This is a genomic window from Paenibacillus glycanilyticus, from assembly GCF_023715145.1.
GTDB classification, from domain to species: Bacteria; Bacillota; Bacilli; order Paenibacillales; family Paenibacillaceae; genus Pristimantibacillus; species Pristimantibacillus glycanilyticus_A.
The window spans coordinates 57,672-113,455 of the sequence record NZ_JAMBNP010000004.1 but is presented as its reverse complement, the minus strand read 5'-3'; the positions used below and the strand labels follow the sequence as shown (position 1 = coordinate 113,455).

General features: G+C 48.6%; 66 protein-coding genes, 1 pseudogene and 1 riboswitch (2 of these 68 cut by a window edge). Of the genes and pseudogenes, 49 read left to right on the top strand and 18 right to left on the bottom strand.

Features of this window, described 5'->3' with window-relative positions; all coding sequences use genetic code 11:
• The 6 genes from M3194_RS12915 to M3194_RS12890 all read left to right on the top strand — a co-directional run.
• On the top strand, positions 1-50 hold the 3' end of the coding sequence (locus M3194_RS12915; protein ID WP_251654451.1) for a DUF2188 domain-containing protein. 145 nt of this gene lie to the left of the window's left edge; the window shows 50 of its 195 coding nt (coding positions 146-195); its start codon lies off the left edge, out of view; it ends in the stop codon at positions 48-50.
• A 211-nt stretch (positions 51-261) separates the two neighbouring features.
• Positions 262-3,390: a beta-galactosidase, LacZ type gene (lacZ, locus tag M3194_RS12910; RefSeq protein ID WP_251654449.1), complete on the top strand. Its 3,129-nt coding sequence runs from the start codon at positions 262-264 to the stop codon at positions 3,388-3,390.
• A gap of 129 nt (positions 3,391-3,519) precedes the next feature.
• Entirely contained in the window at positions 3,520-3,717 is a 198-nt protein-coding gene (locus M3194_RS12905) for a WYL domain-containing protein (protein WP_251654447.1), read from the top strand.
• A gap of 1 nt (position 3,718) precedes the next feature.
• A complete protein-coding gene (locus M3194_RS12900; protein ID WP_251654445.1) occupies positions 3,719-3,940 on the top strand; it encodes a winged helix-turn-helix transcriptional regulator in 222 nt (73 codons plus the stop codon).
• Positions 3,941-4,030: 90 nt separating this feature from the next.
• Positions 4,031-4,249, top strand: a complete 219-nt coding sequence (locus M3194_RS12895; RefSeq protein ID WP_251654443.1) for an alpha/beta-type small acid-soluble spore protein — start codon at positions 4,031-4,033, stop codon at positions 4,247-4,249.
• Positions 4,250-4,333: 84 nt separating this feature from the next.
• Complete coding sequence (locus tag M3194_RS12890) at positions 4,334-5,224, top strand: ATP-dependent DNA ligase (RefSeq protein WP_311290669.1); 891 nt, start codon at positions 4,334-4,336, stop codon at positions 5,222-5,224.
• A gap of 32 nt (positions 5,225-5,256) precedes the next feature.
• Here the strand turns inward: M3194_RS12890 and M3194_RS12885 are convergent, their stop codons facing one another.
• Entirely contained in the window at positions 5,257-5,469 is a 213-nt protein-coding gene (locus tag M3194_RS12885; RefSeq protein ID WP_251654441.1) for a hypothetical protein, read from the bottom strand.
• 111 nt (positions 5,470-5,580) lie between these two features.
• Here M3194_RS12885 and M3194_RS12880 point away from each other — a divergent pair.
• The 4 genes and pseudogenes from M3194_RS12880 to M3194_RS12865 form a co-directional block, all read left to right on the top strand.
• Positions 5,581-5,922, top strand: a pseudogene (locus M3194_RS12880) (Crp/Fnr family transcriptional regulator); the annotation flags it as partial.
• Between the two features lie 81 nt (positions 5,923-6,003).
• Positions 6,004-6,294 carry a Crp/Fnr family transcriptional regulator gene (locus M3194_RS12875; RefSeq protein ID WP_251654894.1) on the top strand — a complete coding sequence of 97 codons (291 nt, stop codon included), beginning with the start codon at positions 6,004-6,006 and terminating at the stop codon, positions 6,292-6,294.
• A 129-nt stretch (positions 6,295-6,423) separates the two neighbouring features.
• The gene (locus M3194_RS12870; RefSeq protein ID WP_251654439.1) at positions 6,424-6,915 is read left to right on the top strand and encodes a cupin domain-containing protein; all 492 of its coding nucleotides are present in this window, start codon (positions 6,424-6,426) and stop codon (positions 6,913-6,915) included.
• A gap of 108 nt (positions 6,916-7,023) precedes the next feature.
• Positions 7,024-7,251, top strand: coding sequence for a hypothetical protein (locus M3194_RS12865; protein WP_251654437.1), 228 nt, complete (start codon positions 7,024-7,026; stop codon positions 7,249-7,251).
• A 138-nt stretch (positions 7,252-7,389) separates the two neighbouring features.
• Here the strand turns inward: M3194_RS12865 and M3194_RS12860 are convergent, their stop codons facing one another.
• Positions 7,390-7,593, bottom strand: coding sequence for a hypothetical protein (locus tag M3194_RS12860; protein ID WP_251654435.1), 204 nt, complete (start codon positions 7,591-7,593; stop codon positions 7,390-7,392).
• 107 nt (positions 7,594-7,700) lie between these two features.
• Complete coding sequence (locus tag M3194_RS12855; RefSeq protein ID WP_251654433.1) at positions 7,701-7,847, bottom strand: hypothetical protein; 147 nt, start codon at positions 7,845-7,847, stop codon at positions 7,701-7,703.
• A 221-nt stretch (positions 7,848-8,068) separates the two neighbouring features.
• Between M3194_RS12855 and M3194_RS12850 the strand changes: the two genes are divergently transcribed.
• From M3194_RS12850 to M3194_RS12840, 3 genes are all read left to right on the top strand, one after another.
• Entirely contained in the window at positions 8,069-8,671 is a 603-nt protein-coding gene (locus tag M3194_RS12850) for a TetR/AcrR family transcriptional regulator (protein WP_251654431.1), read from the top strand.
• A gap of 616 nt (positions 8,672-9,287) precedes the next feature.
• Entirely contained in the window at positions 9,288-9,866 is a 579-nt protein-coding gene (locus M3194_RS12845) for a YjgB family protein (RefSeq protein ID WP_251654428.1), read from the top strand.
• Between the two features lie 139 nt (positions 9,867-10,005).
• Positions 10,006-10,434: an organic hydroperoxide resistance protein gene (locus M3194_RS12840; protein ID WP_251654426.1), complete on the top strand. Its 429-nt coding sequence runs from the start codon at positions 10,006-10,008 to the stop codon at positions 10,432-10,434.
• 97 nt (positions 10,435-10,531) lie between these two features.
• On the opposite strand, the gene M3194_RS12835 is transcribed toward M3194_RS12840, so the two are convergent.
• The 3 genes from M3194_RS12835 to M3194_RS12825 all read right to left on the bottom strand — a co-directional run bounded on the left by M3194_RS12835 (position 10,532) and on the right by M3194_RS12825 (position 12,983).
• A complete protein-coding gene (locus M3194_RS12835) occupies positions 10,532-11,227 on the bottom strand; it encodes an MBL fold metallo-hydrolase (protein WP_251654893.1) in 696 nt (231 codons plus the stop codon).
• A 185-nt stretch (positions 11,228-11,412) separates the two neighbouring features.
• Positions 11,413-12,615: an MFS transporter gene (locus tag M3194_RS12830; RefSeq protein ID WP_251654424.1), complete on the bottom strand. Its 1,203-nt coding sequence runs from the start codon at positions 12,613-12,615 to the stop codon at positions 11,413-11,415.
• Between the two features lie 86 nt (positions 12,616-12,701).
• Positions 12,702-12,983, bottom strand: coding sequence for an ArsR/SmtB family transcription factor (locus M3194_RS12825; RefSeq protein WP_167276089.1), 282 nt, complete (start codon positions 12,981-12,983; stop codon positions 12,702-12,704).
• Between the two features lie 195 nt (positions 12,984-13,178).
• Here M3194_RS12825 and M3194_RS12820 point away from each other — a divergent pair, with 195 nt between their 5' ends.
• The 4 genes from M3194_RS12820 (at position 13,179) to map (ending at position 16,840) form a co-directional block, all read left to right on the top strand.
• Positions 13,179-14,630 carry a PAS domain-containing sensor histidine kinase gene (locus M3194_RS12820; RefSeq protein ID WP_251654423.1) on the top strand — a complete coding sequence of 484 codons (1,452 nt, stop codon included), beginning with the start codon at positions 13,179-13,181 and terminating at the stop codon, positions 14,628-14,630.
• 155 nt (positions 14,631-14,785) lie between these two features.
• On the top strand, positions 14,786-15,298 hold the full coding sequence (locus M3194_RS12815; protein WP_251654421.1) for a GNAT family N-acetyltransferase: 513 nt from the start codon (positions 14,786-14,788) through the stop codon (positions 15,296-15,298).
• Between the two features lie 187 nt (positions 15,299-15,485).
• The gene (locus tag M3194_RS12810) at positions 15,486-16,097 is read left to right on the top strand and encodes a TetR/AcrR family transcriptional regulator (RefSeq protein ID WP_251654419.1); all 612 of its coding nucleotides are present in this window, start codon (positions 15,486-15,488) and stop codon (positions 16,095-16,097) included.
• On the top strand, positions 16,094-16,840 hold the full coding sequence (map, locus tag M3194_RS12805; RefSeq protein ID WP_251654417.1) for a type I methionyl aminopeptidase: 747 nt from the start codon (positions 16,094-16,096) through the stop codon (positions 16,838-16,840). The genes M3194_RS12810 and map overlap by 4 nt, the downstream gene beginning before the upstream one ends.
• A gap of 146 nt (positions 16,841-16,986) precedes the next feature.
• Here map and M3194_RS12800 read toward each other — a convergent pair whose 3' ends face one another.
• A complete protein-coding gene (locus tag M3194_RS12800) occupies positions 16,987-17,568 on the bottom strand; it encodes an NAD(P)H-dependent oxidoreductase (protein ID WP_251654415.1) in 582 nt (193 codons plus the stop codon).
• Positions 17,569-17,629: 61 nt separating this feature from the next.
• Here M3194_RS12800 and M3194_RS12795 point away from each other — a divergent pair, with 61 nt between their 5' ends.
• From M3194_RS12795 to M3194_RS12760, 8 genes are all read left to right on the top strand, one after another.
• Positions 17,630-18,715, top strand: coding sequence for an AraC family transcriptional regulator (locus M3194_RS12795; RefSeq protein WP_251654413.1), 1,086 nt, complete (start codon positions 17,630-17,632; stop codon positions 18,713-18,715).
• 105 nt (positions 18,716-18,820) lie between these two features.
• Positions 18,821-20,011: a Ger(x)C family spore germination protein gene (locus M3194_RS12790; RefSeq protein WP_251654411.1), complete on the top strand. Its 1,191-nt coding sequence runs from the start codon at positions 18,821-18,823 to the stop codon at positions 20,009-20,011.
• Between the two features lie 142 nt (positions 20,012-20,153).
• A complete protein-coding gene (locus M3194_RS12785; RefSeq protein ID WP_251654410.1) occupies positions 20,154-20,819 on the top strand; it encodes a GntR family transcriptional regulator in 666 nt (221 codons plus the stop codon).
• 47 nt (positions 20,820-20,866) lie between these two features.
• Positions 20,867-21,619 carry an SDR family NAD(P)-dependent oxidoreductase gene (locus tag M3194_RS12780; protein ID WP_251654408.1) on the top strand — a complete coding sequence of 251 codons (753 nt, stop codon included), beginning with the start codon at positions 20,867-20,869 and terminating at the stop codon, positions 21,617-21,619.
• A gap of 35 nt (positions 21,620-21,654) precedes the next feature.
• Positions 21,655-22,752, top strand: coding sequence for a mandelate racemase/muconate lactonizing enzyme family protein (locus tag M3194_RS12775; protein ID WP_251654407.1), 1,098 nt, complete (start codon positions 21,655-21,657; stop codon positions 22,750-22,752).
• A 23-nt stretch (positions 22,753-22,775) separates the two neighbouring features.
• Positions 22,776-23,186: an amidohydrolase family protein gene (locus M3194_RS12770; protein WP_251654892.1), complete on the top strand. Its 411-nt coding sequence runs from the start codon at positions 22,776-22,778 to the stop codon at positions 23,184-23,186.
• The gene (locus M3194_RS12765) at positions 23,183-23,956 is read left to right on the top strand and encodes an SDR family NAD(P)-dependent oxidoreductase (protein WP_251654405.1); all 774 of its coding nucleotides are present in this window, start codon (positions 23,183-23,185) and stop codon (positions 23,954-23,956) included. The genes M3194_RS12770 and M3194_RS12765 overlap by 4 nt, the downstream gene beginning before the upstream one ends.
• A 9-nt stretch (positions 23,957-23,965) precedes the next feature.
• Positions 23,966-24,865 (top strand): fumarylacetoacetate hydrolase family protein, encoded by a 900-nt coding sequence (locus tag M3194_RS12760; RefSeq protein WP_251654891.1) that lies wholly within the window; start codon positions 23,966-23,968, stop codon positions 24,863-24,865.
• A gap of 72 nt (positions 24,866-24,937) precedes the next feature.
• Here M3194_RS12760 and M3194_RS12755 read toward each other — a convergent pair whose 3' ends face one another.
• On the bottom strand, positions 24,938-25,678 hold the full coding sequence (locus tag M3194_RS12755; protein WP_251654404.1) for an SDR family oxidoreductase: 741 nt from the start codon (positions 25,676-25,678) through the stop codon (positions 24,938-24,940).
• Between the two features lie 360 nt (positions 25,679-26,038).
• Here M3194_RS12755 and M3194_RS12750 point away from each other — a divergent pair, with 360 nt between their 5' ends.
• The gene (locus tag M3194_RS12750) at positions 26,039-26,311 is read left to right on the top strand and encodes a hypothetical protein (RefSeq protein ID WP_251654402.1); all 273 of its coding nucleotides are present in this window, start codon (positions 26,039-26,041) and stop codon (positions 26,309-26,311) included.
• Between the two features lie 20 nt (positions 26,312-26,331).
• Here M3194_RS12750 and M3194_RS12745 read toward each other — a convergent pair whose 3' ends face one another.
• Positions 26,332-27,204: a helix-turn-helix domain-containing protein gene (locus tag M3194_RS12745; RefSeq protein WP_251654401.1), complete on the bottom strand. Its 873-nt coding sequence runs from the start codon at positions 27,202-27,204 to the stop codon at positions 26,332-26,334.
• Between the two features lie 150 nt (positions 27,205-27,354).
• Between M3194_RS12745 and M3194_RS12740 the strand changes: the two genes are divergently transcribed.
• The 3 genes from M3194_RS12740 to M3194_RS12730 all read left to right on the top strand — a co-directional run bounded on the left by M3194_RS12740 (position 27,355) and on the right by M3194_RS12730 (position 31,062).
• The gene (locus M3194_RS12740) at positions 27,355-28,911 is read left to right on the top strand and encodes a HEAT repeat domain-containing protein (protein WP_251654399.1); all 1,557 of its coding nucleotides are present in this window, start codon (positions 27,355-27,357) and stop codon (positions 28,909-28,911) included.
• A 197-nt stretch (positions 28,912-29,108) separates the two neighbouring features.
• A complete protein-coding gene (locus tag M3194_RS12735) occupies positions 29,109-29,807 on the top strand; it encodes a hypothetical protein (protein WP_251654397.1) in 699 nt (232 codons plus the stop codon).
• Between the two features lie 58 nt (positions 29,808-29,865).
• Positions 29,866-29,977: riboswitch (purine riboswitch) on the top strand.
• Between the two features lie 125 nt (positions 29,978-30,102).
• On the top strand, positions 30,103-31,062 hold the full coding sequence (locus tag M3194_RS12730; RefSeq protein ID WP_251654395.1) for an EamA family transporter: 960 nt from the start codon (positions 30,103-30,105) through the stop codon (positions 31,060-31,062).
• Between the two features lie 128 nt (positions 31,063-31,190).
• Here the strand turns inward: M3194_RS12730 and M3194_RS12725 are convergent, their stop codons facing one another.
• The 3 genes from M3194_RS12725 to M3194_RS12715 are packed head-to-tail and all read right to left on the bottom strand — an operon-like array spanning position 31,191 to position 34,288.
• Entirely contained in the window at positions 31,191-32,015 is an 825-nt protein-coding gene (locus M3194_RS12725; protein ID WP_251654394.1) for a carbohydrate ABC transporter permease, read from the bottom strand.
• A 14-nt stretch (positions 32,016-32,029) separates the two neighbouring features.
• The gene (locus M3194_RS12720) at positions 32,030-32,992 is read right to left on the bottom strand and encodes a carbohydrate ABC transporter permease (protein WP_251654392.1); all 963 of its coding nucleotides are present in this window, start codon (positions 32,990-32,992) and stop codon (positions 32,030-32,032) included.
• Between the two features lie 36 nt (positions 32,993-33,028).
• A complete protein-coding gene (locus M3194_RS12715; RefSeq protein ID WP_251654391.1) occupies positions 33,029-34,288 on the bottom strand; it encodes an ABC transporter substrate-binding protein in 1,260 nt (419 codons plus the stop codon).
• Between the two features lie 568 nt (positions 34,289-34,856).
• Between M3194_RS12715 and M3194_RS12710 the strand changes: the two genes are divergently transcribed.
• From M3194_RS12710 to M3194_RS12670, 9 genes are all read left to right on the top strand, one after another.
• The gene (locus tag M3194_RS12710) at positions 34,857-35,585 is read left to right on the top strand and encodes an amino acid ABC transporter ATP-binding protein (RefSeq protein ID WP_251654389.1); all 729 of its coding nucleotides are present in this window, start codon (positions 34,857-34,859) and stop codon (positions 35,583-35,585) included.
• Between the two features lie 64 nt (positions 35,586-35,649).
• On the top strand, positions 35,650-36,489 hold the full coding sequence (locus tag M3194_RS12705) for a glutamate ABC transporter substrate-binding protein (RefSeq protein WP_251654387.1): 840 nt from the start codon (positions 35,650-35,652) through the stop codon (positions 36,487-36,489).
• A gap of 75 nt (positions 36,490-36,564) precedes the next feature.
• Complete coding sequence (locus M3194_RS12700; protein ID WP_251654385.1) at positions 36,565-37,218, top strand: amino acid ABC transporter permease; 654 nt, start codon at positions 36,565-36,567, stop codon at positions 37,216-37,218.
• Between the two features lie 42 nt (positions 37,219-37,260).
• Positions 37,261-37,911: an amino acid ABC transporter permease gene (locus M3194_RS12695; protein ID WP_251654384.1), complete on the top strand. Its 651-nt coding sequence runs from the start codon at positions 37,261-37,263 to the stop codon at positions 37,909-37,911.
• 78 nt (positions 37,912-37,989) lie between these two features.
• Complete coding sequence (locus tag M3194_RS12690; RefSeq protein WP_251654383.1) at positions 37,990-39,243, top strand: ATP-binding protein; 1,254 nt, start codon at positions 37,990-37,992, stop codon at positions 39,241-39,243.
• Positions 39,244-39,248: 5 nt separating this feature from the next.
• The gene (locus M3194_RS12685; RefSeq protein ID WP_251654382.1) at positions 39,249-40,148 is read left to right on the top strand and encodes a response regulator; all 900 of its coding nucleotides are present in this window, start codon (positions 39,249-39,251) and stop codon (positions 40,146-40,148) included.
• Positions 40,149-40,623: 475 nt separating this feature from the next.
• Positions 40,624-41,451 carry a M15 family metallopeptidase gene (locus M3194_RS12680; protein WP_251654381.1) on the top strand — a complete coding sequence of 276 codons (828 nt, stop codon included), beginning with the start codon at positions 40,624-40,626 and terminating at the stop codon, positions 41,449-41,451.
• A gap of 318 nt (positions 41,452-41,769) precedes the next feature.
• Entirely contained in the window at positions 41,770-41,973 is a 204-nt protein-coding gene (locus tag M3194_RS12675; RefSeq protein ID WP_251654380.1) for a hypothetical protein, read from the top strand.
• A gap of 47 nt (positions 41,974-42,020) precedes the next feature.
• Positions 42,021-42,371, top strand: coding sequence for a hypothetical protein (locus M3194_RS12670; RefSeq protein ID WP_251654379.1), 351 nt, complete (start codon positions 42,021-42,023; stop codon positions 42,369-42,371).
• Positions 42,372-42,459: 88 nt separating this feature from the next.
• On the opposite strand, the gene M3194_RS12665 is transcribed toward M3194_RS12670, so the two are convergent.
• Positions 42,460-43,806, bottom strand: a complete 1,347-nt coding sequence (locus M3194_RS12665) for an S-layer homology domain-containing protein (RefSeq protein WP_251654378.1) — start codon at positions 43,804-43,806, stop codon at positions 42,460-42,462.
• Positions 43,807-43,999: 193 nt separating this feature from the next.
• On the opposite strand from M3194_RS12665, the gene M3194_RS12660 reads away from it, so the two are divergent.
• Together M3194_RS12660 and M3194_RS12655 are read left to right on the top strand one after the other, a co-directional pair.
• Positions 44,000-44,461: a small multi-drug export protein gene (locus tag M3194_RS12660; protein ID WP_251654377.1), complete on the top strand. Its 462-nt coding sequence runs from the start codon at positions 44,000-44,002 to the stop codon at positions 44,459-44,461.
• A 41-nt stretch (positions 44,462-44,502) separates the two neighbouring features.
• The gene (locus tag M3194_RS12655) at positions 44,503-45,036 is read left to right on the top strand and encodes a hypothetical protein (RefSeq protein WP_251654375.1); all 534 of its coding nucleotides are present in this window, start codon (positions 44,503-44,505) and stop codon (positions 45,034-45,036) included.
• Between the two features lie 74 nt (positions 45,037-45,110).
• On the opposite strand, the gene M3194_RS12650 is transcribed toward M3194_RS12655, so the two are convergent.
• From M3194_RS12650 to M3194_RS12640, 3 genes are read right to left on the bottom strand one after another with little or no spacing between them, the layout of a single operon-like run.
• The gene (locus M3194_RS12650) at positions 45,111-45,836 is read right to left on the bottom strand and encodes an LbetaH domain-containing protein (protein ID WP_251654373.1); all 726 of its coding nucleotides are present in this window, start codon (positions 45,834-45,836) and stop codon (positions 45,111-45,113) included.
• Positions 45,814-46,104, bottom strand: a complete 291-nt coding sequence (locus M3194_RS12645) for a hypothetical protein (RefSeq protein ID WP_251654371.1) — start codon at positions 46,102-46,104, stop codon at positions 45,814-45,816. The genes M3194_RS12650 and M3194_RS12645 overlap by 23 nt, the downstream gene beginning before the upstream one ends.
• Before the next feature lie 25 nt (positions 46,105-46,129).
• The gene (locus tag M3194_RS12640; protein ID WP_285889267.1) at positions 46,130-47,029 is read right to left on the bottom strand and encodes an NADPH-dependent F420 reductase; all 900 of its coding nucleotides are present in this window, start codon (positions 47,027-47,029) and stop codon (positions 46,130-46,132) included.
• A gap of 105 nt (positions 47,030-47,134) precedes the next feature.
• Here M3194_RS12640 and M3194_RS12635 point away from each other — a divergent pair, with 105 nt between their 5' ends.
• From M3194_RS12635 to M3194_RS12600, 8 genes are all read left to right on the top strand, one after another.
• Positions 47,135-47,743: a TetR/AcrR family transcriptional regulator gene (locus M3194_RS12635; protein ID WP_251654367.1), complete on the top strand. Its 609-nt coding sequence runs from the start codon at positions 47,135-47,137 to the stop codon at positions 47,741-47,743.
• A gap of 216 nt (positions 47,744-47,959) precedes the next feature.
• Positions 47,960-49,312 carry an adenosylmethionine--8-amino-7-oxononanoate transaminase gene (bioA, locus tag M3194_RS12630; protein WP_251654890.1) on the top strand — a complete coding sequence of 451 codons (1,353 nt, stop codon included), beginning with the start codon at positions 47,960-47,962 and terminating at the stop codon, positions 49,310-49,312.
• 5 nt (positions 49,313-49,317) lie between these two features.
• The gene (bioD, locus tag M3194_RS12625) at positions 49,318-50,067 is read left to right on the top strand and encodes a dethiobiotin synthase (RefSeq protein ID WP_251654365.1); all 750 of its coding nucleotides are present in this window, start codon (positions 49,318-49,320) and stop codon (positions 50,065-50,067) included.
• A 17-nt stretch (positions 50,068-50,084) separates the two neighbouring features.
• Positions 50,085-51,071 carry a biotin synthase BioB gene (gene bioB / locus M3194_RS12620; protein WP_251654364.1) on the top strand — a complete coding sequence of 329 codons (987 nt, stop codon included), beginning with the start codon at positions 50,085-50,087 and terminating at the stop codon, positions 51,069-51,071.
• Positions 51,072-51,083: 12 nt separating this feature from the next.
• Entirely contained in the window at positions 51,084-52,256 is a 1,173-nt protein-coding gene (gene bioF / locus M3194_RS12615) for an 8-amino-7-oxononanoate synthase (RefSeq protein WP_251654362.1), read from the top strand.
• Entirely contained in the window at positions 52,256-53,005 is a 750-nt protein-coding gene (locus tag M3194_RS12610; protein WP_251654360.1) for an alpha/beta fold hydrolase, read from the top strand. The genes bioF and M3194_RS12610 overlap by 1 nt, the downstream gene beginning before the upstream one ends.
• Entirely contained in the window at positions 52,941-53,798 is an 858-nt protein-coding gene (bioC, locus tag M3194_RS12605) for a malonyl-ACP O-methyltransferase BioC (protein WP_251654358.1), read from the top strand. The genes M3194_RS12610 and bioC overlap by 65 nt, the downstream gene beginning before the upstream one ends.
• Positions 53,799-54,003: 205 nt before the next feature.
• Positions 54,004-54,402, top strand: coding sequence for a FixH family protein (locus tag M3194_RS12600; RefSeq protein ID WP_251654356.1), 399 nt, complete (start codon positions 54,004-54,006; stop codon positions 54,400-54,402).
• 118 nt (positions 54,403-54,520) lie between these two features.
• On the opposite strand, the gene M3194_RS12595 is transcribed toward M3194_RS12600, so the two are convergent.
• Positions 54,521-55,159 carry a hypothetical protein gene (locus M3194_RS12595; RefSeq protein WP_251654355.1) on the bottom strand — a complete coding sequence of 213 codons (639 nt, stop codon included), beginning with the start codon at positions 55,157-55,159 and terminating at the stop codon, positions 54,521-54,523.
• A 32-nt stretch (positions 55,160-55,191) separates the two neighbouring features.
• Positions 55,192-55,398: a hypothetical protein gene (locus M3194_RS12590; RefSeq protein ID WP_251654353.1), complete on the bottom strand. Its 207-nt coding sequence runs from the start codon at positions 55,396-55,398 to the stop codon at positions 55,192-55,194.
• A gap of 362 nt (positions 55,399-55,760) precedes the next feature.
• On the opposite strand from M3194_RS12590, the gene M3194_RS12585 reads away from it, so the two are divergent.
• Positions 55,761-55,784, top strand: partial view of a YheC/YheD family endospore coat-associated protein gene (locus M3194_RS12585; protein WP_251654351.1) — the 5' end (the start) only. The gene runs 1,014 nt beyond the window's last position; only the first 24 of its 1,038 coding nucleotides appear in the window; its start codon is at positions 55,761-55,763; its stop codon lies beyond the right edge, outside the window.

Here is a 55,784-nt window from a genome sequence, read left to right as displayed (position 1 = left end):
AAGAATGGGGAGAACACCACGACAAACGGATCCGAAAGAAAGGTCACTGATGCGCTTGAAGTCCCGCACCCAGCCGCGTTATCAGCGGCTTTTTGTTTTGAAAAGGAGTATTTTGCCCGGTGGCCGGAGCACCCATCATATAATGCAAACTATCGTGGGATTGTTTCTGTAAATAGCTATGGTTATTTAGTATATTTAACGCGACAACACCAGCGAGGATGATCGCGGTGTATGATTTTATGACCAAAGAGGGAAACGACGATGAAGCAAAAGCTGAAATATGCACCGCCGGCAAACGGCTATCCGGAGTGGAACAATAATCCGGAAATCTTTGAACTTAATCGAATGAAAGCACATGCAACGCTGATTCCTTACGATTCAGTGGAAGAAGCAATCGTAAATAACCGCCAAACTTCCCGAAGTTATATGTCGCTTAACGGCGTGTGGAAGTTTGCTTTTGCGGAGTCGCCGTCGAAACGTATATGGAATTTCTATGAGGATAGCTTTGATCACGCAGCCTGGAATGACATTACGGTGCCTGGCCACTGGCAGCTGCAGGGTTATGATTATCCCCAGTACACAAACGTCCGCTATCCGTGGGAGACGTCAGAGCCGGAGCTGGCGCCGCCGTTCGCTCCTACTTTGTACAATCCCGTGGGCTCGTATTTCCGTACGTTCACCGTGCCGGAGAATTGGCAAGAACAGCCTGTCTTCATCAGCTTTCAAGGCGTGGAATCCGCTTTCTATGTATGGGTTAACGGTGAGCTTGCGGGCTACAGCGAGGATACCTTTACGCCGGCGGAATTTGATCTTACGCCTTATTTGAGAGAAGGGGAGAATAAGTTTGCCGTCGAGGTGTATCGCTGGTGCGACGCAAGTTGGCTGGAGGATCAGGATTTCTGGCGGCTGAGCGGAATTTTCCGCGATGTGTATTTGTATACCGTGCCTAAGGCGCATGTATATGATTTCTTCGTAACAACCGAGCTGGATGAGATGTACAAAGATGCCGAGCTTAAAGTTCATGCGACGCTGATGAATTACCGGGAAGCCGATTTGGGCGCCGTTACTCTTGAAGCACAATTATATGATGCCAATGAGCGCGCTGTATTTGAAGAGCCAATGTCGGTAACTGCAACGCTTGCCAGCGATAATGCGGAAGCTCAAGTTGCGATTTCGGCCCTTGTCGAGAGTCCGCTGAAATGGAGTGCGGAGGAGCCGCATCTCTATATGCTCGTGATTAGCCTGAAGGATGAGAATGGAGAGCTTCTTGAAACCATCAGCACGCAGACGGGATTCCGCAAATTTGAGATTAAAGATGGATTCATGCTTATTAACGGGCAGCGAATTGTCTTCAAGGGCGTCAATCGCCATGAGTTTTGCAGCGACGGCGGCCGCGTGATGAAGATGGAGGATATGATAACCGACATCAAGCTCATGAAGGCGCACAATATCAATGCCGTGCGTACCGCCCATTATCCGAACAATCCGTTGTGGTATGAGCTTTGTAACGTATATGGCCTGTACGTGATTGATGAGACCAATCTGGAATCGCACGGCACCTGGAGCGGCGGGCAGACCGAGCTGCTTCCGAAAACGGTGCCCGGCAGCCATCCGGAATGGACGAACAACGTGATTGACCGCGCGAATTCTATGATGCAGAGGGATAAGAATCATCCTTCGATTCTCATATGGTCGCTTGGCAATGAAGCGTTCGGCGGGGAAAATTTCGTCAAGATGCATGATTTCCTGCGCGAAGCAGATCCGACTCGGATTGTCCACTATGAGGGCGTAGTGAATTGGAAGGAATCCGCCGCCGCGACGGATGTTGAAAGTTACATGTATATAAGACCAGACGGTTTAGTGGAGTATGCAAAAGCAGCCGGCCCCAAAAAGCCTTATATTTTATGCGAGTACAGCCATGCGATGGGGAATTCACTTGGCGGCTTGCATCTGTACACCGAGCTGTTTGATCAATATCCGGTTCTGCAAGGCGGCTTTATTTGGGATTGGGTGGACCAAAGTCTATGGAACACAGACGCGGACGGCAATAAATATATGGCGTATGGCGGAGATTTCGGCGAAACGCCTCATTCGGGCAATTTCTGCGGCAATGGTCTTTTGCTAGCCGATCGTTCCGCTTCACCCAAGCTGATTGAAGCCAAGAAATGCTATGAAAATATAACCGTTACCGAAGTAAATGGCACGCAAGGCATCTATCGCATTACAAATAAAAACTTATTCACGAATTTGGATGCTTATTTGCTCCAGTGGACAATTGCCATAGACGGAGCCGTAGTTGCGCAAGGAAATGATTCTGTATCGGTCGCGCCTCTTGAGAGCAAAGAGATTCAGCTGGCGCTGCCGAAGCTTGATCAAAGCGGGGAAGCCGTGCTGACGATCAGCTTTGTAACGAAGAAGGAGGAGAAATGGGCAGAAGAAGGTCACGAAGTGGCCTTCGAGCAATTCCTGCTTCCTGTCGTTAAGACGGCAAAAGCTGTTGTTGAGCCGGTGAACAGCCATCATAGTCCGGTTCAGGTATCGGTTCAACAGGAGTTACTATCTGTAAGCGGCGAGAACTTCACTGCCGGGATTGATACTTCAAATGGCAGCCTGGTATCGTATCGCGTTGGAGGAAGTGAACTGCTCAAAGATGCTCTTGCGCCAAACTTCTGGCGCGCCTATACGGATAACGACCGCGGCAATAAACAGCATGATCGCTGCGCGACATGGAGAAGCGCTGGAGAAGAGCGAATGCTCCGCTCGCTGCGCTCGGAGCAGCTTGCCGATCGTCTCCTCGTACATGCCGCGTACGTGCTGCCGACAACATCGGAATCAGCTTGCTCGATGACGTATACCATCTTTGGCAACGGTACTATCAACGTAGAAATGCAGCTGGTTCCAGGAAGCCAACTTCCGGAGATTCCGGAAATCGGCATCATGTTTAGTATGGACGGAGCGTTTACGGACCTGGAATGGTATGGCAAAGGTCCGCATGAATCCTATTGGGATCGGCAGTTGAGCGCCAAGATTGGACTGCATCAAGGCAAGGTTGCTGAACAATTTGTGCCGTATCTAAGACCGCAGGAGTGCGGCAACAAAACAGGGGTGCGGCATGCCTCGATTTCCAATCCTGAAGGCGTAGCGCTGCACATTGCGGGCGAACCAACCTTCGAGCTGAACGCGCTGCCTTATACGCCATTTGAGCTTGAAGCAAATGATCATGTCCATAAGCTGCCGGCGAGCGACAAGACGGTCGTCCGAATCAATTATCGTCAGATGGGCATAGGCGGCGATGATAGCTGGGGTTCAAAGCCGCATCCGCAATTTCTGCTGCTGGCCGATAGGAACTATTCATTCCGCTTTACGATGCAGGGTAAAGCTAATTTATAATGCTTAATCTTTAAAACACGATGGCAGCCAGTTGACTGGCAGCCATTTTTTTTCGGATTATTTTTCATCTTGCACTAAGAACGTGTGTTCGGTGTATAATAAGAAAAAGTCCTTAATGAGGTGAAGCGAATGGAGAAGTATATTGGCAAGATTGTGCAGCTAATTTACATTAATCGCAAACGTGATGTGAGTATTCGGGATGTGCGCGTCATTTCGGTGAAAGCGGGCCGGCTGAAGGCGTATTGCTTCCAGGCACAAGCCATTCGCGTATTTAATCTTGATGGGATCGTTGACGTTGAAATAACCCAAAAGAAAGTAGGCGCTTAATATGTTGAACGATACGGAGCGTAAGCTGCTGCGAATTCTATATAACAGGAACGGTCATCAGAACGCTCGTATACTTATTCCCGAGTTGGCGCGGTTAGCCGGGAGGGAAGCGGGCCAGATCCGGAAGGCGCTGGAACGCTTGCAAGAGGAGCGGTTCATTGAATGGGAAGAGACGCTAAACGTGGTTAAGGTGGTTCCGGGTTGGCAGCTTCACGCAAAATGAAACAGGCTGCCAAAGCTTTTATTTTATGACACGCATAAATTTCCAACAACTCCGCAAAATAACCTCACATCCAAGAAGGAGTTGACTATTATGGCTAAACAATCCAACAATCTTGTTGTACCGCAAGCACAAGCAGCAATCTCGCGCATGAAATACGAGGTGGCAACCGAGCATGGCATCCAGCTGTCAGAAGGCTACAACGGCAATCTGACGACTCGTGAAGCGGGTACGATTGGCGGTAACATTACGAAACGTTTGGTTCAAATGGCAGAGCAATCGCTTAGCGGCGGAGCAGCAAGAAAATTCTAATCACCCTATTAATTCCCCTCCATTCCATACACTTACCATCGAGAACGCGTTAATAACGATGGTATAATCGTGGGATGAGAGGGGATGTTTTTTATGTTCATCTCGCCGATGCTATTGAATAAAGCAGAGGAACCTTTTGACTCCAATGACTATTTATTTGAACCTAAATTTGATGGTCAACGCCTTATTGTTTCTTTTATTAAAGGGCAAGTTAATATGTACACCAGACACAACAACGACGTCACGAGACAGTATCCGGAATTGTTCAATGTTCCGGTAGACAGTCATATGGACGTTGTGCTTGACGGCGAGGTTGTACGCGTTCGGGAAGATGGCACAAATGACTTCGAAGGACTAATCCAAAGATTTCAATTAGGCAAGCAGACGAAGATCAGAGAAGCTTCAAGAACACATCCCGTTCAATATTTCGCGTTCGATATATTGTACCTAAACGGCAAAAGTTTAATCCATTTGCCGCTACTTAAGCGTAAAGAGATCCTTGCGCAAGTACTTATCCCTAACCATTATTACCATTTAACCTTGTCTATCGAGCAGCAGGGCATAGCGCTTTATAAAGCGATCAAGCATAAGGGATTAGATGGGATCGTGGCAAAAAGAAAGAACTCCAAATACGTTGGCAAACGATCCGAGAGCTGGCTTAAAGTCATGAATTATCAATACGCTGAAGTTGCCATAAGCGGCTATAGTCGGAACGAATTTGGCTGGCTGGTGGAATATGAGGGTCAGCACGCAGGCATTATTGATTTATCCGTACCCGTTGAGGCAAGGAAAGCATTCTTCAAAGCGGCTTCATCGATTATTACAGGTCAGGATAAGCACTACGTATATGTAAAGCCCATACTTAAGGTGAAGGTAAGGTTCCGTAACTGGACCTCGAACAATAGGCTCAGGTCTCCCGAATATGTGGGATTTGCCGGAGAAATAAATGGCCCCCAAGCTATCCTTAGCGGATAGAATGAGGGCTTTATTAATCTAAGCGCGTTGTCTTAGCCCCGTTTAATTCCAATACCTGCGTTATCTTCAGGCGTGCCGAGCCAATAGCCGTAGGCGATAGATTTTTCCACGAAATTCTGCAGAACGGCAAGATCTGGAGGACCAGGCTGCACGGACTCTGCCGGACGACCGATTTCAATGAAAAATTCGCCTAAGTTCACGGTTGTGGCGATTAAGAGCGTTACGGGTTCATTGGTGGCGTACAAAGAAAACCATGCCAATAATTTACGGAAATGAATGATTGGTCTGAATGTTTGATCCTTACATCGCGCAATATAAATGCAGAACTTATTCTATCCAAGAACGGGTAACAGCCTATGCAATCACCATTCAAATTATCGTCATTTAAGCTTTTCTTGTCTCTTCCAGCCGAGATATTGAAGGAGCTTGACCAAATCGCTTCGGAAAAGGACTTTTCTTTTCCAGCTAAAAAAACGGTCATTCAAACCCCCGGAGCCGAAAGCTCGGGTTTGTCTTTTGTTATTACGGGAAAGCTGCGCCTTTATAAGACGAATACGGCAGGAAAGCAATATACTGTCGGCATACTAAGCCCAGGGAGCATGTTTGGAGAAAGCGACTCCTTCTCTTTGGGGACGCATGGCAATTATATTGAAGTTATTGAAGACGCGTGTATTTGCTCCGTACAAAAACAACCCTTTGAGGATTTGTTAATTAGATTTCCGGAATTGACGCTACGGATTCTGAAGGAATTAAGCACGCGGTTGAAAGAGCGAGACGAAATGCTGGAAAAGCTCACATTAAAGGATCTTCGAGGCAAAGTACATTTCCTGCTCGCAAAATTATCGAATAAGTTCGGCAAGGATAATGACGGGTATCAGAAAATCGATTTGCCCCTTACCCATCAAGAGCTGGCCAATATGATCGGTGCTTCCAGAGAAGCCGTTTCCATTGTTCTGCAGGAGCTTTCCAACGAAGGAATAATCGTAACGGGACGGAAATCGATTAAAGTTAACGCGGAGAAAATTCTGAACGAATCGGAGCATGGACATGACTTATGGCATAGAGCATAAAATGTATCATGTTCCGCGACAGAAAATTTTTGTTTTTTTATAGACAAACACATGACTTTCCACAGATTTTCCGCTGTTCCTCTTCTTGCTAAAATCCAAGTGAAAGAAGAGAGGCAGGGGAGAAACAGCATGTCAAAGGTACAAAAAACAACGGATGAGCGCCATTCCGTTTTCCATAGGAACGAAGAAATCGTATGGAACCAAGTCGATCATGTCCCGGGAGAGAGCATCTGTATTCGGGTAAAGGGCGAGGATACGAATGGCGCATATGCCATCTTGGATCTAAGGAAGAATCCTTCGAACGGACCGTCATATGGACCGCCAATTCACATTCATCAAAGAACGGATGAGATATTCCGCGTCGTTGAAGGGAAGGCCCGTTTCCATGTTGACGGGAAAGAGTTCGATGCAGAAGCGGGAGATATCGTGGTTGTTCCAAAAGGGATTCGCCATACGTTCGCTAATTTTGGCGATACTCCATTACATCTGCAGATTACGTTTACGCCAGCCGGAGACGAGCTTGCCTTTCAGGATTCGGTCGGGAAGTCCATTGATGAAATTATAGAAATGTCCCGAACCAAATATCAGGTCATCTTCACAGGTCCGCCTCTTGCAAAATAAAAAGCAAAAAAGCCTCCCGGTCCGTTTCATCATGGCCCGGGAGGCTTTTTTGCGTATACTTTATGCCCACGCCTTGCCGGCGCATATAATGTGGTGGAGGTGGAATCGATGGAGAAGAAGCTCAAATCGATTGCCGAAGTCGTGTTAGAGCGTCATATCGAGCGAAGAATGCGCCGCTGTGAGTTCGAACGGGAAATGCTGAATCTAATCGATAAAATGCAGCCTAGCGAATTTGTGGAAGGTTTGCGGTTTAAGCATACGGAAAAGCTTCTAAAACATTCAGCGGCGCTTGCGCAGCTGCAGCAGGAATTGCGGGAGAAATTCGGACACGTCTAGGAAAGCAGCTAAGCTGCTGCTGATAAACAAAAGAACCTTCAAATTCATCGATTTGAAGGTTCTTTTTGCTTCCTCCTTGCTCAGCAAGGGTTGCCAAGATGTCGCATACCTACCTTTACATCTACGTTCCGATCTTACTTATATAAAGATAGGAAGGATTAACGCAATTACTCCTAGACCAATCGACCACCACGCCAGTCCTTTTTTGGGGGTTACTAAACCAACGATTCCAAGCACTACCGCAATGCAGCCCATCCACACGGGAGCATAGAAAAACCCGATAACTGCTAATACGATACCGATCCAGCCAAGCCATTTTCCTGTCATTTCATTCACGTTCATCTTCAACATCTCCATCAAATTTGATTTGTATATCAAGTAATTGCTTTTGAGAAGCAAAGCAAGGTAGGTATGTGACAACGCGGCAACCGGACAGTATATTGCTATTGTTAACGAACAGGAGTTTGACCGGTAGCCATGCAGATAAGTCCCAGGGTTACGGCAATGCTTCCCATCCATACAGGGGCATAAAACATTCCGATAATAGCTAACACGATGCCAATCCAACTAAGCCATTTTCTTGTCGACTCCCTCATGTTCAACATCTCCCTCTAACGTTATCGGACGTTGATGGCGGCGATCTCATCTAGGATCCTCCTATTTAATCGACTTCATGTTGATTAGTCGTCACACAGTTAATTATAATGAGAAGGAGGTTAAATTCAATGATCAAGATGCCCTTAAAAGTCTACTACCCGACACACCGCATAGAGATGTCCATTAGTTCAAAAAAAAGTTTATGGAGAGAGGAAAAAGCATGCAGGAAAAGACGGATCCCCGAATCTACAGAACGAAGCTGATGCTTCGAAATGCGCTAATCGAGTTATTGGAGGAGAAAGGTTTAGAAGCCATCACCATTCGAGATTTGATGCAGCAGGCCGGCTTAAATCGAAGCACCTTTTATTTGCACTACCGCGATAAATACGATTTGCTGGAACGGAGCAAGGAGGATATGCTCAAAGACATTCTGGAAATCGTAAGCGACATAGACCCTGTTCATATCATGAATTTTGCCGCGCGTAACGAACCTCATCCGGTTTTCCTGGAATTGTTCGATTTCTTTACCCAGCATGCGGTATTTTTCAAAGTTCTGCTGGGACCCAAAGGCGATCCGGCTTATCCCGTCCAAGTGAAACAGATTATGCTGCAGCATATCTTCAATAAGCTGTCTTTGCTTCAGTCCGATCAAATCGCGATGCCGCGAGAGTTCATTATCGCTTATTTGGCATCCGCGAATTTAGGAGTCATACAGCACTGGCTGGAGCACGGCATGCAGATTTCTCCGCGAGAGATGGCTTTATTGATAACCCGGATGGCCACCTTTGGTCCGTTGCAAACCTACGGACTAAAGGGAGAATAGTTTGTCCTTCGCGGAGACGAAGCGGGGCTGAATTAGGATTAATCCCGCAAGCTTGTATTCTAATTGCAAATGAGCCGGAATATCCTTATACAGAACAGAATACACCTCATGGGAGAGGGAGGTCCGGATGAAGAGTCATCTTAATCAGGATCGGAGGAGATGGCATGAGCTTTCTGGAAATCCTCGCATTGCTCACGCTCCTAATAAAGATCATTGAGTTGACTCAGAAAAAGGACTAATTATTTTGTTCGGGAAATGGAGGGGCTTAAATAAGCTGCCCTCCATTTTACTTTTCATAACGAAAACCAATAGGTAGGATAGCAGCCGGGGATCAAGCAATCCATCGGCTGCTCTTTTTTTGTTGCAGTGTTTAAACGGACAAAGGAGCGTTGATTAATAATAAATAGGGCTGAGCTCATTGTGACGTTTGTACGGGATAGAATCGAAATCCTCAAACGGGAAGGAGCGTGGGTTCATCAGTTTGAAGACGGATGCACCTGGATGCCGCCAAACCGAAAGGTTCTTCGCATGGCGAGTAATCGAACGGGCATAGGGGAAAGTTATCAAGCAAAGCGGTTAATTCCAATCTCATCGTTTCACACACAGGAGGACCTTAATGATGAAACATGCTTCCAAGATGGTACTAATAATGACGCTCTCCGGCCTTCTCCTTGCACCGGGAATTACGGCTCATGCCGAAGCTCACATCGCAAAGAAAAGCATACGGCAAATGAACACGGAAGACGCGGCGCAGGCTTTGAGAACGTTGAACAGCTTTTATAAGCCTGCCTTGACTGGACAATTCCCGGGCTCGGTAAATGGACTGAAGGTTGGGGTCAGCACCCGCAAGGACGTCATTAACAAGATTGGGCAGCCAGACAAGACCAGAACGAACGCGGATGGTTTTGATCTGTATCATGCGGAGATGGGACATCCCGGTTATGCTGTCGCGTATAAGTTGAACAAGGTAAGGGAGATTCGCTACTTCGGAACAAACATTGAAAGACAGACGAATATTGGCGGGATCACGAAGCGAATGCTCCTCACGCGATGGGGGAAGCCTTCCAAATCAGTCGTGATTCGGAACGGATCGTTGGTGCAGCAAAAGATTGTCTATAAACGCGGGAAATACAACCTCGCGTTTATCTTCAACTCCAGCACAAATCTCGATCATATCAACTTGCTTAAGCGTTGAGCCTGTATAAAGCATAACGCAGCAGTTAAATGATCAGCTGTTATTCCCAAGTATACGAATGAACACAAAGGATATCCTTATAGTTGTGTTCGCAATTGGACTAAGACTATAGGGATCATGAACAGGAGAGCATGCGAAAATGGATAAGATTGAAAAGCAATTGTACACGGCTACTGTAAATGTAGAGGGCGGAAGAGACGGCAAAGCGGTTTCCAGCGATAACAAGCTGAATGTGGATTTGCGATACCCGAAGGAATTAGGCGGTAACGGAGAGGGGACAAATCCCGAGCAATTATTCGCCGCTGGATTCGCGGCTTGCTTTGAAGGCGCAATGGGTACCGTGCTTCGTATGAAAAAAATCAAAGCGGACGGTATTTCAATCGTATCTAACGTTACGCTCGGCAAGGATACGAACGACGGTTTCGTGTTGGCTGTAAAGCTGGACATCACGTTAAAAGGCTTAGAGCGGAGCGTCGCTCAAGAAATCGTCGATGAAGCGCATAAGGTTTGTCCTTACGCAAAAGCGACTCGCGGTAATATTGAGGTTATTTCGAACGTCGTTGGTTAATTGTTGATTTACAAGAACATGAATTGATTAAGAGACAAGAAAGGACGGCCGTTCATGGATACAGAAACCATGAACGGCCGTCCTTTTCGCATGGGCATTACTCGTGCTCGACCGGACCCGCGTCCAAGATATCCTGCAGGCGATCCTGCAAGTTATCCGTGCATTCGCCGCCATGATAGGCAATTATCTTGGAGAGATCCAGCGTTTGAAATTTAGCGATGGATTCTAACGCCGTGACTTGATCGGCTGTATAGATTGGGCTGTACGACTGCAGGATGCCGTCTTGTGCCCTTAAGGCATCGCCTGCGATTAATGTCTTGCTCGGAATATGGTAGAAGGACGTATGATCCGGCGTATGACCGGGCGAAAATACCGCGCGGATTCCTCCAGCGAAAGGCAGGATATCGCCATCTTGCAGGGCGACATCGACTTTGACTGGCGTTCTGACGAGCTTCTTGCTCTTATCGAGGGGAATTTCCCCGGCGAGGTAAGGGACGGCGACTTCATGGGCCAACACTTGAACCTGGTCTCCGAAGGCTTGTACTAAATCGGGCAAGCTGCCGATATGATCCGAATCCTGATGGGTAATGAGGATTTTGGTCAGCTTCTCGAACGGAATACCCGCTTCTTGGAACGCAGCGCGAATCAGCTCCAATTGGCCGGGAAGGCCGGCATCGACAAGAACGATGTCTTGCGTGTCCCATAGGACGGTCAGGAAGAAAGGATTATTGCGATTTTCCATGATAAGTTGAATGGTCTGGATGCCTACGTCCGATTGAGCCAAGTTGAACACCGCCTTATTCATATTGTATACGATCTAATTATTCCTCTATGTATCAAGTAAAGCAATCTCTTTCTTGCCTTGTTGATTAAAAAGAAGCCTGCAGCCTGCTTGTCAAAGCGGGGCCGCAGGCTTCTTTTCGCGATGCTTGGGTCAAGCGCGTTCCGCGCTGCCCGGTATATGGGAATGGGATGTGCTTATGCGCTAATATTCTCCGCGGTGGCTTCCTTATTTGCTGCTCGGGAGCCTGAACCGATGCGGAAATAGCCAAAGGCCAAGGCTGACATGAGCGCAGCGACGGCAACGCCGGCGGCGCCGATCCAGGTAATTGCGGTCAGCGATGCGCCTTCTACGACGACACCTCCGATACCCGCGCCTGCAGCCATGGCCAGCTGCACAACGGAGCTGTTCAAGCTAAGCATGATGCTGGTCGCTTCAGGCGCTAGCGAGATGAGATGGTACTGCTGCGTCGGGCCGGATGACCAGGCGGAGAAGGACCAGAGCATGAGCAGCGGGAACATTAACCCCGGCGAATGGGCAGCGAACGAAATCACGATAAGCCAGGCTGCGTGGAAGAGCATGCCCGTCACCAGCGTGCGCTTGTATCCCCAACGGTCGGTGCCAAAGCCGCCCAGCTTGGAGCCGATTAGGCTGGCGACGCCAAACGCGAGAAGCGCGATGCTGACGAATTTCTCGCTCATCCCCGTAATATCGAGAAGAAACGGGGAAATATACGTGTAAGTGATGGAATAACCGCCGAGCCAGAAGAATGTAATGCCAAGCGCGACAACGATTTTCCGATTCTTAAGCAGCTTCAGCTGATCGCGCAGCGGTACCGGCTGTTCGCCGTCCGTCTTCGGAATCGCGAAAGCGATGAGCAGCAGCGCCAGCAGGCCGAGCAGACCAATGCCACCGAAAACAACCTGCCAGTCATAGGCGGAAGCGACTATACGTCCGAGCGGTACGCCAACGATCAGCGCCGTACTGAAGCCCATGACGAGCGTGGCGATGGCGCTGCCCTGCTTCTCCGCTGGCGCGAGCTTCGCGGCAACCGTTAGCGCCGTGACGACGAATACGCCGCTGCTGAGCGCTACGATCACGCGGGAGACGATAAGTGCCCCAAAGCCGGAGAAGAAGTAGGCTGCGACGTTGCCGACGATAAATACCGCAAGCGCGTATAGCATCAGCTTTTTGCGGTCGACTTTGGCAGCGGCCGCCATCAGGAAGGGTGTCCCGAATCCGTAAGCAAGGGAGAACACGGTGATCAATTGGCCTGCCGCTGCGACTGAAACACCGATATCGTTGGATACTTTATCCAGAATGCCGGCAATGATGAATTCGGACGTACCAACGAGAAAGCTGACTAAAGCCAGCATGTAGATTTTCAAATTATAAGACAAACGTTCCAGCTCCTTATCCATATATCTCTCTGTAATATAATTTTATATTTCTAAATCCATCGAAATATACCGCAAAAAAAAAGCGGCTACCCCAGCAGATACGGGGCATATTTCCGCGCTACTTCTTTATTGACGCTGTAATAAATGTACGTGCCGTCTTTGCGCAGCGTGAGCAGGCCGCATTCCGTAAGCTGCTTCAAGTGATGCGACAGCGTGGAACCGGCAACGGACTCGAGCTTGCTGCCGATGTCGGAGCAGCAGAGATTCATCTCTTCCGTAAGAAGCATCGCTATTTTGATCCGGGTCGGCTCACCGAGTGCTTTGTAGACTTTCACTGCCTGTTTAACTTCCTCGTTGTCCTCGACCATGGGTTCTCACCGCCTTTTTCATATATTTCGAAAACTATAGAAACAACAATAACACAACGCGGCAGCCGTTGTAAATGGGGGATAGTAATGGTTATTACAAGAACAAGTAAAAATCATTTATGTTTATAACTGAAATTGCTGTTATAATGCTTAATTGAGGTTAGTCAAATTTACTAGTAGGTTCATGCAACTGCTTTGACGGAGGATCAGATGTTTTCAAATTCCAATGACAATAGTCTATTTTTACATGCATTTGAGAAATCTCCAATCGGAATGGCGTTGTTATCCTTTGACGGTCGTTTGTTAAAGGCTAATCCGTCTTTATGCAGGATGTTAGGCTATAACGAAAGTGAATTAATCAATCTCGGCGTCGCATCAAGCACATATCCCGAAGATTTGGAAGCAGATCTGGAATTGTGGCGCAAGCTGGTACAGGGCGAGATGGCTGATTATCAAATAGAAAAAAGGTATGTTCATAAATCCGGCACCCTTATGTGGGGCCTTCTTAACGTTACGTCTGAAAGGAACCATGAGGGTATCAGCGGTAACGACATTTTTATTTCTCAGATTGTAGATATAACGGAACAAAAGAAGAAGGAAGAAGAGTACAAGAAGATTGAAGAACTGCACAAGCTCATTTCGGATCATTCACAAGACGTTATTTTGCGTTTAACGCCGGACGGCATTATCTCCTATGTCTCACCGGCTGCCCGTAATCAGATCGGGTACGAACCAGAGGAGCTTATCGGCAAGCATGCCTATGATTATTGGCATCCGGAGGATTTGAACGGCGGCTGGTTAAGACGAGGCAATTCTGATAATTCGGATAGCCGAATATTCATTTATCGTCTTCGGCATAAGAGCGGTCATTATATATGGCAGGAAGCACACTCTAAAAAAATAAGAAATGCGGCAGGAGAGATTCAACACGTTATCAGCATGGGACGCGACGTAACGGAACGGGTGCATTCCGAGGAATTAATCCGCAGATCAGAGAAGCTTTCCTTAATTGGCGAGCTTGCGGCGGGAATTGCCCATGAAATTAGAAATCCGTTGACAAGCCTTCGAGGATTTATGCAAATGTATTTGAAAGAGGATAAGGACGGTTCGAAGAAGCTACGCAATGAAGTCATGATCTCGGAAATCGATCGAATCAATGAAATCGTAAGTGAGCTGCTGGTATTGGCGAAGCCTTCGAATGAGGTATTTGAGTCAAGGGACGTGGTACATATCTTAACTCACGTCACAAGATTATTTGAAGGACAAGCAAATCTGTATAACGTTCAGATAAAGAGCGAGTATGATGCCGATTTACCGTTCATTCTGTGCCAAAGCAGCATTAATCAAGTTTTTATCAATGTGTTGAAGAATGCCATTGAATCTATGCCCAAAGGCGGAGAAGTAACCATACAAGCCAAACGAATGAACGATAAAGCATATATCCAAATTAAAGACTCGGGGTGCGGCATTCCTCAAGACGAAATAACCAAGATTGGCAATCCCTTTTTTACAACAAAAGAGACGGGAACAGGATTAGGGTTAATGGTTTCCGTGAGGATCATCCAAAATCATAAAGGGACAATGAGAATCGAAAGCGAAGTTGGGAAAGGGACGATGGTGGAGGTTGTTTTGCCGCTCGTTGAATAACAGGAGCTTGAACCTGGGTAGAGGCCAATGTATGCTTTCGCATATCTTAGGCCTTTTTTATTTGTCAATTATAGCCGGACAACAGGATAGTTTGGTTATAAGCATACTTGCCCTTCAGTTGAATGGTAAGATAAGCCAAACAGAGGAGGGGCAATATGAATATTGAATTAGTTCTGGTTCCGTATGAAGACAAAACGGTTCTATCCCAACTTATTCAGCTGTATCGCTATGACAGCAGCGAGTTTGACGGACATGTCCTGAACAAACACGGATTGTACTTATACAAATACTTCGACCATCAGTGGTCAGACGAGTACCGTCGTCCCTTCATAATTGAGGTTGATGGAGAGATCGCGGGGTTTGTATTAATTAGTCTGGATGTGCCTAAGGAGCATCTGAAATGGAGTACAGCCGAAAAATCGCATGTCGTAAGCGAATTTTTCATCATGAGGAAGTACCGGCGCAAAGGGGTAGGCAGGAAGGTCGCGCACTTACTCTTCGAACGGTTCACCGGAACCTGGGAAGTAAGGCAGACAGCCGCTAACCAGCCTGCCTATACGTTTTGGAAGCAGGTCATTTCTCAGTATACAAACCATGCTTATCAAGAGAATCGTCTGCAAAATGAGAATTGGAACGGTCCCGTATTTGTTTTTGAGTCGGGAAATTAACCGGGAAATATAGCTCCATAATAAAAGTAAGCAGCCGGCGCATGATGCTCAGCTGCTTGTTTGTTATGTTAATTAGGCTTCTGCCGCTGCGTTACCTATTATCGTATGGAAGTACTTGATCCTTGCTTCCAAATGAAGTATATTGTTTTTACATTGACATTACGGCAGGTCAAAAAAAGGAGGAGCCATGTCACCACGTACGAAGGAACAGAATGAAGTGATCCGGGAGATGCGGATGACCCAAATTATGCGGGCGGCAGCGGAAGTCTATTTGGAGAAGGGCATTCAATTGGAAATTCGCGATGTTGCGGTCCAGGCAGAGCTTGGCTACGGAACCGTGTATCATTATTACAAAAACAAACACATGCTTTTGGAAGATATGCTATGGGATGCCTTAAATCGAACGGAATCTGCATTATTCCCGGATGTGACGGGGGACGGCGGCAGCCTGCGTAAAGCCGAGTCATTCTCGAGGCTGCTCCTGCGGGAGTGCGTCCAGGATCCTTCCGTATTTATTTTGCTTAAAACGGTTGCGGATAATTTCCATCAATTCCCGGGAAATCGATTTATCAAACTATATACCGAGTTTCAGGAACGAATCTATTTGCCGTTTGTGGGCATGATTCGTGAAGGTATGGGTTCCAGCTCACCGGAGAAAACGGCTAATCTGGTATTTGGCTCGCTGGTTGGCTACGCCGCTTTGAATATCCACCACAATATGCAAAGCGAGATTGACGCGGAAGGGATCGTCAATATGATTTTTTCAGGCATACGACCAAGGGAGAGCGGAACGGAATGATCATATTGAAATCGAGAGCAGAAATCGAAGCAATGAGAAAAGCCGGCCGAATTGTCGCCGCTTTCCATAAAGCTATCGCGGGCATGATCCGACCAGGCGTCACGACGCTTGATATCGAGACGTTCGCGGTGAAGTTCCTGAAGGAGAATGACGCCAAGGCTTATACGATAGGTTACAACGGCTATCCGTTTGCGACATGTGCGTCTGTCAACGACGTCATTGCGCATGGTTTTCCAAACCGGAACCCGCTTAAGGAAGGCGACATCGTCACAATCGATATCGTCGCGGAGGCGGATGGCTGGATCGGAGATTCAGCTTGGTGTTATGAGGTCGGCGAGGTGTCTGAAGACGCTCGCAAGTTAATGAGGGTAACCAAGGAGTGCTTATTTCTAGGCATCGAAAAAGCCGTCGTCGGAAATCGGATCGGCGATGTGATGCATGCGGTTCAAGCCCATGCCGAAGGAAACGGATTCTCGGTGGTGCGCGATCTGCTCGGCCATGGCGTGGGGCGAGAGATGCACGAAGAACCTAATTATCCCCATTTTGGGAAACCGGGCAAAGGGTTCCGCTTGAAGGAAGGAATGGTCTTGACGATCGAGCCGATGCTAAATGCCGGAAAAGCATTAATGACGATTGATGCAGACGGATGGACCGCCAGAACCGCTGACGGCTCGCTTTCCGCTCAGTACGAGCATACGATCGCCATTACGGCGGATGGCCCGATTATTTTGACCGCGCAATAGTACTCCATTCGTCTTTTCATAACAGAGGAATTCACATGCGCTATGCGACATGTCTAATTAAAAGCTGATTGGGCGAAAATAAACCCAAGCCGACGTTCGGCTTGGGTTTTAACATTGATCCATTGTTTTTCATCCGTTTTTCGCGGTTATCCTCTTTTAACTCCAAGTGCCTCGGCTTTGCGCAACCATCCTTCCAGAACTTCTTTTTTCTTAAACTTAACCATATTAAATTCAATGATTTTTACAGGTTTGATGCCGATGTAATACAAAACATTACGCTTCATGATAAGGTGGTTGGCCTTATTTAGAAATAGATGGTAGTACCAGCGCGGAGTATCCATCGTCACGATGAGGCGAGCGGTTTTCCCCTTAAGCAGCTTCGTGGTCAATAAAGAATTGGGTTTGGATTTAAAGGCGAAGCCTGGCAGCAGCACCCGGTCGAAGAAGCCCTTCAAAATCGCCGGCATCGAGCCCCACCAATTTGGATAGACGAATACAAGATGATCCGCCCACTTGATCGTCTCCTGCGCAGCCACTAAATCTGGCTCTAACTCCGTCCGCTTATGGTAGCCGTATTTTAAATTCGGATCGAAATGAATCTTACCGAGATCAATGACGCGAATTTCCGCTCCGCTGCTTCTTGCACCTTTCGTATAGGCTTGTGCCAGCGCATTGCAAAAGCTATCAGGATTGGGGTGTCCGATGATTACTGCAATGTTATTTTTCATTTCAAACCTCCATGGTATGATTGTTATATTTCAATGATACGTCCTCAGGGGATTACAAAAAATGATAAAAAACGCAAACGAGTTGATCATTCGCGCAACGGAAGGAAGAGTATGTATGAATAGGGACGACGTATCCGCGTCTCTCGTATTTCCAATAATGAAATCGATGGCGCTTGGCGGGTACGATTGGGATTCCTTTTGTACTTTCGCGGGGGTGGATCCCGGCTTGTTCCGAAGCCCGGATGCTCGAATCGTCCAAGGCGATTTTGATAGAATTATCATGGCAGCTGCCCGGTATACGGGTGACGACATGTTCGGGCTGCATCAGGGCCAGCGGATGAGCCTTTCCGATCTAGGGGTTCTTGGCTACGTCATGCTGCATTCCAAGACATTGGGAAAAGCGTTATCGGCCTATCAGAAATATAACTTCATCGATTGCAGCGGCTTAAACGTTGGCATCGAGGTTCACGGCACGGATGTTGTCATATCCTTGTTTCTCGGCAACTCGCCGGGAGCTCCGAGCCGGCACTTCATAGAGGGGACGATGGCCTCCATCTATCAGGCTCTGCTTGCGTTAAGCTGTCGAGCTCTCCCTCTTAGAGAGGTTCGATTCATGCACGCTCCGCCTTCGCAGACTGAAGAGTATGAGGCTGTATTCGGGATCATGCCGAAATTCCATCAACAGGCCAATTCGCTGCAATTCAGTAAAGAGATGCTTGACTATTCGATTGCCGGCTCGGATACGCGGTTATTGGATGTCTTTCAAGCCATGGCCGAGGAGGTTAGAGCAAAGCTTTCCTCCAATCACTCCGAGCTGACGAGCGATCTTAACAAGTGGATTATCGAATGCATGCCGACTCATTTTCCGAATCTCCAGGAAGCGGCCAAGGCGTTCTTGATGAGCCCCAGAACTTTGCAATCACGGCTGAAAGCGGAGAATACTTCGTACAACCGATTGGCCAATGAGGTTCGCAAGGAGCTCGCAATCCGTTATTTGGCACAGCCGGAGTATACCATCGGAGAGATTGCCTATTTGCTGCATTTCTCCGAGCCTAGCGCGTTTCAAACGGCTTTCCGCAAATGGACTAATTCGACTCCCGGAGAATACCGTCAGCGCGAGAGGAAGGAACTAAGCATACATAAATAACGCGAACTGGGTAATAATACCTCAAAAAAGAGAAAACACAGCTCGTGGATTTTCCGTAGATGAGAGTTCTCCAATTTACGTTATTTCTGAATCTGGCAAGGAGGATTGTCCAATACAGCTATGAAGATAAACCATTTAAACCATGCGTTGTCTGTTAGTATTTGTTTGGGGCTGCTCCTCCTGCTGACCGGCTGCTGGGATCGCCGCGAAATTAATGACGTTGCGTTTGTGTTAGCCGGCGGAGCGGACAAAGAAGGGGACAATATTCGTATCAGCGTGCTTATACCTCTTACGGGCAATATGGGGAGTATGGGTGGTGGCGGCGGATCCGGTGGACAGAAACCATTCACCGTAAAAACGGAGTTAGGCAAAACCGTTAGCGAAGCCGTTTCGAAACTTCAAAATCGTCTCCCCAGGCATCTGTTTTTTGGGCATCGACGCGTAATCATCATTGGCGAGGAACTGGCAAGAACGGAAGGCATTGAAACCATATTAGATGCAATCACCCGTACGCCAGAGAAGAGATTGTCCACTTTTATAGCTATTTCCGAAGGTAAAGCCCATGATTTGCTGAACGCCGATATACGCCTTGAACGTTTTTCCGCAGAATCTTTGAGGGAAGAATTACAATCGGAGACAAGTGCGGATATCAATCTAATGGAAATTATCGGTAAGCTCATTACAGTAGGCGAGGATGCCTATTTCCCGTATGTACAGAAGGTAAAAACCGCAATCAAGGGCCAGGAATCGGAAGATATTCGCAGTGAAAGTTTTGCCCTTTTTCATAATGGGAGAATGACCGGGAAGCTAGAAGGGAAAACGGCAGTTGGCTTTCGGCTTCTGAATCAGTACATTCGCAATTATGACGAGACGATTAAGCTAGATGGGAAGTATTCAACCGTAACGATCAATCAAGTGAAAACAAGCATTAAACCGATTATGAAGAATGATGAATTGTCCTACCGCATTCACTTCATGGTGAAGGTGAGTATGGATGAAGATCTTAATCTGGAAAGAAATTACGACTATTCGGAGCAACGAAAACAGATAGAGCAGATCATTGCGCAGCAAATGGCTGATAATATTAATCTTGCTATAAATAAAATGCAGCAAAACAATAGCGATGCCATCGGATTTGGATTGCAAGCGTATCGTGCTTATCCGCATATTTGGAACACAAAATACCGAAAAGAGTGGGACGCTCTGTTTCCCAAAATAAAATTTGAAGTAACGGGAGATGCGAACTTGTTCCGACTGGGCATGATTAGAGAGAGTCTGGGGAGAAAAGATCAATAGATCTTAATTTGAAACAGCCGAAAAACCTTCAGCTGTTTTTTTCTTTGACTCGTGTCTATCTCAAAGAAAACGGTTGCAATAAAAGGAAATTATCGCTAGTATAAATCGTGTACGATATATGAATGAACAAGGCGATGATGTGATGAAAAAAAGCTTGAATCGTTACGTATTAACGGAAGAAATCTACGCGCTCCTGAAGGGCCATATTTTGAACCACGATATCGCGCCAGGCGAGAAGGTCAATATCGATCAATTGGCACGCGATCTCGAGGTCAGCAATATTCCGATTCGCGAAGCGCTCTCTCGATTGGCGGCCGAAGGCTTGGTGGATACGGTGCCCTTCAAAGGCATGTTCGTGGCAAAAATGTCGCTGCAAGAGCTGGATGAAATGTTTGAAATCCGAATGGAGCTGGAGTGCCTCTCCATCCGCAAAGCTGCTCGCTTGATTCCAGCATCCGAGCTCGAACAATTGAAGAAGGCGATGGAGGAATACCCGCGCTCCGATATGGAGTCCGGTGAGCAACGCATCCAGGTTATAGCCGAGATGAACCAGGGTTTGCACGGATTGATTCTGAATCATTGCGGCAACCATTCGTTGAGAAATTTAATCGAGACGTATATCGAGAAAATTCAAAGATACTTGGCTTTGTACCAGAAGGATTTGAAGCCGCAGTTGATTCAGGTTGAATGGGAAGAACATATGCGGATCGTTCAGTTCTTGGTAGCCAGGGATGAGCAGTCTGCGGAGCAAGCATTGAAGCAACATCTGGAAAACTCGTACAAACGGACGCGCGCGTTCTTTGTATAAGTTTTTTATCATAAATCATGTACGATATATGAAAAGGGGGCATGAAGATGAAGTTATTAGGTAAAACGGCTATTGTCACCGGAGGTTCTTCCGGCATCGGGGAGGCCATTGTACGGTTATTTGCCGCAGAAGGAGCTAACGTGGTTATTGCTAACCGGAATGTGAGTGATGCAGCCCGGCTAACCGAACAATTAGGCGGAAGCGCCATTGCCGTTCAAACCGACGTGTCCAAGGAAGAAGATGTTCGGCAGCTCATGGAAGAGGCGGTGCGACGATTCGGACGGATCGATGTCGTGGTTAACAACGCGGCAACGATCATGCCGAAATATCTGGAAGAATTTGAAGAGGAAGAATGGGATCGGATCTTCAACGTGAATTTGAAGAGCGTATTTCTGATGATTAAGCATTCGATCGCGGAGCTCAAAAAAACGAGGGGATCCATCGTCAATATGTCGTCGCTGAATGGGCTGATTGGACAAAAAATGAATCCGGTCTATGCCGCAACCAAAGGCGGAATGAACGCTTTGACTAAAGCGTTGGCACTGGATTACGCCCCATACGGCGTACGCGTTAACTGCATCTGTCCCGCTGGTGTAACAACGCCATTGCTCGAGCAATGGATTAGCCAACAGGATGATCCGGTTCAAACCGTTCAGGATTTGAACGCGATGCATCCGCTAGGCCGACCTGCAACATCGGACGAAGTGGCGCAGACAGCTCTTTTTTTGGCCAGTGATTCATCCGGTTTCGTGACGGGCGTTGCGCTTCCCGTCGACGGGGGCGCTTCGCTTGGGTATTAATAGATGACCATCTTGCATATGAGGGAGCCAAGAAGATGAAAATCACAAAAGTAGAAAGCTTTGTTCTGCACGTCCCGATCACACCCCCGATTACCGATGCCATTAACGCAGCCACGCACTGGGGATTAGCGGGCGTTCGCATCTATACGGATGAAGGATTTATTGGCTACGGTTACACCGGCACTTGCGCGCATGGCGACGATATGATCGTGGATACGATCGACAAATACTACGCTCCGCTTCTCGTGGGCAAAGATCCGTTCATGGTGAAAGAGTTGTGGAACGACATGAGATTCGGAAAAATGCATTGGATCGGCCGTTCCGGCGTTACCCATATGGCTCTGGCAGCGGTGGATATCGCGCTGTGGGATATCATGGCGAAGGCCTCGAACAAACCGCTGTGGCAGTACCTCGGCGGAGCAAAATCCAAACCTATCAAAGCCTACAATACGAACGGCGGCTGGCTCAACTGGTCAAAGGAACGTTTGCTGCAAGACGTAACGGAGATCGTCGAATCGGGATTTACGGGCGTTAAAATCAAAGTCGGCAAGCCTGATCCCCGCGAAGATTATGATCGCTGCAAGGCAGTGCGCAAAGCAATCGGCGACGAAGTTATCTTCATGATCGACGTCAATCAGCAGTGGAACATCAACACGGCCATGACGTGGGGCAAAAAGCTGGAGGAATTTGATCTATTCTGGCTGGAGGAACCGCTTAACCCGGATGATATTATGGGACATAAAAAGCTTGCGGACGAACTAAACGTACCGATTGCTTTAGGCGAACACGTGTATAACAAATACGCATTCCGAGATTATATTCAGAGTGGCGCGGTCGAGTATTGCCAAGTTGACGTAACTCGCGTTGCCGGCATTACCGAATGGCTTCAAGTGGCTGGTTTGGCGGCATCCTACGATGTGCCGATTTGCCCTCACGTAGGCGATATGGGCCAAATCCATCAACATCTCGTCGCATCGACGCCAAACGCCATCATGCTCGAGTACATTCCATGGATTCGGCATATTTTCGAAGAGCCGGCAACGGTGAAGAACGGGCATTACGTTCTTCCGGAAATGCCAGGGGCTTCGACCACGATATTACCGCAATCCTTTGATAATTATCGCATTCGATAAATCGGGGAGGGGACGATCCGGTGATGCCGAGAATTGATGCGCATCAACACTATTGGCTGCTTTCCCGTGGCGACTACGGGTGGCTGACGCCTGAGCTTTCGATCCTTTATCAAGATTATTTGCCTGTCGATTTGGAACCGATTTTGCAAGAAAACGGGATTGATAAGACAATCGTCGTTCAAGCAGCAGCAACTGAGGAAGAACACGGCGATTTCGAGGACTATATTCATTGCGTCGCGCAAACATTTGGAACCCGTCGTCTCCTATTCGGCAGCGACTGGCCCGTTTGTTTACTGGCTGCTTCTTATTCGCAAGTCGTGGATATCGTGAACAAGGCTTTGCCGAACTTGACGGATGCGGAGCGTGACGACCTCTTTGGCGGCAATGCGATCCGGTTCTATAAGCTCAATAATAAAATTGGAGGCATCACATGAGGTTAATCGATAAGGTAACATTGATTACGGGATCGGGATCGGGGATTGGCCGAAGCACCGCGCTGCGCTTCGGCGAGGAAGGCGCCTCGGTCATCGTAAACGACCTTGATGCCGTTAAGGGAGAAGATACCGCACAGCAGATCCGCGACAAAGGCGGCAAGGCGGCGTTCATTCAGGCGAACGTCGCCGATCCTCTTTCCGTGCAAGAGCTTGTAAGACAATCGCATGAAAAGTACGGCTATATCGACGTGCTATTTAATAATGCGGGCATAAGCGGTGTCGGCGCTATCCATGAGACGGACCCGGAGCAATGGGACCGGGTGATCGAGGTTAATGTACGCGGCGTTTTTCTGATGAGCAAATACGTTCTTCCCGGCATGATGGAGCGCAAGTCCGGGAACATCATCAACATGTCTTCCTGCATCGCGGAGATCGGGCTTGCGCGCCGCGCTTCTTATTCGGCATCCAAGGGCGCCGTGCTGGCCCTAACGAAATCGATGCAGGTCGATTACGCACCTTATAATATTCGCGTGAACGCTTTGCTGCCTGGAACGATACTGACGCCGTTTGTGGAAGATTTTCTTGCGAAATCCTATGACGATCCGAATCAAGCTTACGAATCATTGCGCAAACGTCAACTGAGCGGAGATTTGGGCAGGCCGGAGGACGTGGCGCAAGCGGCCATATTCCTTGCGTCGGATGAATCTAAATTCATGATGGGCTCCCCGTTATATATCGACGGCGGTGTCGTGTTCGGTAAAAACGCCTAGGAGGTAATGATGAAACTTATTACATTTATAAAGAACGGCGAAAATAAACTCGGAATCAAAACGGATCACGGCGTGCTGGACGTCGCAGCCTCCGCGCGGGAGCTCGGTCTGGTTGGCGAGGTGCCAACTGATGTTCATAACGTCATCGCAGAAGGATGGCCGGCTGTCGAAGCTTTAGGCGCACTTGCGGAAAAAGCAGCTTCCGCCGATCACCCGAGCTCTTATTGGTTGGACGAAAAATCACTCGACTTCGGTCCTTGCGTCACAAATCCGCAAAAGATCATCTGCATTGGGCTCAACTACAGACGGCATGCCGAGGAGACAAACGCGCCGATTCCGGAATACCCGATTTTGTTCAATAAATTCAACAACACGCTGACGGGTCACGGACAGGATGTCCCGCTACCGCGCGTGTCGAGCAAAGTGGATTACGAGGCAGAGCTTGTCATCGTTATTGGTAAGGAAGCCAAGTATCTTTCCGAAGACAACGCACTGAACCACGTATTTGGTTATTGCTGCGTCAACGATATTTCCGCGCGCGACCTGCAGATGAGGACCCCGCAATGGCTGCTCGGCAAATCATGCGACGGCTTCTCGCCGCTTGGTCCTTACTTGGTCACGGCGGATGAAGTAGGCGACCCAAACAACCTTGCGATCCAAACGACCGTAAATGGGGAGCTTCGCCAAAACTCCAACACGTCCGATATGGTCTTCAATTGCAAGGAGATCGTCAGCTATGTGTCTCAGCATATGACGCTCTTGCCGGGCGATATCATCCTTACCGGAACGCCGGAAGGGGTCGTGCTTGGTTACCCGCCCGAGAAGCAGGTCTATCTGAAGGACGGGGATATCGTCACAATCACCATCGAGAAGCTTGGCAGCATAACAAACCGTCTTGTGAACGAATGAAAAGGGAACGCAGCCGATGCACGATCGGCTGCGTTCCCTTTTTGTCTTGCCTATTTTCTTGCTAGAGAAAGATCAGAACTCCTGCACGGTAGGACGCAGAACAATCTCGTTAATATCGACCTCAACCGGCTGTTCGATGACAAAGGCGATGGACCGCGCCACCGCGCTGGCCGGAATGGCCGATTTGTAGAACTCCATCACCGTGGACTGCGCTGTTCCCGTGGTGCTGTACTTGAGATCGCTTTCCACGGCTCCGGGCTCGATAGAGCTTACCCGAACCTTGTCTCCGACTTCATGACGCAAGCCTTCGGAAATCGCGCGCACCGCGAATTTCGTACCCGAATAGACCGTACCGCCAGGCGAGAAGACCTTGACCCCGGCAACTGAGCTGATGTTGATGATGTGACCGCTGCTTTGAGCAAGGAATATAGGAAGTACCGCGGCTATGCCATACAGAACCCCCTTGATGTTGATGTCGATCATCGCGTCCCACTCGTCGGTATTCACCTCGGCCATCGGACGGATTGGCATAAGTCCCGCGTTATTTACGAGCACGTCCAATTTGCCGAAATCGGCAATGACCGAATCGACGACAGACTTGAACTGCACCTTGTCGACCACATCAAGCGGATAGGCGCCGGCCTTGCCGCCAGCCTCCTTAATCTGCGCAACCACCTCGTCGAGCTTGTCCTTCCGGCGCGCGGCCACCGCCACAATCGCTCCTTTGGATGCGAGGAGTCGAGCGGTTTCCGCTCCAAGTCCGGTGCCGCCCCCCGTGATCAGCACGACCTTGTTTTCAATGCCTTCGCTCATGATATATCTCCTCTATGAAAGTATTGGGGCTAACGCCACATCGAAGCTTTAGGAGCCAAGATTTAAAATCATCAAAGCTGTGATCCTAATGGCTTGCGTAATAAGACCACCAAATTTAGGTGTCCGATAGAGATAAGTTACTCAAGGCGAGTTGGGATTATTAGTGCAGGATGATTAACAATTTCTGCATAATCAGATGCCAATCATAACTCGAGGGCAGGGAGTGGAGATTTCCTGGAAAAGACTTTTGACAGCTTAGTTCCAGTAACTTGCCGCCAGCCATGGGGCTTTTCATATCCCGGAATTAATGCATGGTGGAAAGAACGTCCTCAGCGTCAGGCGGATCGGTGGAGAATCGCTTTGGAAAACCAAAGTAAACATTCCTTTGTTGTAATCGACATCGATTTATTTCAACCCTCTTGGTATAACTGGGCCTATGATTTCACTTTATCCCTGTACCAACAGCTGACCTCGATGGCGATGGCCTGGTCAATTGGAAGGATAAAAGCCGGGCATTTTGGAACCGGCGTAAACGCAATCCTTCACGCAGAAATCGCGGGTAGATTACATTTAATAGCAGCAACAAATAGAGCTATCCTCGAAGCATCTGCTTCTTGGATAGCTCTTTTCTAAGATCATTTTCCGGACTCCCGTTAATGTTCCGATTCGCGGAACATTTGAGGCGACTTGCCGGCATACTTGCGGAACGTTCTGGAGAAGTAATGCACGGAGCTAAAATGATATTTGTCCGCGATTTGCATAATGCTGAGGTTGGAGGAGCGCAAATCCTCTTTTGCCCGGCTAATCCGGAACTGATTCATGTATTGGATCGGCGATAAGCCGGTTGTTCGCTTAAACAGCTCGAAGAAGTAACCCCTGCTGACGCCGATCTCATCGGAGTAACGCTCCAGCTCGATATCGTCGCCGTTCAGCAGCTCGGCTTCCATTCGCTCGAGCAGCTTGCTGATTCGAGGATCCGGGATATAGGAGGAGTCTTGAAGCGAGAACGCAAGGAATTGATGGATGAATTCGCTAAAATGGCTCTGAGCGGACATGCTGCGCAAAAAAGTCCGTTCATTTGTGTGCTCGTTTGAGATAAAGCACCGCTGCAGCAGATCGGTCCAGCTTAGCAGCGAAGCACCTACGTATGATATTTCGGGCAGAGGGTACGGAAATGACTCGCCGAGCAGATCCTCACGCAGCAAATCCCGTTCATAGCAGATTGGGGCAGCCTCATCCCTGAACGCTTCCGTGCGATCAACGTAATACCAATCAAAATAGCAGCACACATGCGTCATAGGCTCGTCCGCGTCCGCGATCCAATCATGCGCTTGACCGGGTTCCATATAGACCATCATGCCGGGAGAAGCCGCATATTCGGCATCCCGCAGACGAAGGAAACCTTTTCCTTCCGTAATGAAGGTAATGGAACTAGAGTAAACGTATCGATTAAGGCTGCTCTGTCCCCGGTAGAACGGATACTTCGTGGCGTAATAAACATACGGGTGGAATTTGGAAAAATCCATCGCGAAGCTTCTCCCTCTCAACATTAATCCTATTATTCTAAATTCACCTGACTATTGTGCAACGATCTGACTGAAGTCTAAATACAAATTAGACGGCCCCAGGTACATTTAATATATCACAAATACCTGTTAACGAAGGGGCTGTACAGAATGTCAAATGAGATGAATTTGCTTAATGACGAACAAATGATTCAGTTTATTACGAACGGATATCTGGTGCTTCATAATGATTTACCGGATGAACTGCATCGAAGCGTAATGAACCAGATTGATTTCGTCCTTCAAAATGAGGGGAATCCCGGCAACAATATTTTGCCACGCGTGCCGGACATCCAGAAATTCTTTGAGACGCCGGTAACGAAAGGCGCGTTAACTAGCGTCCTGGGACCTGACTATTATATGCATCCGCATCGCCATATGCATTTCAATCAGCCGGGTAACGGAAAGCCGGGGGGCGGGGATTGGCATAAAGACGGCTTTTGGTCATCCATGCGCAGTCATCGTCCATGGTGGGTCATGATGTTCTACTATACGCAGGATATTACGGAAGACATGGGCCCGACCGCCATTATGCCCGGCTCCCAATATAACGAGACATTCCCGAACCAATCAACGCTGCTGCCGACGGGAAAAGCAGGCACGATCGCGCTCGTTCACTTCGATCTGTGGCATAAGGCTTCGCTGAACACGTCCATCATTGACCGTTACATGCTTAAGTTCCAATTTGTCCGTCTATCCGAACCGAAATCTCCAAGCTGGAATCATACAAAGGCTGAAGCGGACTTCCCGCCCGATGCATCTGATGCGCATTTGAATTTATGGAATGATGTTTGGAGCTGGCTTAAGGGAGAGGGAGGCAAGGAGAAGACCCCTGGCGGCGAGCTTGCAGAGGTGCCTGCTTTGATCGAGGCATTGTCGAGAGAGAATGAGGTCATCCGCAGTCAAGCGGCCGACAAGCTTGGCCTCATTGGCAAGGCCGCAGCGGCAGCCGTTCCGAAGCTGGCGGAGCTGATAGGCGATTCGTCTGAGAATGCAGCTCTAAATGCCGTATATGCCCTTGGACATATAGGGGATTCAGGCACAAAGGCTTTGTTGAAGGAAGTGGCTGAAGGATCCAGGTTAACAGCACAGCGAGCAGCTTATGGACTCCAAGCTTCCGGCAAGGATGCCATTCCCGGACTAATTCAGCTGTTAGCGCATCAAGATGAGAACAGACGAGCTCTGGCCGCATTCATGCTCGGGATGCTTGGATCGGCAGCCTCTTCCGCTGTTCCTTCTTTAATCGTCGCGTTGAATGACGCAAGCGAATGGGTACGACGGAATGGCGTCGAAGCGTTAGGAATGATCGCCGAGCCAGCAGATGAGACGGTACCGGCATTGGTCCGGACGCTCGAAGAAGCGGTTGCTAGAGAGTCTGCGGGCAAAGAGAACGTCAGCACGGACTCTTATGTAGACAATCAAGAATATATAACGAACAAAATTGCCTATACAGCGGCATTGTCCTTACTTAGAATCGGGAAACACGGCGACGCGGATCTCGTCATCGACGGGCTTGTTTCGGGCTTGCAAAGCCAGGACCGGTATGCCAGAGCCTACGCTTTCGAAGCGTTGACGGCTATCCGCTCAGCTAGGGCGGTAGACGTGCTGATTAAGCAATATCGGGCAGCGCGCTGGTGCCCGGACACTCATAAATCAAGTACCTTTTAATTCGGGAGTATTAGACAGAACGCTGCCATATTTCCTTGGCAGCTTTTTTTAGATTGGTTATTTAACACTTCGGGGATAAAAGATAACAATATCATGCAGTCAACTTCGAATTTCGCGGCCTTTTTAGTTGATATTTTCCCATAGAAAAGAAAAGGGCAAGGAGCACAAATCTACGGACAACATCAAGCAGCCTGAATATGATCACGCACGACTTCAAACAGAACGGGCTTACATTAAAAGCCAAAATAACGATAGGCGACAGCATAAAGGTAGATGCATCGATTACCAATAACAGCGGGAACACGATTATTTACAACAAGCGGTGCGGGATTCCTTTTATGATTTATGTGCAAAAGGAAGATGCATACACTCACCTAATTGCAAGTGGTGAAAAAGCAGTTGTATGTGAGGATATATTCGATCCCAATGACTTAAAGGAAATGAAGCCAAACGAAACATTTAATAAGAAAATCACATTTAAACGGGAGGTTAGATTAACGAATGAGAGCTCGGTGCATGCATTAAGCGGCATGTATGATGTGTATTTTTCTTTCCAAATGCAAGACAAGGAGAGGTTTCTTTCCAAAGTCCCCATCGAATTGAAAATGGATAAAGAACCCGAGATCATGACTGTGGATCAAGCAAAAGCAAAGGCAAAAGAAAATAAGGAAGTCAGAGAATGGTTTGACGAACATGAAAAAGAAAATTTGATCATCAAATCGGAGGATGCCATTTTGAGCGACGGGATGTGGACCGTTATGTTTCATACCTTAGGTAATGACACAGCCGGAATCTCCGACCGCATGATCATTAACATGGATGCTAAATCCGGAGATATCAAGGGAATTCACTATGAAGAGTTTGACAAGGAAGCATTGGAATTTTTGGATAAATAATGAGTTGACAGGATCTTACCTGGCATGTAATATATGAAACGTTGTCACTAATGCGGAAACGCATGATTCATATTCTTTTCGTATAACCTCGCAGGCGAATGCGTTCGCACAGGGCGAGGGTTTCTACAGGGAGCCTTTACTTCCTAACTACGAAGCCGCAAATGAGCTTAATGCTCGTTTCAGGCGACGGAGTTAGGATTTTTTGCGTCTTCACTTCCGTCAGAAGACCCCAATCCGGGACAACGCACATGACATGCTGACCTATTTTTTTTGGAAGCAGGAGGTTATTCAAGCAATGAAGTATTATTTGGCCGTTCTCGCGGGAGCAATGAGCTATGGTATATTATCAACGATCGTGGTTTTGGCATACGGACAGGGCTATCAGCTAGGCGAGGTTGTGGGAAGCCAACTTATGACGGGATTTATCCTATCGTGGTTACTTGCGATATACACCAAATTCAGACAGAACCGAGGGGCGCGCAAGGCAGGCCAGCGGCAAGATTCAGTTGCGTCGGGACAGGTTTTTCAGCGGCTAACGTGGAAGCAATGTCTCCTTCTCATGGCTGCGGGTACGCCAACTGTCATTACCGGTCTCGTCTATTATGAATCGCTGCGTTATATTCCGGCATCACTCGCCATCATTTTATTATTCCAATTTACGTGGATCAGCGTACTCATCCAGGCGGCGATAAAACGCAAACGGCCTGAAAAACTAACGCTGCTAACGTTGGTGATCCTCCTCGGGGGCACGCTAATCGCTGCCGGTTTCCTGGAGAATGGTCATAGCGGAATTCATATTCGCGGCATTGCGCTAGGTCTAATGTCCGCGGTTAGTTATTCTCTATTCGTTCTGTTTAACGGCAAGGCCGTATCGAATGCGCACCCTGCCTACCGCAGTGCCTGGATGGTAACTGGCGGCTTAATCCTGCTTTGCATTTTGTTCCCGCCAACGTTCCTCTTCAATGGATTGATCTGGAGCCAACTGCTTGTGTTCGGCTTGCTGCTAGGCGTCTTTGGAGCGTTCATTCCATCTGTACTGTTCGCAACCGGCGTACCCCATATCGGCGGGGATATGGCAGGCATCATCGGGGCAGCGGAACTGCCGGTGGCGGTGCTTATGTCTGCGATCGTGCTTCACGAGCAAGTAAGCGGATTGCAGTGGTTAGGCGTGATTATCGTGCTTATCGGAGTGGCGCTGCCCGAACTGTACAAATACTGGCTGTCAAGGTCAGGATCGAAAACCATTTTTTCTTAACAAGAGATAATGAAGGGGACAGAGTCCTTTTCATTATCTTTTTTTATTAACGTGATTAATCAAAAAGAGAAACCCAGGCGTCTTGTTGAAGACCTGGGTTTCTCATCAAATTGGCTTTACGGCTATGTTCAGCTTTTTATCGCGCCGGCCGCAATGTCGGAAATAAACTGCCTGCTGACGAACAGGAACAGTACGATGAGCGGAATAACCGCCAGCAGCGTGCCTGCTACGATCATGGCATAATCGGTCACGTAGATACCGTTCAAGGAGGAGAGAGCCACCTGCAGCGTAAATTTACTCTCGTCGTTCAGGATGATCAGCGGCCAGAGATAATCGTTCCAGGAACCGATGAAGGTAAATGCTCCCAGGAAGGACAACGCCGGTCGAAGGATGGGGATAGCGACGTTCCAATAGAGCCGGAAGAAGCCGCAGCCGTCGATACGCCCCGCATCGAGCAGCTCGGAAGGAACGGCTTCCTGCGTATATTGGCGAATCCAGAAAATGCCGAATGCATTGGCCATGCCGGGAATGATCAACGCCTTGAAGGAGCCAACCCACCCGAACTTCGCCATGATGACGAAGGAAGGAACGAGCGAGAGCTGCGAAGGCGCCATCATCGTGGCAAGCAGCAGGACAAACAGCCATTTTTTGCCCGGAAAATTGAATTTAGCGAACGTAAATCCAGCCAAGGAATCAAAGAACAGGACCAGCAGGGTGCTGCAAGAGGCCACGAACAGCGTGTTGAGAAACGCGCCGATGAAATCGACATTATCGAACACCCGCGTCACATTGCTTATCAAATGCGTCCCGAACCAGAACTTTGGCGGGAAGCTGTAAATTTCCGCCGTTGTACGCGTGGCCATGACGGCAAGCCAGTAAAATGGAAAGACGGAAACGACAAGACCGAGTATCAGCCCGAAATAGAGCAGGATGGCAGACTTTCTTTTAACCATGCGTATCACCCCGTTTATTCATCTTTGGCACCGCCGCCCTGAATTACCCGCCAGTTGAAGATCGAGAAGAGGGCAATCAATATGAACATGCCCCAGCCGACGGCGGAGCCGTAGCCGAAGTAATTGTTCACGAAGGCCTCCCTGTACAGGTAGAGAACGATGGTCAGCCCCCCGCCGCTAACGCCGCCGTCGTTGCCGACGAGCACCTGCGATTCGGTAAAGATCTGCATGCCTCCGATGGTAGAGGTAATGACGGTAAAAAGAATAATCGGCCGCAAATTCGGGATCGTAATGCGGAAGAAGGACTGGATGCCGGTAGCACCGTCAATTTTGGCGGCCTCATAGAGGACGGTAGGAATGCTTTGGAGTCCCGCCAAATAAATGATCGCATTGTATCCGACCCAGCGCCAGATGACCATGATGGACACGGCCAGCTGAATGCCCCACGTCTTGTTCAGCCATTCCACGGGGGAAAGGCCGAAGAGGGACAGGATATAGTTCAGCAGTCCGTAATTGTTGGAGAATATCGTGCTGAATACAATGGCAACCGCAACAAGTGAAGTGACGTTCGGCAAGAAGTAACCGATCCGGAAGAAGGTACGGAACCTCACAAACGATGCATTCAGCAAAAACGCGATGATGAGCGCGAAGAATAACATCGGAATGGTCGAATAAACCCAGATCAGGAGCGTATTGCCTACCGCTTTCCAAAATTCGGGATCGGTGACCATAAATTGATAATTGTTAAGGCCGTTAAAGGTCATCACGCCAATGCCGTCCCATCGCTGGAAAGAAAGATACATCGAGAACAGAATCGGGAATAAGCCGAAGACGGCAAACAGGATATAAAAGGGAGAAATGGCCAGGTATTCTTTGCGGTGCTTCCATATTTCAGACGCTAATCCTTGCTTCCGCTCCAAGAGCTGCACGGAGCTTCCGGGATCGAATTGCGTTCGGTTCTGTAATGGTTGTCCCATCAGATTCTACCTCCATTGCCGGGATGGTATGATTCTTTAACGCAGCAGCTCCTTTTTCACTCTAGATAGCGCATCTTTCCAAGCCTTATCCGGGTTTTTGCCTTGAAGGGCAACCGATGACAATTCACGGTTCACGATTCCATTCAGGTTGGAGTATTTCGTCCCGAAATAGGAGGGCTTCACGTTGCGCGCGGACTCCGTAAAAATCTCACCGGTTGCTTGCCCGCCGAAAAACTCCTCTTGCAGCTTCATGACATCCGAATCGAGCGCCTTGGAGGCGGAAGGGAACAGGTTGAGTTCCTTAAAGCTGGTCACCTGATTCTCGGAATTCAGGATCCACTTCATCACCTCGAAGGACTCCTTCGGGTATTTGCTCGTTTTCATAATGGCGAGGAAAGAACCGCCGTTATTGCCGTCTCCGCCGGGAGCTCTCGCGACGCGCCACTTGCCCGCCGTATCCGGAGCCGCGTCCATCAGGATTTGCTTACTCCAAACGGCGCCCACATAGGATGCGATCTTGCCGTTGTTCATAGCCGCGTTCCATTCGGTGGAGAATGTGCCTGCATTGGCGAGCAGATCCAATTGCGTGGCTTTTACCGCCAGGTCCCATGCCTTCTTCATGGAAGAGGAGGGATCCTCGCCAATGAAATTTTCGTTTTTATCAAAATAAACTTTATCAGACTGCGCGTTCACCTGGTTATACACTTGTCCGATATTGTCAAGCAGCTTCACCTTGCCGCCTAACGCTTTCTGAAGCTTCTCGCCTGCGGCGAAGTAGTCTTCCCAAGTCCCCATCACCCGATGAACCTCTTCCGGGTCGGTTGGGAGCCCCGCTTGTTTGAACAAGTCCTCACGGTAAAATAAGGCGGTTGGACCTGTGTCGATCGGCATGGCGATCATTTCGCCCTTCGGCGTAACTCCAAGCTGCCATTTCCAGTCGAGGTAGTCACCTTCAATGTCCTTCGCTCCAAGGTCGTAAAGATTGTAGAAACGGTCGGCGCTCGGGAACAGCTCGGTAACCCAGTCGTTAAAGGCTACGATATCAGGTCCGCCGCTGCCGGCAGCGAGCGTTGTTTTCAGCTTGGATTTGAAATCCCCGCCGATTTTTTGCGCGTTGATGCGAATACCCGGAAACTGCTTCTGGACCCCGCTTATCAAGTTATCGTCCAGACTCCGGTTCCAGTACCAAAGGGTAAGCGTTTTCATCTCGTTGTTGGATGAAGACCCGCCAGAACACCCGCTAACCATGAAAACTAGAAGCAACAGACACAATAATAATGCACGGTATTTTGCCATTGTTTTAGGCCTCCCATCGCGGCATTTTGGTACTGCAGCCAGCATCACCACCTCTAGAAATTCTTGTTATGCGTTTATTAATTGAACATTATAGACCCAACCTATTGAATTTGGAACTCTCTTGCTCGAAATAGAGGCGATGGTAGGACATCGCCCGGAAGCTATTCAATTGCGACTGGGTTTATGGTCTTAAGTGAGGATGGCGGGGGGAGTTGCTCGACAAGTACAATAGTAACTTTCCCGACAAAAACCGCTCTTCGAGGGTCCTCCAAGAATGAGCTGCTCGATCGAATCCCGGTCAAGGCATATTTATTGTTGAAGATATAGAAAGGCGTTCCCGAAATCCCAAGGCTTGAGCCATATTGGCGTTCTTGCTTAACCGTGTCTATATAATGGCTCCCGGTTCTCTTTGTGTGTCGGAATGAAAAGTAAAGAATAAATAATGAGTTTGTTGTCGGATTCGTTAGGATTGCGTAGGGTTTCATTATAGTTGTCTACATAGCATGTGATCTTACATAACATAACCTGTCCATCGGAAAGTGCATAAGCAACGGAAAGGGGGATTGCGGTGATTGAATTTCAGCAAGTGGAGAAGCATTATGGCGATTTTCATGTGCTTAAAGGCATCGATCTTCGAATTGCGCAAGGGGAAGTCGTCGTTGTGGTCGGACCATCCGGCTCGGGGAAAAGCACCCTCCTCCGCTGCATCAACCGGCTTGAAGCGATTTCAAGCGGCAGTCTGACCGTTAACGAAGTTGACGTCACCGAGAAGAAAGCTGACATTAACAAGCTGCGGCGGGAAATCGGCATGGTCTTCCAGCACTTCAATCTCTATCCGCATCTGAAAGTGATCGACAATATTACGCTCGCACCAATAAAGGCGCTTGGCGTGCCGAAGCCGGAAGCGGCGGATATAGCCAGGATGTATTTGGAGAAAGTCGGCATCGCCGACAAAGCCGACGCGTTTCCTTCGCAGCTGTCCGGAGGACAGCTGCAGCGCGTGGCAATCGCCAGGGCGCTTGCCATGAAGCCCAAGATCATGCTCTTCGACGAGCCGACCTCCGCGCTTGACCCGGAAATGGTCGGTGAAGTACTGGACGTCATGAAGACCTTAACGCATGAAGGGATGACGATGGTCGTCGTTACGCACGAGATGGGCTTCGCGCGGGAAGCGGCGGACCGCGTTGTCTTTATGGACAAAGGGCAAATCGTCGAAATCTCTCCGCCGGAGGAATTCTTCGAGCAGCCTCGGGAAGAAAGGGCGCGGGTGTTTCTCCATCGCGTATTGCGTCATTAAAGCGCGACCGCACCCTATGATCAAACCTTGCAATTCCATAGAGGACGGAGAGGGGAATTAAGCTATGAAGAAAAGAAGTTGGATGACGTTTGGCATTGCAATGACTTTACTCGCCACGATCTTATTGAGCGGATGCGGCAGCAACGAAGGAGGCAACAACAACGGAGCGAACGGGTCTGAAGAGGCGTCGGTGCTCGGCGACATTAAGAAGCGAGGGAAGCTCGTTGTTGGCGTCAAGTACGACACGAAGCTGTTTGGCCTGAAGGATCCTGCAAGCGGCAACGTCGAAGGCTTTGACGTCGACATCGCCAAAGCGCTCGCCAAGGAGATTCTCGGCGACGAGACCAAAATCGAGCTTAAGGAAGTTACTTCCAAAACGCGCATTCCGATGCTGAACAACAACGACATCGATATGATCATCGCCACGATGACGATTACGGAAGAACGCAAGAAGGAAGTCGATTTCTCCGACGTATACTTCAAGGCGGGCCAGTCCCTTCTCGTGAAGAAAGGCAGTCCAATCAAGAGCATAGACGACATCAAGAAAGGCACGAAAGTATTGGCCGTGAAAGGCTCGACATCGGTTGACAACATTAAAGCAAAGGTTCCGGACGCCGCCATCCTGGAGTTCGACAACTACCAGGACGCGTTCAGCGCGCTCAAAGCCGGTCAGGGCGATACACTGACAACCGATAACGCCATTCTCTACGGCATGGCCGTTCAGGACCCGGGCTACGAGGTTGTAGGGGAACCGTTCACCGACGAGCCGTACGGCATCGCGATCAAGAAGGGTGCAGCCGATCTGCTTAATAGCGTAAACGAAGGATTGAAGAAGCTGCACGACAGCGGCGAATACGACAAGATTTACGAGAAATGGATAGGCGAAGCCCCGTCCGGGGAATAGAGGAATGCGTACGACGGGATGGGTGGCCAAGTGCCACCCATCTTCTGTATATCGGGAATAGCGGGAGGAGATTGCATGCCGGACATATCGATTTTTATGGACCACTTCGGAATCTATATGAAAGGATTTGGCAACACGATTTGGGCGAGCGTCATCGCATTGCTTGGCAGCTTCGCTGTTGGGACGATTATCGCCGTATTCCGAATTTCGTCCGTCAAGCCGCTCAGGTGGATCGGGACGGCTTACGTCGAGTTCATTCGGAATATACCGCTGCTGCTTGTCGTGTTTGTGTTTTATTACGGCCTGCCTTCGCTTGGCTTGACGTTAAGCGGATTTATATGCGGCACGGTCGGACTAATGGTATATACGGCTTCCTTCGTCGCGGAAGCCATCCGGGCAGGGATCATGAGCGTTCCGTCGGGACAAACGGAGGCAGCCAGAGCGTCGGGATTGACGTATATGCAGACAATGCGGCATGTCGTGCTTCCGCAGGCGATTCGAATCGTCATTCCGCCGCTTAGCAACCAATTCATCAACCTTGTGAAAAACTCGTCCATACTCGGTGTCTTCGCCGGATTCGACCTGATGTATTACGGCGATCAGGTGGCCAGCAAGACGTACGCGACCTTCGACACCTATATCTTCGTGGCGGCGCTGTATCTTGTTCTGACCATCCCTTTAAGCTTCGCGGCGCTGCAGCTCGAACGAAAATTGGCCAAGAACGGATAGTGAAACGCAAAATTCGATAATCACTTTTAGGAGGATCGGCGGATGGACATTGCTGGCGCTTTTTCTTACCATAATCTCATCTTCATCATGAAAGGCTTCGGCATTACGCTTTGGGTTGCTTTCGTCGCGATCGTGCTGAGCTTCGTGCTTGGCAGCATCACCGGAACGCTGCGTTATATGAGAATTCCGGTCGTATCCCGCATACTTGGGGTACTAGTCGAGTTTATCCGCAATTTGCCGCTGCTGTTGATCTTGTTTTTCACCTATTTCGCAATGCCGGACGTTGGCCTAAAGCTGGGAGTCATGAGCTCGGCCATCGTGGGTCTAACGGTATTTGAAGCCGCCATGATCTCGGAAATCGTGCGCAGCGGATTAAGCTCTATCCCGAAAGGCCAGGTCGAAGCCGCCCGTTCGTCGGGCCTCACTTATATGCAGACGGTTTGGCATATTGTGCTTCCGCAGGGACTGAGGCGCATGGTGCCGCCAATCGTAAGCCAGTTCATCTCCTTGCTCAAGGACACATCGCTTGCCATCGTCATTTCGCTGCCCGAGCTGATGCATCATTCAAAGATCGTCATCGCGCAAAATTACAATTATACCCTTCCGATTCTCGCGCTTGTGGCCGTCTTGTATTTCGCGGTCAATTACGCGCTGTCGCTTGCGGCTAGGCGCCTGGAAAATAAATGGGGTTAAGCAATCGCGGACATTAGAATCCCGATGGGAGTTATTCCTATAGCCATACAAAATTGGTCCAAATCCGAAAGCATGCAAATGACCATTGTCGCCATCGTTGTAGCGGTTGCCGGGGAGTTCAAGATCAACCCGTTCATCGGGGAGGTCTTTCGCATCGGTCTAGGCAGCAGCGCCTTTCTGTTCCTGCTTCTGTTGATGAGCCATCTGCCATATTGGCGGACGGGGATCGCCGCGGGCGCGACGGTGCTGCTGTTTCGGGTATCGCTGGACGGAGCAGCCTCGGCCGATGCGTTCCATATTCTCGACAGCCTGAAAACGCACTTCTCCGCCATGCTCTATTACGTCGTCTTCGGGGCCGGAATGGCCCTCATTCAACGCAGATTGCATCAGCTTAATCCGCTTATTCTGGGCGCGTGCGTGTCGCTGATCGACGTTGTCTCCAATGAAGCGGAGCTGCTGATGCGCAGTGCCGCTTTTGGACTGCCTTATTTTCAACCCAATCAGTGGCTGCTGATATCGGTCATCGCCGTGGTGCGCAGCTATTTCACGACGGGTATCTACAGCAGCATCGCCGTACACCAAATGCGTAGCGTTCACGCCGAACAGCAGAAACGGATCGAGCAAATGATCAATGTCGGCAGCGGGCTCTATGGCGAGGTCTTCTATTTGCGCAAGTCGATGGATGTCATCGAACAGATTACCGCGAAGAGCCACGCTCTTTACGGTCAGCTGAACAAGGAAGGATTAAACGACTACGGCCGGTCCGTTCTCGGGATTACCCAGCAGATCCACGAGGTGAAGAAGGATTCACAGCGCATCCTGGCCGGACTGATGAAGCTGGTCGACCTTGAGAGCGCACCGGAAATGACCTTGGCGGAGATCATCGAGCTTGTGGGCAAGTCGAACGGCGAATACAGCAGGATGCTTAAGAAAGAGGTCCAGATCGAGAAGGATGTCGGCATCGATTACCTGACCGCCCACTATATCCCGCTTCTCACCGTGCTTAACAATTTGGCGGCCAACTCGGTCGAAGCGATCGAGCGTCATGGGACGATCCGCATCCGCGTACGCGAACGCGAAGGAGAAACCTTGTTTATCGTCAGCGATACGGGGACGGGGATTGCCGAACAGGATAAGGATATGGTGTTCGAGCCCGGGTTTACGACCAAATTCAATCAGGAAGGCGTCGCTGCGACCGGCATCGGTCTCTCGCATGTCCGAGATATCGTCGGCTCGTTTGCGGGCAGACTCCTCTTGTCGGAACCGGGAAGGGACACTGAAACCACGTTCTCCGTGGCTTTACCAACCGTTAAGCTGAAGAAGGGAGTGTAGGCGCTATGCTATCATTCTGTATTGTCGACGATGATGCGGTCAGCAGACGGATGCTGCAGACGATTATCGAGAAAGGCGGCGTCGGCGAGGTTATTGGAATGGCGGCAGGCGGCGTTGAAGGAAAACGACTAATCCTAGGCGAAAACCCCGATGTCGTGCTCATTGATCTATTGATGCCGGATCAGGACGGAATCGAAACGATCGTCCGGCTGAAACAGGAAGGGTACGAAGGGAAATATGTCATGATCTCCCAGATCGAGAACAAAGAAATGATCAGCAAAGCGTATCAAGCCGGCATTGAATTTTATATCCAGAAGCCGATAAACCGGGTTGAAGTCAAAGCCGTGCTTGGCAAAGTATGCGAGCAATGGCGAATGGCCCGTTATCTGAAGGAAATCAAACAGTCGATCGCAAAGCTGGATGACTTGAATTCGGAGCCTTCGGGCGTTCGGAAAAAGCACGATGCCAAAGAGATCATGCGCATGATCTTAATGGACATGGGCATCATCGGGGAGAACGGAAGCAAAGATATCATCGAGATGATGTCTTGGCTGATTCCAAGACATCAAGGCGGAGGCTTTCCGCCTCTCAAAGCGTTGTACGAAGTTGGAGCCCGGGGGAGCAAGCCGGAATGCGGCGATATCGAGAAGGAAGGGAAGGCGGTGGAGCAGCGCGTTCGCCGGACCGTCATCGCCGCTTTATCCAATTTGGCGAGCATCGGGCTCACGGACTACAGCCACCCGAAGTTCGAGCATTACGCGCCGCTTTATTTCGACTTCGAGGACGTTCGTCTCAAGATGCGGGAAATCGACGAGAAATGCCCGCAGGAGAAGCGCAAGGTCAATATTAAGAAATTTCTTCAAGTGCTGTACCTGGAAACCCTGGATAAAATGAAAAATCAGTAACAACGAAGAGAATTTACATACAAGGAAAGCCGCATAAAGTGCGGCTTTCTTATTTTTTGCCTAAAGAAATAATGATGTTTCTCTAGCACCAAAAAGTTGGAGCAGCATTATTTATCGACAATACCATCCAAGATAACCAGGATATAATTGAGGTTGCATGGATTCCCTTAAGCGAACTCGACAAATTTAATTTCATAACCTTACCGACGCTTGAACTAGCGAAAGAGCAGGCAATGTTCTGAACTTCGACCTGATGATCAGATCAACTGACGTTGGCATTTGCATCCAAGAAACTGGGATAAATTCAAACACCTTCAAGGGAAAGCCTCCATGTCGCAGGACATGTGGGCAGCTTTGGAGGTGTTTTTGCGTTTGGAACCCGTAATGAAGTGCTTTAATAAATCTTTAAGGTTTTCACTCACTTTATTTTAACTTTGTTTCTCTAACCTAGAAAAGAGAGAAAGAGGAGGAACAAATGATGAGAAAGTGGCTTTTATTGCTTATAGTATTTTTGTTGATGGGAGTGATCTATAATCGGCTATCGGGGAGTGGACCGCAGAAAGACGAGCTTGTGATCCGGGTCGAGAAGAATCAGGTGCACGAGGGAAATTTGCTTCTCGTCAACGAGGAGCTTGCCGTACCGCCTAATCATGCGGATGCCGAAGCGGTGAACTTGTATAAGCACAAAGAATTGCTAAACGGCTTCGGCTTGCTGGACAGCACAGTTAGGCTCTCTCCGGATTTGACAAAGAAATTCGCTTCCATGATCGCAGACGCCGCCAATGACGGAGTAGATCATTTTCTTATCAACAGCGGTTATCGAAACAACAAGGAGCAGGAAGCGCTATACGAAGAGCTGGGACCGGAAATCGCGGCCGTTCCCGGACATAGCGAGCATAACTTGGGGCTGGCATTAGACATCGGTTCGACGACGGCGCAGATGAAAGACGCACCGGAAGGCAAATGGTTGAAGGAAAACTCTTGGAAGTACGGGTTTATCGTCCGGTATCCGGAGGATAAAACAAATATTACCGACGTCGTGCACGAGCCTTGGCACTTTCGGTATGTCGGTCTTCCGCATAGCGTAATCATGCATGAAAATCATTTTGCGTTCGAGGAATACTTGGATTACTTAAAGGAGAGCAAATCAATAACGATGGTTGTCGCGGGCAATACGTACGTTATTTACTATTATCCGATATCTTCTAATACGACGCTCCACGTGCCCACTAAAGGAAGTTACGAAATATCGGGCAACAATTCGGATGGCGTTATCGTGACCGTAATGAAATCACAAGACTAACCGGAAACGGTTTACACGAGAAAAACAAGCTAGTTCCATTGTCTGCAATGACATAGAACTAGCTTGTAACGTGGTTATGGAGCCAATTCGGAACCGTTCCGTACGCAGACTTCATTTCACGGAGCTGGCAAATAGTGATTCAAACTTCGTTATCGTGGTTATATTTTAGAAAGGAAGCAGCATTCAACGTATCTCTTATTGTCTATTTTGCATGTTGTGAATCGAGGTCTTGTTGAACACTTGCTCCTATTTGTTGGTCCATGGAGCAAGTGTTTATTTTGTTTGGGATACGGTATTAATCATATGGGGGAATTTTCGATGAACAAACAATCGTTGGATTTCATTAAACAAACGCTTGAGGAGTTAAAGCAAAGGACAGCCTCTGTACTGGAGGAGGGACTGATTGATCACGTTATTCTGATGCTGGACAGGAGGTACCCGGCGCATCTATTAGAAGAAGCCAGTCTTGATATCTCTGCTCAAGAAGGTGCTATGCAGAGGTTCTTAGATCAACAAGCATAAACCCGAATAATCTTATAAGTATTTATGTCGAAAAAGGAGTGCTTGGTATGTCTTCTAAAAAAACAATATACGTTTCCGTATCCAACAAAAGTCTTGATACGGAAGCTTCAATGAATGAACAGCTTGAGGTCCGCGGGACAGAGGAGGAGCTTGAAAAGCTCCATCGTATGCTTGAACGGCTGCAGCGGGACGATGAAGTGACCCAATTCCGAGCTCCAATCCCCTATAAATCCGCCGATCACGATCAAGCAACGGATAAGTTTAACGATGATCTAATCAAACTCTATCAAGTCATCTACCTTTTGGGAACGGACAAGACGAAGGCTCATATTCATGATATGAACATCCTTAACAAGCTTGAAGATACCGATTACGAATATCCCGGCTACGAGCGTTAATGGAATCAAACACCAAAACAAGCCTTCCGTCGAAACGGAAGGCTTGTTAGCTTGTATGAAAGGGCAGAGTAGAACGTCAATAAATCAATCACTTGCTATCAAGCTTCTGCCGAATCGCTTGCTCAATCGAATCCATCGGATCGCTGCCCGGTTTCGGAATATAGTAAGCAGGTACGTTTGGCTTAACATATAGTCCGCTTGCTGTAGCTAACTCAACGCTAATGGAGCCTTTTTCTTCAACGAGCGATTGGAGCAGCGTTGAGGTCTTGCCGGCTTGCTTTGTCTGCAAAGCTGCGTAGACGACTTCGACCATATCACCGCGCAGGAAAGGCTTGGCATTGGCAAGCCGCGTAGCGGCATCCACAGTCAGCAATCCATTGTTACGTGACAATTCTGCCGCATTGGAAGTCGTTGCGTTGGGATAGCCAAGCAACCGGTTGATTAAGGTCAGAAATTCTTTGCCCGTCATCAAACGATCCGGAGCAAATTGACCATTCCCGATGCCTTTGACATAACCCTTGCTGACCGCATACGCAATGGATTGAACAGCCCAGTGCGAGCTTTTTACATCGGTGAAGCTTGACTTCAATTGTGCCCTCGCAGCGTCGTCCGCCTCGCCGGAAAGTCGAAGCAGCATAACAGCTCCTTGCGCGCGAGTGATGGGATCTCCCAATTGATACCCGTAATTGGTTCCCATAAAGAGGCCGAGCTGCTTCAACGTATCTGCTTGAATGGTACGCTGGCCGGCATTTGCGGGATCGGATGAGGAGAGGATAGAGACTTCTTCTAGCGGTTGATCCGATTGAACCTCCGGTTCAGATTCGACTTTCGCGCCGTTTAATTCTCCGGTGTGGACTAGACTAGAGGGATCGGAGACATACGAGCTGACGTAATAGTCTGGGGCAGGAGGGTTATCCTTCCGGAAGAGCGGAGCGGCGTTTAATTGATACCCCGTCAATAGGCCTTGTTGGTCGAAGGATTGGACAAGGGTAACTGACTTTATCGGCTGAGTATAATCCTTTACGACCGTGCTTTCATCCAGCTTTTTGCCAGACCAGAACTGGATGGAAGTTTGTTTCTTCAGCATGCTTAATTCATCAAACTCATTGCTCATGGAGTTGCTTAAGAAGCGCTCCGAGCCGCCTTCCCCGGACATGCTTATAAACTGCTCTTCGATAAATTGTTCGCCTGTGAATAAATGAACGATACCGTACAGGATATGAACGGGCTTGTCCGTTCCGCCTGCGAGAGTAGTCAGCCAATGTTCGGCTGCGGCATAGCGGGGAGATACGGCAAATTCAGCTGCATATACGACTTCAATTCGATCAAAGTCATATTTGATTTCTCCCTCCGCAGCTGAGGCTTGCGTGCATTGGAAAAGCATAATGACGGACAGCAAGAGTGCAAGCATAACCTTACGAGAATTCTTTTTCATATAGATACACATCCTCACCAAATAATTCCATCACAATCATACAGAGAGAAAGGGAATTTGTCACTACATTTGCGGTTGGAGCAGCTATATGCTGAATGAATATCGCGGTTTTTATTTATGAAGATCAAGTTCTTGCCCAAACCAAAATATATATAAGAATCCTGAAAAGGTGCAGATGATGAGGAGGTCCATAATGCTTGAGGAATATCTTAAAGATTGGTCATATTTCGCGGTTTTCATCTTGTCGGCTCTGCCCTGGATTGAGTCTGCGACGGTTGTCGTGTTGGCCATTGCGCTTGGTTTACACCCGATCTGGTCAACCATTCTTGCATTTACGGGCAATTGGCTGACCGTAATGCTGATTGTCTTCCTTTTCCATAGGTGGCAGGAGTGGAGAAACAAAAAACGCAATGTCGACGAGAGGCAGCTGCAGGAGAGCAAAAAAAGCAAACGCGCGCATAAATTGTTCGTAAAGTATGGACTGCCCGGCCTGTCCCTACTCGGTCCGCTGCTTATCGGAACGGAAGTCGCAGTCGTATTCGCCATGCTTTTTAAAGCACCGCGTAAAAACGTCATCGCGTGGATGACGACGAGCCTTGCTTTCTGGACCGTACTATTCGCGGCAGCTGCGTATTACGGTTTAGAATTCATTTAAGGCAACGGTCAGGTTTGTTCCAGGAGAGGGTGTTCACTCACATGGATATCATATTAGAAGCGCTTCTCAGAGGATTTCAGAAGCAATATTCGAAATCAAAAGCCATTCTTCCGGCTAAAGTATATGAAGTGTCCATTGAAAACAAGAGAGAAATATTCGACTTGAATTTTCCCGGCCTTTATATTTTTTATGGCCAGACGAGTTATTGCTCTCAGAAAAAGATCCTTTATATAGGCATATCCGGGGCAAATGGTGGGGTTGGGAAATCCATTCAATCTCAAATCAGCAAACGTCATTTGGATCCCGATTTCCAAAAAAACATGAAGGAATTGGGGTATGATGGAGTTATTCACTATGACACGGCTAGTTTTCTGGACAGTGTGAAAGCGACGGTCCTATTAGAAGAGGTACATATCGTTGAGTTTGAGGGGGAAGAAAACCTAAAGCTTGTTGAGATGTTCCTTTGTATCGAGGAAGAGCCTCTTTTTCGTAAAGAGCATGTTGCAGAACCGATGAAAGACCGGCATAAACGTTATATAAAAGAGTGCGAGGACGAAGTGCTCCAGACCGATTAAGTTAAAGTGACATACGTGCATTCTGTTCTAAATGGCCGGGAAATTCCTGCGTGGAGGATGCCCGGCCATTCTTTTTATCGTAATAATTTCTCATGGTTATATGCTATTCCGCAGGAGCAGCGTCGAGTGCCAAACATGGCGTCATAGGAGGGAGGGAATTCCGAATAAACACGGATAACTTGCTCGGCTAGCTCTTCGGCATCCTTAGGTACAGAACCAAGCGAATCGGCCTTGGCCTGGGTGTCAATATGCGCGCCTGGAGGGACAAACCGATTGGGTGCTAATCGCACACCGTTGGTCAAAAGCGCATCATTGGAGATGTAGGAGCCTTGCCCGATATGCGCATTAAAGACAATAGCCTTGAAGCCGACGAATACATCATCTTCAATCAGGCAGGGACCGTGAATGATGGCCCCGTGAGCAATAGAGGCTCTATTGCCAATGTAGATCGAGTACGACTTGTTGGACACCTGTACATGTTGATTTGCTAATCCGTGCAAAATCACGCCATCCTGAATATTTGAGCTTGAGCCGATAAAGAATGGCGTTCCTTCATCCGCACGTAGCGTTGCGGTAGGCGCAACGAACACTTGATCAGAGATATGCACATCGCCTATTACACTGGTGAAAGGACCTAGAAAAGCCGTTGGATGGATGGAAGGAAACCGCTGAACGGAATTTGCCGAAGTTATAGGATTGGGGCTAATAAACCTTGCGAATAAATTAACAGGACCTCTCGGAAAATAATCGAGACCTTGCTGCCAGGCGCTGCCCCGGCTAAAGGGATGGTAGTATGCCATGATAAATTCTCCTTGCAACCGTCTTGGCGATGCTCTCGGTACTAAGATATTCCGTATATAGGTCAATGTCACAAGGGCAGAGCGCCCATTTATAAAAGCCTAAAGCTGCAGCTGCAGCTCTACGATATGAGAAAACAATATTTCTACCGCCATTCACGGGCAGATGGGCTATAAGGAGAAGAGCCCCACCATAAACAGGGGGCTCTTTCCTTGAATTTGGATTTATCTTTGGTTCTTTTAAGAAGGATGTTAGAATGACAAACTTCATCTTTTCCCTTGTCCTTAATCCTTACTTAATCCAATCGTTTATGCTCAAATACGTATGCCAGAATATCTGCGGGATTTTTGCCCGACATAAATTGATCGACGATTCCCTTAGTTGCTGCCGCTTCAGTCCATTGGTTCGATTCCGCCAGAACTTGAATGGCCTGGTCGAAGCTCTGAAAGAACGCAACTTGCATCTCCTGTGCCGCTTTCAGTTCTTCTTCGCTTGCACGGACGCCAGACGATTCCGGCTTCCGCTCCCGGGTCGCTTGGGATAGAGCTTTACGAAGATCTTCTGCGCCAAGATCCGTGCAATAGGCCGGCGATCCCGGCTGTTGACGCCATGATTCGTCCAGACTGCCGGCATCTACGGGAATAAAACCTGCCTCGGCTACCAACTCGGATACGATCGCCTTAGCTGCAGCGTCATCGCCGGACACGGGCAAAGCCAATCGACTCGGAAGTTTCGACTGAATTTCTTCCGTCAAGTTATACCAGTTCGTGGCATTAAACGCTTTGATGACCGGATGCTTGATTTGCTGCTCAACCCAGCGGCTTTCGGGCAAACCGTTCTCGATCGGCTCAATTGCGCCATCGCGGTGCAACGGATAGTAATTGCCGGCATCAACGACGACCGCTCCCGGAGCAGTTCGATCGAGGAATCCAGCGGGCAGATTAGGAATTGCTTTTGTAGGAATGGCGATAATAACGACATCGGCTGCAATAGCGACGTCCTGGACCGTTGCCGCCGTTGCTCCCGTCTCCTTGGCTAATTCATGAAGCGCGGGGGAATTACTCGAATTGGCGATCGTTACAGTATGTCCTTTTTGAGCGAAAGTCCGAGCTAGACTACCTCCAACGTTGCCTGTTCCGACGATAGCGATTTTCATATTGCATAACCTTCTTTCTTCGTGTTTGTATTGTGTCAGCCATATGTGACCGCGGTCATATGACTACAGTCATAATACTGCGGTCATATTTGTTTGTCAATTCCCCAAGCATGCGTTATAGTTTAATCGTGGAGGGGATATGGGATGTTGGAAAAAGAAACAAGTCGCCATCTGAAAGGGAAAGCGACGAAGAAAAAAATATTCGCCATTGCCAAGGAGCTTATCCTGTCCAAGGGATATAACAAAGTGACGGTCGATGAAATTTGCGAAAAGTGCGAGATATCCAAAGGGACTTTTTATATATACTATAAATCCAAAGAAGACATCGTTAGGAAGCTGTACCGGGACGATATGTCCGAATACATGGACGAGCATTTCGGGAAGTACGTGCAAGAGAATAAAGACGCGAATCCGGCAGACAAACTTAAAACCTTTATGATGGTTGCGCTGGGTTTTCCTTCAACCGTCGGCGAAGAGCTCACTAAGCTCACTTTCGTTGTCTACCTTTCCCTTAACTCAACCGAAACCTCGTTTTTCAGTGACTGCATAAAACAGGAACTGTTATACGAAGCTATTGAAGAGGGGAGAACGCAGTCCCTATTCAGCAAAGACTTGTCCACGGAAGAAATCGTTAATTATGTTTACTCTTTCTTGACTGGAGCCTGTATCACTTGGTGTCTATCCGAAGCCGGCTATGACATGGGGAAAGAGAGCGAAAAGTACGTGGATGCCCTAATAAAGGGTCTCCAATGATGTTCCAGCCCATTTTTTTTGTACAATACAACAGCCTCCCTTGATGGACAAGGGAGGCTGTTCGTGTCATGCAATAAATTGAATACTCCGCCCTTTTGCCAAACCTAGCAAAAGGGCTATTCTCTTTACATCGAAGTATCGATCTGCTAGTATTGCTAATTGTTAACCTGTAAACGCGAACTTAGGTTAACAATTAAAATGTGGATGGTGAACATGATGCTAACAGACTACGAACGGCTTGCTAACCTAAATAAGGATTACTTGTGGAATCCTTTCACTCAGATGAAAGACTACATATCCTCTGATCCGCTTATCATTGATCGCGGTGAGGGAATCAAACTCTATGACGTGCAGGGACGCGCTTATTACGACGGCTTCTCCTCTGTCTGGCTTAATGTACATGGCCATAATGTGCCGGAATTAAATCAGGCGATCACGGATCAGTTAAGCAAAGTTGCTCATTCAACCTTACTCGGAATGGCTAATCGACCCGCAATTGTACTGGCGGAGAAGCTGGCGGGTATTGCGCCGAGGGGTCTAAATAAAGTTTTCTACTCTGATTCAGGAGCAACCGGCGTTGAGATCGCAATCAAAATGGCGTTTCAGTACTGGAAAAATAAAGGAGTAAATAACAAAAAGACTTTCATCACAATGAATCAAGCGTACCACGGGGATACGATCGGAGCCGTGAGCGTCGGCGCGATTCCGCTCTATCACGAAGTTTTCCGTCCCATGTTATTTCCTTCGCACGTCATTCCCTATCCTAACGCATACCGCCATGAAGGCGGCGAGGAGATGGCATTGGAGGCAACGTTAACCGCACTTCGCAATCTGCTCGAGACACGCGCAGAGGAGATTGCAGCGCTGATCGTGGAGCCGATTGTTCAAGGTGCAAGCGGCATCATTACGATGCCGCCAAGCTGTTTGCGCGAGATGGCCGTCTTATGCCGACAGCATGATGTGCTCCTGATAGCCGACGAGGTTGCAACGGGTTTTGGCCGGACGGGTGCTATGTTTGCCTGCGATCTCGAGGATGTAAGTCCGGATTTGATGGTTGTCGGAAAAGGTCTTACCGGTGGCTATTTGCCCGTGGCAGCGACGCTGACAACGGATGAAGTATACCAAGCCTTTTACGCTGATTATGAGGAACAAAAGACCTTTTTCCATGGACATTCCTTTACGGGCAACCCGCTTGGCTGCGCAGTCGCTTTGGCAAGCTTAAAGCTCATGGAAGAACGCAGGATGATAGAAGGGGTAGGGGCAAAGGCAGCATTCGTCGAGCAAAAGCTCTCAAAGCTAAAGGACCGGCCGCATGTCGGCGATATTCGGCAAAAGGGACTCATGGTAGGCATTGAACTCGTTTTGGATAAGGCTTCGCGCAAGCCCTACGAGTGGGCTGAACGGATAGGCGTTCGCGCAACTCAGCGAGCCAAGGAACTCGGGATGCTGACAAGGCCGCTGGGCAACGTGATGGTCTTCATACCTCCGCTCGCCAGTACGGAAGCCGAGCTAGATGTTATGACGGATATTTTGGCGAAATCCATAATTGACGTCACCGAAGGCGGATAAGCGGAATGAACCAGGCCATTGCGAAAACAAACCTATCCGGGCTATTCGTGACAGGCACGGATACAGGGGTCGGAAAAACAATAGTGGCGGCAGCCATTGCCGCTTCGCTTCGTGCCGAAGGGTTGAACATTGGCGTATGGAAGCCCGTCCAATCTGGTGAAAAGATCGGAAGCGGATTAACCGATGCCGAAAGACTTTTGCATCTTGCGGGCATAGAGGACCGGCCTGAGGTCGTTGCTCCTTTTACATTCGAAGCCCCGGTAACTCCGATGCTAGCTGCCAAACAGTCCGGCGTAACGCTAACGTTAAAAGGGCTTATCAACGCGGGAGCACCGCTTATTGATCGATACCAGGCTTTAATCGTCGAAGGCGCCGGCGGCGTCGCCGTACCGTTGACCGAAGACGCCCTTGTGGCGGATTTCATTTCCGAACTCCGGATGCCCGCGTTGATCGTTGCCAGATCCGGACTAGGTACGATTAATCACACGCTATTAACCGCTTCCTATCTTAAGCAATTGGGAATTGACATCATTGGCGTCATTATGAACGACATCGAAAGTGCGGAGGCGATTGACGATCCGAGTATCGCAACGAACGCAGAGCTTATCGAACAATACGGCGGACTTAAGGTCTTGGGCAGATTAACGCATGTTCATAACGAAATGGATTCGGAGACGTTGATACCTATATTTCGAGAAAGAATAGAGCTCGCACCAATCAGGGACGCATTAGCAGTTCAAATCATGGGAGGATGATAGAGGTGGATAGCAATATGACAGCTACAAAATGGCAATTCCTTGCCGCGAAAGCACTAAACGGTGAACGCTTGACGTTAGAGGAGGGGCTCTCCGTACTCGAAGCCGACAATGATGAAGTGCTTCTGATCATGAATGCCGCATTTACGGTGAGAAGGCATTTCTACGGCAAAAAAGTGAAGCTGAACATGATTATTAACGCAAAAAGCGGCCTTTGCCCCGAGGACTGCGGGTATTGCTCGCAATCGATCGTTTCGACGGCGCCGGTCCCCAAATATACGATGCTTGATAAAGAAACGCTGCTTGCCGGTGCACGTGAGGCAATGGCTCGCAAGGCCGGGACCTATTGCATCGTAGCAGCCGGGAAAGGCCCTACGGATAAAGAGCTTAATCAAGTCGTTGATGCCGTTATAGAAATTCGGGAGACGATGCCGTTGAAAATTTGCGCGTGCCTGGGCATTCTGAAGGATGAACAAGCGAAACGTCTTGCCGAGGCGGGGGTACATCGTTACAACCACAATCTGAATACGAGTAAGGCGAATTACCCTTCCATCACTACGACCCATACTTATGATCAGCGTGTTGAAACGGTAGAGAAGGTTAAGATGCACGGCATGTCTCCTTGCTCCGGCCTTATTATCGGCATGGGCGAGACGCATCAAGAAATCGTTGAAATGGCTTTTGCGCTCCGTGAACTCGACGCGGATTCGATCCCGATTAATTTCTTGAACGCGATTCCGGGGACTCCTCTGGAGCATGCGGGCCGCACCCCATCGATGAAAGCTTTGAAGGTACTGGCCTTATTCCGACTGGTTTGTCCTTCTAAAGAAATCCGCGTAGCCGGCGGCCGCGAAGTAAATCTCCGAACCTTGCAGCCTTTGTCTCTATATGCCGCAAACTCTTTGTTTGTTGGCGACTACTTAACGACGGCCGGCCAAGAAGTGTCTGCCGATCATCAGATCATTGAAGATTTGGGATTCGAAATCGAGTTGAACGCTCTGTAAGGCGCTGACACCATGCAATGGATGGATCAGGAACTCAAATTATTGTCAGCCGCTTCGCTAGAGCGTTCTTTGCAGGATAGCCGCATCGACCTCGAATTTCCCGGATACACGGTGCGGAGCGAACGCACATTGCTTAATCTTTCTTCCAATAATTATCTTGGGCTCGCGGACCATCCTGCTATCATCGAAGCGATGAGGGAAGCCCTGTTAACCGAAGGTGTCGGATCAGGGGCTTCACGTCTAGTAACTGGCAACCGGACGCCTTACTACCGCCTGGAGCAAGCTCTGGCAGAATGGCAGGGCTGTGAAGCTGCACTCGTAATCGGGAACGGTTATATGGCTAACTCTGGCGTCATTGGAGCGCTAGTTGGCCGCGGAGATGTCGTTTTTAGCGATCGCTTGAACCACGCAAGCATCGTAGACGGCGTTGTGCTCAGTCGCGCGGAGCATGTTCGGTACCGTCATAATGACATGGAGCATTTGCGGACATTATTGAGCAAATACCGCGATCGCCGTCGGAAGCTGATTGTAACGGATGCGGTCTTTTCCATGGATGGCGATAAAGCCTGCCTTGGCGAACTCGCTCTACTCAAACAAGAGTTTGGCGCGATGCTTATGGTGGACGAGGCGCATAGCGGGGGGATTTACGGAAGGCGGGGCGAGGGATTGTGCCATGAGCTTGGAATACAGGAGCAGGTCGATATTCATATGGGGACGTTTAGCAAGTCATTTGGTATTTATGGTGCTTATATTTGCGGCAGCCATACATTGATTCGGTGGCTTATTAATCATGCTAGACCGCTCATCTATTCGACGGCGTTGCCGCCTTCTCTCGTGTCCGGTATTTCCAAGGCGTTAGAGTTGGTCATTTCGGATCACTGGCGCCGGGAAAGATTGTTTGAAGCAACCCGAATATTTCGGTCTTCGCTTCGGCATTCCGGTTTCATAATCGGCGACGGCGACTCGCCAATCGTCCCGTTGATCGTAGGCAATAATGAAGCTGCTATGCGTTACAGCCGCGAGCTTGAGACACAAGGGATTGCGGCGGTTGCCATACGTCCTCCGACGGTTCCCGACGGCACAGCCCGCATTCGATTTTCATTATCTGCCTTGCATTCGGACAAAGAACTGTCAGCTGCAGCCGATTGCATCCGCACCATCGGACAACAATTGGAGGTGCTGTGATGACTGTAGTGGATGGAAGCGGTACGATCCTGTGGTTAAGCGGATGGAGCATATCGGATTCCATATTCGACAGGCTTCGCGAAGCGTTGCCGGAGTATCATCATGCAGCCGTTGACTATAGCGAAGCAGATACGCAAGAGGAAATGATACATCTAACGGAGTTAACAGCAACATACATACAACCCCCTTTATTAATCGGGGGTTGGTCCCTCGGTGCATTGTTGGCTTTAAGACTCGCCGTCAAGGGTATAGCCGACGGTCTTTTGTTATTTGCCGCGACTGCACAGTTTACTCGTCCCAGTGGGGAGCTCGATCGCGGTTGGGCAGATGTCTATGTGAGGAAGATGTGTGCCGGACTTGAGAAAGATCGAGAAGCTGTCGAAACAAAATTTCGACGACTGCTTTTTACAGAGAAAGAGCTAGAGATGAAAATAGATCAGAATTTGCCCCCTCAAGGGATGTGGTCCGTCCAGGCCTTAATCGGTGGGTTACAAGTTTTACTCGAAGAGGAAGTCTTGTCGCGATTGAGCCAAATTTGCTGCCCCGTTTATTTGGTTCACGGTACGGAAGATGTAGTATGCCCTTACGGAGCAGCACTGGAGCTTGCTACATTGATTCCTCATGCCAGACTGGATTCCATACCTGTCAGCGGTCATGTACCGTTTCTCGGAAGGGAAGAGGAAATTGCAAAACGATTCAGGAGTTGGTGGCATGAACAATCGAAAGACGGCAATTCAGCGTCAATTTAACCGAAGTGCCGAGAGCTCCTATAACATTCATGCCGAAGTACAGCGTATGATGGCAGCTCAGCTTGCAAAGTCGCTCATAGAGCGGAATGGCAGAGGAAAGGCTGCGGAATCAAAAGTGCTGGAAATCGGCTGCGGTACAGGTCATTTGACAGAGATTTTACTGAACCAGTGGCCGCATGTCTCGATTACCGCGCTAGATCTGGCACCGGCAATGATCAAAGCTGCGGAACAACGCTTTAAATCGAGACAATCGGCGGATATGCGTTTTCTCCAAGCCGATGTGGAAATATGGGCAGCCGAGGCCCCATCGGATTCCTTCGACCTCATTGTTTCCAGCGCTTGCTTTCAATGGCTAAGTCAGCCGAGGCAAACGTTAGGCCACCTGAAGAGGATCCTTCGAGAGGGGGGTTACTTGGTATTTGCGACATTTGGGCCGAGAACGTTTTATGAACTGCATGAAGCTTTTACCGAAGTTTACCATGCAAATGGAATGGAGCCGCAGCGGCACGGATTAGCCTTTCTGTCACCAAAGCAATGGGAAGAAATTCTTATCGAGACTGGGTTTTCTACTATCTATTGTCACCAAGAGACTCAAGTGGAAACCTATCCTTCACCAAGAGATTTCCTTCAATCTATAAAAGAGATTGGCGCAAGTACCTCAGAAGCTATCCAAATAGGCGGGTTAAGTCCGAGGAAGCTGTTCACTGAAATGTATAAGGCGTATGAGGAGAAGTTCAGCATAAAGGACGGTATCGTTGCCACATATGAATGCCTCTTGTTTGAAGCAAGATAAACTAATCATGCGGATTTCTTGTGCGACAAGTAAGCAAAGAAGAATCGGTACATCCTATGTAAAGAAACTGTTCCAATTTGGACATGGCTTTCATCCTTATAGCTCTATGTTCTCGAATGTCCCCGTGCTAAACTGTTTTCAAGCACTAGAAGTGAGGGGTTAACTTGAATGAATCACGCAAAAATGATGGCCGACGGTGTATAGGATGATGAAAAACAAAAAGCTTTACGCAGCAGCTGCAATTCTCGCTATGTTGATCATCCTGCTCGCAGGTTGCAGTCTTGGATCAAAAATGTCGTCAAGTCCGTTCCTAGATGATCTGAGTATCTCGATGGAGGATACGCCAAACAAGGGCGACAAAACCGCCCATGCATACAAAATGGAAATTAAAAATTCGGCCGGCGAACTGGTTGATGTCGACCGTGTTCGAATTCATCTTTCCATGTCCATGACAGGCATGAACCATAAACTGAAAGCAGAGATGGAGAGGAGAGGCTTAGGAGAATACTATTCCAAGGTTTATCTTCCCATGAACGGAGATTGGAAGGCGATTATTTCGCTGAAGAAAGACAATCATGAAAGAGAGATCAGCCTGCAGCTCTAACTAGTCAAACAGAACATCAAAAAAATAAAAAGGATAAAAACCATCGTCTTTATTAGACGATGGTTTTTCATATGAGTAGGCAGTAATAACAGCCAGGTGTCAAATAATGACGCGGAAATTAAGAAGGAGTATATGAAAGACTAGCACTAAAGGAGAGTTGAGTAATATCAGCTGCCGAGGGATCCGTAGACGCCAGTGTTCTTACACGAATACCAATACGATCACCTGCAGCAACGGTTAATGATCCGCCAATATTAATATTCGTCGCGGTTCGGAAAGTCCCCGCTGTAATGATATTATTAGGAAATCCGAATCGAACCGAACTCGTAAGCGGAGTTGTTACGTATGCGGAAGAAGCATGATCAATCCCATTATTAGGAACTGACGGTGCGAGAAAGACTGTAAAATCATATTGCAGACCTAGAGTATTTATTGAGACCACAGAAGCAACCAAAAGATCTGCACTTATTTGCAAATTTTGAATGGTACCTGCAAAAGGAATCGGGAAAGCAAAACCGCCTGCTTCTGGCGGCATAGTTGATTCACCGGCACCATTAATAACTTCGACCGTGTGATTACCAAAACCCATTAGAATGGGAGCTGCCGATACGACTGCAGCACCACTTAAGATGATTCCGGTTGAGAATGGAATTAGTCCTCCTGCAAGTCCTGCCGGGCCGGTTGCACCGGTTGCTCCAGTTGCACCTGTCGCTCCCGCAGGTCCTGCGGGTCCAACTGGACCTGCGGGTCCTGCCAAACCAGCGGCTCCAAGTGCACCTGCAAGCCCCGCTAGTCCGGCGGGTCCAGCTGCTCCAATTGCTCCTGCAAGTCCTGCAAGTCCAGCTGGCCCAAGTGCACCTGCAAGCCCTGCTGGTCCAGCTGCTCCAATTGCTCCCGCAAGTGCTTGCAGTAATTGCGGTCCTTCTGCCGGAGGCCCTGGAGGCCCTTGCGGTCCTGGAGGTCCAGGTGGACAATTACATCTACCCATAACTTCATCTCCTTATTTTAGTTGCCTATGAATATCCCAACACTAAGCTGCCACAAACGACCATATTTTTAGAATAATAAGTACAAATATATACCCATAGACGATGTTAATGTTAGCCACTTACATACCCTTACATATAACATCTACATAGTGAGTACTCTTTAAATTATGTAGCGGTACAATATAATGCTTGGATATTTGTCAGGGAGACAAGTGACACACGTCAATTATCATGGGGGAAAACCTGCCCAGCGAGTCATGCCAGCCCGGCATTCGCCTAAAAATCTGTTCAGCTATGTTATTGTCCAATACCATGATGGTTAGGACAGCATTAGATAGTTGAGAGATCTAATGCGGGGAAGTGACAGGATTGGAGCAACATCCATTAATTGGC

Coding starts and splice junctions, on each gene's coding strand:
- lacZ (WP_251654449.1), top strand. CDS start 262: ATGAAGCAAAAGCTGAAATATGCACCGCCGGCAAACGGCTATCCGGAG.
- M3194_RS12905 (WP_251654447.1), top strand. CDS start 3,520: ATGGAGAAGTATATTGGCAAGATTGTGCAGCTAATTTACATTAATCGC.
- M3194_RS12900 (WP_251654445.1), top strand. CDS start 3,719: ATGTTGAACGATACGGAGCGTAAGCTGCTGCGAATTCTATATAACAGG.
- M3194_RS12895 (WP_251654443.1), top strand. CDS start 4,031: ATGGCTAAACAATCCAACAATCTTGTTGTACCGCAAGCACAAGCAGCA.
- M3194_RS12890 (WP_311290669.1), top strand. CDS start 4,334: ATGTTTTTTATGTTCATCTCGCCGATGCTATTGAATAAAGCAGAGGAA.
- M3194_RS12875 (WP_251654894.1), top strand. CDS start 6,004: ATGCTGGAAAAGCTCACATTAAAGGATCTTCGAGGCAAAGTACATTTC.
- M3194_RS12870 (WP_251654439.1), top strand. CDS start 6,424: ATGTCAAAGGTACAAAAAACAACGGATGAGCGCCATTCCGTTTTCCAT.
- M3194_RS12865 (WP_251654437.1), top strand. CDS start 7,024: ATGGAGAAGAAGCTCAAATCGATTGCCGAAGTCGTGTTAGAGCGTCAT.
- M3194_RS12860 (WP_251654435.1), bottom strand. CDS start 7,593: ATGAACGTGAATGAAATGACAGGAAAATGGCTTGGCTGGATCGGTATC.
- M3194_RS12855 (WP_251654433.1), bottom strand. CDS start 7,847: ATGAGGGAGTCGACAAGAAAATGGCTTAGTTGGATTGGCATCGTGTTA.
- M3194_RS12850 (WP_251654431.1), top strand. CDS start 8,069: ATGCAGGAAAAGACGGATCCCCGAATCTACAGAACGAAGCTGATGCTT.
- M3194_RS12845 (WP_251654428.1), top strand. CDS start 9,288: ATGATGAAACATGCTTCCAAGATGGTACTAATAATGACGCTCTCCGGC.
- M3194_RS12840 (WP_251654426.1), top strand. CDS start 10,006: ATGGATAAGATTGAAAAGCAATTGTACACGGCTACTGTAAATGTAGAG.
- M3194_RS12825 (WP_167276089.1), bottom strand. CDS start 12,983: ATGGTCGAGGACAACGAGGAAGTTAAACAGGCAGTGAAAGTCTACAAA.
- M3194_RS12815 (WP_251654421.1), top strand. CDS start 14,786: ATGAATATTGAATTAGTTCTGGTTCCGTATGAAGACAAAACGGTTCTA.
- M3194_RS12810 (WP_251654419.1), top strand. CDS start 15,486: ATGTCACCACGTACGAAGGAACAGAATGAAGTGATCCGGGAGATGCGG.
- map (WP_251654417.1), top strand. CDS start 16,094: ATGATCATATTGAAATCGAGAGCAGAAATCGAAGCAATGAGAAAAGCC.
- M3194_RS12800 (WP_251654415.1), bottom strand. CDS start 17,568: ATGAAAAATAACATTGCAGTAATCATCGGACACCCCAATCCTGATAGC.
- M3194_RS12795 (WP_251654413.1), top strand. CDS start 17,630: ATGATAAAAAACGCAAACGAGTTGATCATTCGCGCAACGGAAGGAAGA.
- M3194_RS12785 (WP_251654410.1), top strand. CDS start 20,154: ATGAAAAAAAGCTTGAATCGTTACGTATTAACGGAAGAAATCTACGCG.
- M3194_RS12780 (WP_251654408.1), top strand. CDS start 20,867: ATGAAGTTATTAGGTAAAACGGCTATTGTCACCGGAGGTTCTTCCGGC.
- M3194_RS12775 (WP_251654407.1), top strand. CDS start 21,655: ATGAAAATCACAAAAGTAGAAAGCTTTGTTCTGCACGTCCCGATCACA.
- M3194_RS12770 (WP_251654892.1), top strand. CDS start 22,776: ATGCCGAGAATTGATGCGCATCAACACTATTGGCTGCTTTCCCGTGGC.
- M3194_RS12765 (WP_251654405.1), top strand. CDS start 23,183: ATGAGGTTAATCGATAAGGTAACATTGATTACGGGATCGGGATCGGGG.
- M3194_RS12760 (WP_251654891.1), top strand. CDS start 23,966: ATGAAACTTATTACATTTATAAAGAACGGCGAAAATAAACTCGGAATC.
- M3194_RS12755 (WP_251654404.1), bottom strand. CDS start 25,678: ATGAGCGAAGGCATTGAAAACAAGGTCGTGCTGATCACGGGGGGCGGC.
- M3194_RS12745 (WP_251654401.1), bottom strand. CDS start 27,204: ATGGATTTTTCCAAATTCCACCCGTATGTTTATTACGCCACGAAGTAT.
- M3194_RS12740 (WP_251654399.1), top strand. CDS start 27,355: ATGTCAAATGAGATGAATTTGCTTAATGACGAACAAATGATTCAGTTT.
- M3194_RS12735 (WP_251654397.1), top strand. CDS start 29,109: ATGATCACGCACGACTTCAAACAGAACGGGCTTACATTAAAAGCCAAA.
- M3194_RS12730 (WP_251654395.1), top strand. CDS start 30,103: ATGAAGTATTATTTGGCCGTTCTCGCGGGAGCAATGAGCTATGGTATA.
- M3194_RS12725 (WP_251654394.1), bottom strand. CDS start 32,015: ATGGTTAAAAGAAAGTCTGCCATCCTGCTCTATTTCGGGCTGATACTC.
- M3194_RS12720 (WP_251654392.1), bottom strand. CDS start 32,992: ATGGGACAACCATTACAGAACCGAACGCAATTCGATCCCGGAAGCTCC.
- M3194_RS12715 (WP_251654391.1), bottom strand. CDS start 34,288: ATGGCAAAATACCGTGCATTATTATTGTGTCTGTTGCTTCTAGTTTTC.
- M3194_RS12705 (WP_251654387.1), top strand. CDS start 35,650: ATGAAGAAAAGAAGTTGGATGACGTTTGGCATTGCAATGACTTTACTC.
- M3194_RS12700 (WP_251654385.1), top strand. CDS start 36,565: ATGCCGGACATATCGATTTTTATGGACCACTTCGGAATCTATATGAAA.
- M3194_RS12695 (WP_251654384.1), top strand. CDS start 37,261: ATGGACATTGCTGGCGCTTTTTCTTACCATAATCTCATCTTCATCATG.
- M3194_RS12690 (WP_251654383.1), top strand. CDS start 37,990: ATGACCATTGTCGCCATCGTTGTAGCGGTTGCCGGGGAGTTCAAGATC.
- M3194_RS12685 (WP_251654382.1), top strand. CDS start 39,249: ATGCTATCATTCTGTATTGTCGACGATGATGCGGTCAGCAGACGGATG.
- M3194_RS12680 (WP_251654381.1), top strand. CDS start 40,624: ATGATGAGAAAGTGGCTTTTATTGCTTATAGTATTTTTGTTGATGGGA.
- M3194_RS12675 (WP_251654380.1), top strand. CDS start 41,770: ATGAACAAACAATCGTTGGATTTCATTAAACAAACGCTTGAGGAGTTA.
- M3194_RS12670 (WP_251654379.1), top strand. CDS start 42,021: ATGTCTTCTAAAAAAACAATATACGTTTCCGTATCCAACAAAAGTCTT.
- M3194_RS12665 (WP_251654378.1), bottom strand. CDS start 43,806: ATGAAAAAGAATTCTCGTAAGGTTATGCTTGCACTCTTGCTGTCCGTC.
- M3194_RS12660 (WP_251654377.1), top strand. CDS start 44,000: ATGCTTGAGGAATATCTTAAAGATTGGTCATATTTCGCGGTTTTCATC.
- M3194_RS12655 (WP_251654375.1), top strand. CDS start 44,503: ATGGATATCATATTAGAAGCGCTTCTCAGAGGATTTCAGAAGCAATAT.
- M3194_RS12650 (WP_251654373.1), bottom strand. CDS start 45,836: ATGGCATACTACCATCCCTTTAGCCGGGGCAGCGCCTGGCAGCAAGGT.
- M3194_RS12645 (WP_251654371.1), bottom strand. CDS start 46,104: ATGAAGTTTGTCATTCTAACATCCTTCTTAAAAGAACCAAAGATAAAT.
- M3194_RS12635 (WP_251654367.1), top strand. CDS start 47,135: ATGTTGGAAAAAGAAACAAGTCGCCATCTGAAAGGGAAAGCGACGAAG.
- bioA (WP_251654890.1), top strand. CDS start 47,960: ATGCTAACAGACTACGAACGGCTTGCTAACCTAAATAAGGATTACTTG.
- bioD (WP_251654365.1), top strand. CDS start 49,318: ATGAACCAGGCCATTGCGAAAACAAACCTATCCGGGCTATTCGTGACA.
- bioB (WP_251654364.1), top strand. CDS start 50,085: ATGACAGCTACAAAATGGCAATTCCTTGCCGCGAAAGCACTAAACGGT.
- bioF (WP_251654362.1), top strand. CDS start 51,084: ATGCAATGGATGGATCAGGAACTCAAATTATTGTCAGCCGCTTCGCTA.
- M3194_RS12610 (WP_251654360.1), top strand. CDS start 52,256: ATGACTGTAGTGGATGGAAGCGGTACGATCCTGTGGTTAAGCGGATGG.
- M3194_RS12600 (WP_251654356.1), top strand. CDS start 54,004: ATGATGAAAAACAAAAAGCTTTACGCAGCAGCTGCAATTCTCGCTATG.
- M3194_RS12590 (WP_251654353.1), bottom strand. CDS start 55,398: ATGAAGTTATGGGTAGATGTAATTGTCCACCTGGACCTCCAGGACCGC.